Origin of the sequence: Streptomyces sp. NPDC048352, from assembly GCF_040651895.1 — a bacterium.
GTDB lineage: Bacteria > Actinomycetota > Actinomycetes > Streptomycetales > Streptomycetaceae > Streptomyces.
Map to the genome: position 1 here is coordinate 1 of NZ_JBEZKZ010000062.1, position 44,274 is coordinate 44,274.

Annotated in this window: 40 protein-coding genes; 23 read left to right on the forward strand and 17 right to left on the reverse strand. The window is 72.7% G+C overall.

The genetic code is table 11. The features are described 5' to 3' along the window. From AB0D45_RS26080 to AB0D45_RS26095, 4 genes are all read left to right on the forward strand, one after another. A partial coding sequence (locus AB0D45_RS26080) for a GTP-binding protein (protein ID WP_362463224.1) occupies positions 1 to 1,301 on the forward strand: 1,301 nt, incomplete at its 5' end. A 2-nt stretch (positions 1,302 to 1,303) separates the two neighbouring features. After that, positions 1,304 to 2,416 carry an ABC transporter substrate-binding protein gene (locus tag AB0D45_RS26085; protein WP_362463227.1) on the forward strand — a complete coding sequence of 371 codons (1,113 nt, stop codon included), beginning with the start codon at positions 1,304 to 1,306 and terminating at the stop codon, positions 2,414 to 2,416. A 6-nt stretch (positions 2,417 to 2,422) separates the two neighbouring features. Then, positions 2,423 to 3,211, forward strand: a complete 789-nt coding sequence (locus AB0D45_RS26090; RefSeq protein ID WP_362463230.1) for an ABC transporter ATP-binding protein — start codon at positions 2,423 to 2,425, stop codon at positions 3,209 to 3,211. Beyond that, positions 3,198 to 4,070: an ABC transporter permease gene (locus AB0D45_RS26095; protein WP_362463233.1), complete on the forward strand. Its 873-nt coding sequence runs from the start codon at positions 3,198 to 3,200 to the stop codon at positions 4,068 to 4,070. Before AB0D45_RS26090 ends, AB0D45_RS26095 begins: the two co-directional genes overlap by 14 nt. A 13-nt stretch (positions 4,071 to 4,083) precedes the next feature. Here AB0D45_RS26095 and AB0D45_RS26100 read toward each other — a convergent pair whose 3' ends face one another. The 3 genes from AB0D45_RS26100 to AB0D45_RS26110 all read right to left on the reverse strand — a co-directional run bounded on the left by AB0D45_RS26100 (position 4,084) and on the right by AB0D45_RS26110 (position 7,392). Further along, the gene (locus AB0D45_RS26100; RefSeq protein ID WP_362463235.1) at positions 4,084 to 4,824 is read right to left on the reverse strand and encodes a sirohydrochlorin chelatase; all 741 of its coding nucleotides are present in this window, start codon (positions 4,822 to 4,824) and stop codon (positions 4,084 to 4,086) included. Between the two features lie 14 nt (positions 4,825 to 4,838). Further along, positions 4,839 to 5,618, reverse strand: coding sequence for an AfsR/SARP family transcriptional regulator (locus tag AB0D45_RS26105; protein ID WP_361610681.1), 780 nt, complete (start codon positions 5,616 to 5,618; stop codon positions 4,839 to 4,841). A gap of 355 nt (positions 5,619 to 5,973) precedes the next feature. Next, positions 5,974 to 7,392, reverse strand: a complete 1,419-nt coding sequence (locus AB0D45_RS26110; protein WP_362463238.1) for an MFS transporter — start codon at positions 7,390 to 7,392, stop codon at positions 5,974 to 5,976. A gap of 167 nt (positions 7,393 to 7,559) precedes the next feature. On the opposite strand from AB0D45_RS26110, the gene AB0D45_RS26115 reads away from it, so the two are divergent. Continuing rightward, on the forward strand, positions 7,560 to 8,159 hold the full coding sequence (locus AB0D45_RS26115; RefSeq protein ID WP_362463241.1) for a TetR/AcrR family transcriptional regulator: 600 nt from the start codon (positions 7,560 to 7,562) through the stop codon (positions 8,157 to 8,159). A gap of 76 nt (positions 8,160 to 8,235) precedes the next feature. Here AB0D45_RS26115 and AB0D45_RS26120 read toward each other — a convergent pair whose 3' ends face one another. The 5 genes from AB0D45_RS26120 to AB0D45_RS26140 all read right to left on the reverse strand — a co-directional run bounded on the left by AB0D45_RS26120 (position 8,236) and on the right by AB0D45_RS26140 (position 15,706). Then, the gene (locus tag AB0D45_RS26120; RefSeq protein ID WP_361604379.1) at positions 8,236 to 8,697 is read right to left on the reverse strand and encodes a nuclear transport factor 2 family protein; all 462 of its coding nucleotides are present in this window, start codon (positions 8,695 to 8,697) and stop codon (positions 8,236 to 8,238) included. A 37-nt stretch (positions 8,698 to 8,734) separates the two neighbouring features. Continuing rightward, positions 8,735 to 9,523 (reverse strand): alpha/beta fold hydrolase, encoded by a 789-nt coding sequence (locus tag AB0D45_RS26125; protein ID WP_361604382.1) that lies wholly within the window; start codon positions 9,521 to 9,523, stop codon positions 8,735 to 8,737. A 5-nt stretch (positions 9,524 to 9,528) separates the two neighbouring features. Continuing rightward, a complete protein-coding gene (locus AB0D45_RS26130) occupies positions 9,529 to 11,133 on the reverse strand; it encodes a long-chain-fatty-acid--CoA ligase (protein ID WP_362463245.1) in 1,605 nt (534 codons plus the stop codon). A 272-nt stretch (positions 11,134 to 11,405) separates the two neighbouring features. After that, positions 11,406 to 15,395 (reverse strand): beta-ketoacyl synthase N-terminal-like domain-containing protein, encoded by a 3,990-nt coding sequence (locus AB0D45_RS26135; protein WP_362463248.1) that lies wholly within the window; start codon positions 15,393 to 15,395, stop codon positions 11,406 to 11,408. 14 nt (positions 15,396 to 15,409) lie between these two features. Next, a complete protein-coding gene (locus AB0D45_RS26140) occupies positions 15,410 to 15,706 on the reverse strand; it encodes an acyl carrier protein (protein WP_361604391.1) in 297 nt (98 codons plus the stop codon). A 142-nt stretch (positions 15,707 to 15,848) separates the two neighbouring features. Between AB0D45_RS26140 and AB0D45_RS26145 the strand changes: the two genes are divergently transcribed. Together AB0D45_RS26145 and AB0D45_RS26150 are read left to right on the forward strand one after the other, a co-directional pair. Continuing rightward, positions 15,849 to 16,592 (forward strand): 2OG-Fe dioxygenase family protein, encoded by a 744-nt coding sequence (locus AB0D45_RS26145; RefSeq protein ID WP_362463251.1) that lies wholly within the window; start codon positions 15,849 to 15,851, stop codon positions 16,590 to 16,592. A 102-nt stretch (positions 16,593 to 16,694) separates the two neighbouring features. Next, a complete protein-coding gene (locus AB0D45_RS26150; RefSeq protein WP_362463254.1) occupies positions 16,695 to 17,483 on the forward strand; it encodes an ASCH domain-containing protein in 789 nt (262 codons plus the stop codon). A gap of 63 nt (positions 17,484 to 17,546) precedes the next feature. Here the strand turns inward: AB0D45_RS26150 and AB0D45_RS26155 are convergent, their stop codons facing one another. The 3 genes from AB0D45_RS26155 to AB0D45_RS26165 form a co-directional block, all read right to left on the reverse strand. After that, positions 17,547 to 17,867: a hypothetical protein gene (locus tag AB0D45_RS26155; RefSeq protein ID WP_362463257.1), complete on the reverse strand. Its 321-nt coding sequence runs from the start codon at positions 17,865 to 17,867 to the stop codon at positions 17,547 to 17,549. Next, positions 17,864 to 18,439 carry an RNA polymerase sigma factor gene (locus AB0D45_RS26160; protein ID WP_361604403.1) on the reverse strand — a complete coding sequence of 192 codons (576 nt, stop codon included), beginning with the start codon at positions 18,437 to 18,439 and terminating at the stop codon, positions 17,864 to 17,866. The genes AB0D45_RS26155 and AB0D45_RS26160 overlap by 4 nt, the downstream gene beginning before the upstream one ends. 249 nt (positions 18,440 to 18,688) lie before the next feature. After that, positions 18,689 to 19,027, reverse strand: a complete 339-nt coding sequence (locus AB0D45_RS26165; RefSeq protein WP_362463260.1) for a DoxX family protein — start codon at positions 19,025 to 19,027, stop codon at positions 18,689 to 18,691. 219 nt (positions 19,028 to 19,246) lie between these two features. On the opposite strand from AB0D45_RS26165, the gene AB0D45_RS26170 reads away from it, so the two are divergent. Beyond that, positions 19,247 to 20,746, forward strand: a complete 1,500-nt coding sequence (locus tag AB0D45_RS26170) for an MFS transporter (protein ID WP_362463263.1) — start codon at positions 19,247 to 19,249, stop codon at positions 20,744 to 20,746. Between the two features lie 116 nt (positions 20,747 to 20,862). Here AB0D45_RS26170 and AB0D45_RS26175 read toward each other — a convergent pair whose 3' ends face one another. From AB0D45_RS26175 to AB0D45_RS26185, 3 genes are all read right to left on the reverse strand, one after another. Continuing rightward, positions 20,863 to 21,765: an aminoglycoside phosphotransferase family protein gene (locus tag AB0D45_RS26175; RefSeq protein WP_362463266.1), complete on the reverse strand. Its 903-nt coding sequence runs from the start codon at positions 21,763 to 21,765 to the stop codon at positions 20,863 to 20,865. Between the two features lie 73 nt (positions 21,766 to 21,838). After that, complete coding sequence (locus AB0D45_RS26180) at positions 21,839 to 22,663, reverse strand: tyrosinase family protein (protein WP_361604415.1); 825 nt, start codon at positions 22,661 to 22,663, stop codon at positions 21,839 to 21,841. Then, entirely contained in the window at positions 22,660 to 23,073 is a 414-nt protein-coding gene (locus AB0D45_RS26185) for a tyrosinase family oxidase copper chaperone (RefSeq protein WP_362463268.1), read from the reverse strand. The genes AB0D45_RS26180 and AB0D45_RS26185 overlap by 4 nt, the downstream gene beginning before the upstream one ends. A 224-nt stretch (positions 23,074 to 23,297) precedes the next feature. Here AB0D45_RS26185 and AB0D45_RS26190 point away from each other — a divergent pair, with 224 nt between their 5' ends. From AB0D45_RS26190 to AB0D45_RS26225, 8 genes are all read left to right on the forward strand, one after another. After that, positions 23,298 to 24,839 carry a N,N-dimethylformamidase beta subunit family domain-containing protein gene (locus AB0D45_RS26190; RefSeq protein ID WP_362463306.1) on the forward strand — a complete coding sequence of 514 codons (1,542 nt, stop codon included), beginning with the start codon at positions 23,298 to 23,300 and terminating at the stop codon, positions 24,837 to 24,839. Positions 24,840 to 24,916: 77 nt separating this feature from the next. Further along, entirely contained in the window at positions 24,917 to 26,206 is a 1,290-nt protein-coding gene (locus AB0D45_RS26195; protein ID WP_362463271.1) for an LCP family protein, read from the forward strand. 265 nt (positions 26,207 to 26,471) lie between these two features. Then, on the forward strand, positions 26,472 to 27,158 hold the full coding sequence (locus AB0D45_RS26200) for a 2OG-Fe dioxygenase family protein (protein WP_361604424.1): 687 nt from the start codon (positions 26,472 to 26,474) through the stop codon (positions 27,156 to 27,158). 4 nt (positions 27,159 to 27,162) lie between these two features. After that, positions 27,163 to 27,999: a class I SAM-dependent methyltransferase gene (locus tag AB0D45_RS26205; protein ID WP_362463274.1), complete on the forward strand. Its 837-nt coding sequence runs from the start codon at positions 27,163 to 27,165 to the stop codon at positions 27,997 to 27,999. After that, on the forward strand, positions 27,996 to 29,429 hold the full coding sequence (locus AB0D45_RS26210) for a hypothetical protein (RefSeq protein ID WP_362463276.1): 1,434 nt from the start codon (positions 27,996 to 27,998) through the stop codon (positions 29,427 to 29,429). The genes AB0D45_RS26205 and AB0D45_RS26210 overlap by 4 nt, the downstream gene beginning before the upstream one ends. Next, positions 29,429 to 30,742 carry an MFS transporter gene (locus AB0D45_RS26215; protein WP_362463278.1) on the forward strand — a complete coding sequence of 438 codons (1,314 nt, stop codon included), beginning with the start codon at positions 29,429 to 29,431 and terminating at the stop codon, positions 30,740 to 30,742. The genes AB0D45_RS26210 and AB0D45_RS26215 overlap by 1 nt, the downstream gene beginning before the upstream one ends. Further along, positions 30,739 to 32,016 (forward strand): ATP-grasp domain-containing protein, encoded by a 1,278-nt coding sequence (locus AB0D45_RS26220; RefSeq protein WP_361609533.1) that lies wholly within the window; start codon positions 30,739 to 30,741, stop codon positions 32,014 to 32,016. The genes AB0D45_RS26215 and AB0D45_RS26220 overlap by 4 nt, the downstream gene beginning before the upstream one ends. Next, positions 32,013 to 33,149, forward strand: coding sequence for a GNAT family N-acetyltransferase (locus AB0D45_RS26225; RefSeq protein ID WP_362463280.1), 1,137 nt, complete (start codon positions 32,013 to 32,015; stop codon positions 33,147 to 33,149). The genes AB0D45_RS26220 and AB0D45_RS26225 overlap by 4 nt, the downstream gene beginning before the upstream one ends. A gap of 54 nt (positions 33,150 to 33,203) precedes the next feature. Here AB0D45_RS26225 and AB0D45_RS26230 read toward each other — a convergent pair whose 3' ends face one another. Further along, entirely contained in the window at positions 33,204 to 34,244 is a 1,041-nt protein-coding gene (locus tag AB0D45_RS26230; protein WP_361609529.1) for a vWA domain-containing protein, read from the reverse strand. A 248-nt stretch (positions 34,245 to 34,492) separates the two neighbouring features. Here AB0D45_RS26230 and AB0D45_RS26235 point away from each other — a divergent pair, with 248 nt between their 5' ends. After that, the gene (locus tag AB0D45_RS26235; RefSeq protein WP_362463283.1) at positions 34,493 to 35,392 is read left to right on the forward strand and encodes a LysR family transcriptional regulator; all 900 of its coding nucleotides are present in this window, start codon (positions 34,493 to 34,495) and stop codon (positions 35,390 to 35,392) included. On the opposite strand, the gene AB0D45_RS26240 is transcribed toward AB0D45_RS26235, so the two are convergent. Continuing rightward, a complete protein-coding gene (locus AB0D45_RS26240) occupies positions 35,373 to 36,599 on the reverse strand; it encodes a beta-ketoacyl-ACP synthase II (RefSeq protein ID WP_362463286.1) in 1,227 nt (408 codons plus the stop codon). The genes AB0D45_RS26235 and AB0D45_RS26240 overlap by 20 nt on opposite strands. Before the next feature lie 292 nt (positions 36,600 to 36,891). Here AB0D45_RS26240 and AB0D45_RS26245 point away from each other — a divergent pair, with 292 nt between their 5' ends. Continuing rightward, the gene (locus AB0D45_RS26245; RefSeq protein ID WP_362463289.1) at positions 36,892 to 37,422 is read left to right on the forward strand and encodes a DoxX family protein; all 531 of its coding nucleotides are present in this window, start codon (positions 36,892 to 36,894) and stop codon (positions 37,420 to 37,422) included. A 45-nt stretch (positions 37,423 to 37,467) separates the two neighbouring features. On the opposite strand, the gene AB0D45_RS26250 is transcribed toward AB0D45_RS26245, so the two are convergent. Continuing rightward, positions 37,468 to 38,088, reverse strand: a complete 621-nt coding sequence (locus AB0D45_RS26250) for a helix-turn-helix domain-containing protein (protein WP_362463291.1) — start codon at positions 38,086 to 38,088, stop codon at positions 37,468 to 37,470. 200 nt (positions 38,089 to 38,288) lie between these two features. Here AB0D45_RS26250 and AB0D45_RS26255 point away from each other — a divergent pair, with 200 nt between their 5' ends. The 5 genes from AB0D45_RS26255 (at position 38,289) to AB0D45_RS26275 (ending at position 43,570) form a co-directional block, all read left to right on the forward strand. Then, on the forward strand, positions 38,289 to 38,465 hold the full coding sequence (locus AB0D45_RS26255; RefSeq protein ID WP_362463294.1) for an SDR family oxidoreductase: 177 nt from the start codon (positions 38,289 to 38,291) through the stop codon (positions 38,463 to 38,465). A 58-nt stretch (positions 38,466 to 38,523) separates the two neighbouring features. Then, the gene (locus AB0D45_RS26260) at positions 38,524 to 39,804 is read left to right on the forward strand and encodes a hypothetical protein (RefSeq protein ID WP_362463296.1); all 1,281 of its coding nucleotides are present in this window, start codon (positions 38,524 to 38,526) and stop codon (positions 39,802 to 39,804) included. A gap of 30 nt (positions 39,805 to 39,834) precedes the next feature. Further along, positions 39,835 to 41,367: an MFS transporter gene (locus AB0D45_RS26265; protein ID WP_362463299.1), complete on the forward strand. Its 1,533-nt coding sequence runs from the start codon at positions 39,835 to 39,837 to the stop codon at positions 41,365 to 41,367. A 498-nt stretch (positions 41,368 to 41,865) separates the two neighbouring features. Beyond that, positions 41,866 to 42,123 (forward strand): hypothetical protein, encoded by a 258-nt coding sequence (locus tag AB0D45_RS26270; protein WP_362463301.1) that lies wholly within the window; start codon positions 41,866 to 41,868, stop codon positions 42,121 to 42,123. A 1,138-nt stretch (positions 42,124 to 43,261) separates the two neighbouring features. Then, the gene (locus AB0D45_RS26275; RefSeq protein ID WP_362463303.1) at positions 43,262 to 43,570 is read left to right on the forward strand and encodes a hypothetical protein; all 309 of its coding nucleotides are present in this window, start codon (positions 43,262 to 43,264) and stop codon (positions 43,568 to 43,570) included. Positions 43,571 to 44,274 lie beyond the last annotated feature (704 nt).

Below are 44,274 nucleotides of genomic sequence, written 5' to 3' on the forward strand. Positions count from 1 at the left end.
TGACGACCACCACCGAGCAGCTCAGCACCACCACGCTGCTGCGCTTCGCCACCGCGGGTTCCGTGGACGACGGCAAGTCCACCCTGGTGGGCCGCTTGCTGCACGACTCCAAGTCGGTCCTGACCGACCAGATGGAGGCCGTGGAGCGGGTCTCCGCCGACCGCGGCCAGGAGGCCCCGGACCTCGCGCTGCTCACCGACGGCCTGCGCGCCGAGCGCGAGCAGGGCATCACCATCGACGTCGCCTACCGCTACTTCGCGACCGCGCGGCGCCGGTTCATCCTCGCGGACACCCCCGGGCACGTGCAGTACACCCGCAACATGGTCACCGGCGCCTCCACCGCCGACCTGGCCGTGGTCCTCGTCGACGCCCGCAACGGCGTCATCGAGCAGACCCGCCGCCACGCCGCCGTCGCCGCCCTCCTGCGCGTCCCCCACGTCGTCCTCGCCGTCAACAAGATGGACCTCGTCGGCTACGACGAAGCCGTCTTCGCCGCCATCACCGCCGAGTTCACCGCCTACGCCGCGGACCTCGGCCTCCGGAACAGCGCCGCCATCCCCCTCTCCGCCCTGGCCGGCGACAACGTGGTCGAGCCCTCCGCGCACATGGACTGGTACGGCGGCCCCACCGTCCTGGAGCACCTGGAGACCGTCCCCGTCGGCGACGGGCCGACCGCCGCCCCCGCCCGCTTCCCCGTCCAGTACGTGATCCGCCCGCAGAGCGCCGAGCACCCCGACTACCGCGGCTACGCCGGCCAGATCGCCTCCGGCGTCCTGCGCGTCGGCGAAGCCGTCACCGTCCTGCCGTCCGGACGCACCTCGGTCATCGAAGGCATCGACGCCCTCGGCGTCCCCGTGGCGGCGGCCCGCGCCCCCCAGTCGGTCACGCTCCGCCTGGCGGACGACGTCGACGTCTCCCGCGGCGACCTCATCGCCCCCGCCGGGGCCGCCCCGCCCACCACCCAGGACGTCACGGCCACCGTCTGCCACGTCGCCGACCGGCCCCTCACGGTCGGTCAGCGCGTCCTGCTCAAGCACACCACCCGCACGGTCAAGGCGATCGTCCGGGACATCCCCTCCCGGCTGGCCCTGGACGACCTGTCCCAGCACCCCGACCCCGGCCGGCTGGCGGCCAACGACATCGGCCGCGTCGTCGTGCGCACCGGGGAGCCGCTCGCGCTCGACGCGTACGCCGACTCGCGCCGCACCGGGTCCTTCCTCCTCATCGACCCCTCCGACGGCACCACCCTGACCGCGGGCATGGCGGGCGAGGCCTTCACCGAGAACGAACGGACCCCCTGACGATGCGCCCACCGCGCCGCCCCCGCCTCACCACGGCCCTCGGCCTGCTCCTCGTCGCCGCCCTCACCTCCTGCGGCTACGGGTCCCGGGCCGCCGAGGTCCCCGACGCCGCCCCGGTCGGCGCGGCGGGCGAGAAGCTCTCCGCCGGCTCCGTGACCCTCGGCTACTTCCCCAACCTGACCCACGCCACCGCCCTGGTCGGCGTACGGGAGGGCCTGATCCAGCGGGAGCTGGGCGGGACCGTCCTCAAGACCACCACCTTCAACGCCGGCCCGGCCGAGATCGAGGCCCTGAACGCGGGCTCCGTCGACATCGGCTTCATCGGGCCCTCGCCCGCCGTCAACGGCTACGTGAAGTCCAAGGGCCGGAACCTGCGGATCGTCTCCGGCGCGGCCTCCGGCGGCGTCAGGCTCGTGGTGAACCCGGACAAGATCAAGACCCTGGACGACCTCAAGGGCAAGAGGATCGCCACCCCGCAGCTCGGCAACACCCAGGACGTGGCCTTCCTCGACTGGATCTCCGCACGCGGCTGGAAGGTCGACGCCGCCAGCGGCAAGGGGGACGTCTCCGTCGTCCGCACCACCAACACCATCACCCCCGACGCCTACCGCTCCGGCTCCGTCGACGGCGCCTGGGTGCCGGAGCCGACCGCGTCCAAACTGGTCGCCCAGGGCGGCACCGTCCTGCTGGACGAACGGGACCTGTGGCCCGGCGGCACGTTCGTCATCACGAACGTCGTCGTCTCGCAGAAGTTCCTCCGGGCCCACCGGGACGTCGTGGAGGCCGTGCTCCGCGGCACCGTGAAGACCAACGAGTGGATCAACGCCCACCAGGACCAGGCCAAGTCCTCCGCCAACGCCGCCCTGAAGACCCTCAGCGGCAGGGAACTGGAGCCCGCCGTCCTCAACGGGGCCTGGCCGGGGATCCTCGTCACCGACGACCCGCTCGCCGCCACCCTGAAGACCCAGTCCGACCACGCGGTCGCGGCCGGCCTCCTGGAGGAGCCCGACCTGAACGGCATCTACGACCTCGGGCCGCTCAACGAGGTCCTCGGTTCCCTGCGCAAGCCCACCGTCGACGCCGCGGGCCTGGGCACCGACGCCCGAGGGAGGTGATCCGCGATGGCGACCGCCCTCATCAACGCGGAGAACAGCACCACGACAGACCGGCAGGCCGTCCGCATCGAGCACGTCTCGAAGTCCTACCCCGGCCCCGCCGGCCCCCAGGTGGTCCTGGACGACATCAGCCTGGACGTCGCTCCCGGCGAGTTCGTCACCCTCCTCGGCGCTTCCGGCTGCGGCAAGTCCACCCTGCTCAACCTGGTGGCCGGCCTCGACGCCCCCACCGCCGGGACCATCACCGCCGAGGGCCGCCCGGCCCTGATGTTCCAGGAGCACGCCCTGTTCCCGTGGCTGACCGCGGGCAAGAACATCGAACTCGCCCTGCGGCTGCGCGGGGTGGCCAAGGCCGACCGCACGACGGAGGCCGAACGGCTGCTGGAGCTGGTCCGCCTCGGCGGCGCCCACGGCAAGCGCGTCCACGAACTGTCCGGCGGCATGCGCCAGCGCGTGGCGCTGGCCCGCGCCCTCGCCCAGGACAGTCGGCTGCTGCTGATGGACGAGCCGTTCGCGGCCCTCGACGCCATCACCCGCGACGTCCTGCACGGCGAACTCACCCGCATCTGGCAGGAGACGGGGATATCCGTCCTCTTCGTCACCCACAACGTCCGCGAGGCCGTCCGCCTCGCCCAGCGCGTCGTCCTCCTCTCCTCCCGCCCCGGCCGGGTCGCCCGCGAGTGGACCGTGGACCTCGCCCAGCCGCGCCGCATCGAGGACGCGGCGGTCGCGGACCTGTCCCTGGAGATCACCGAACACCTGCGAGGGGAGATCCGCCGCCATGGCCGGCACTGACCTCAGGCCCCGGACCGCCGCCAACGAGCTGGCCGGGCTGGACGCCCTGGAAACCCGCCAGGGAGCCCGCACCCCGCTGCGCCGGGTGCTCCTCGCCAAGGCCCTGCCCCCCGCCACCGCCGTTGTGCTGGTGCTGACGGTGTGGCAGGTGCTCGTTCTGGCCCGCATCACCGACGACCACGTGCTGCCGCCGCCCTCCGCGGTGTGGGACAGCCTGGCCGACCTGTGGCTGCGGGGCACCCTCCTCGACGTCGTCTGGACCAGCGTCTGGCGCGGCCTGTCGGGCTTCCTGCTCGCCCTGGCCGTCGGCACCCCGCTCGGCCTGCTCGTGTCCCGGGTCGCGTGCGTACGCGCCGCCGTCGGCCCCCTCCTGTCCGGCCTGCAGTCCCTGCCGTCGGTGGCCTGGGTGCCCCCGGCGGTGCTCTGGCTGGGCCTGGACAACTCGATGATGTACGCCGTCGTCCTGCTCGGTGCCACCCCCTCCATCGCCAACGGCCTCGTCTCCGGCATCGACCAGGTGCCGCCGCTGTTCCTGCGGGCCGGCCGCTCCCTGGGCGCCACCGGCCTGCGCGGCGCCCGGCACGTCGTCATGCCGGCCGCGCTGCCCGGCTACCTGGCCGGCCTCAAGCAGGGCTGGGCGTTCTCCTGGCGCTCCCTGATGGCCGCCGAGATCATCGCCAGCTCCCCCGACCTGGGCCTCGGCCTCGGCCAGTTGCTGGAATCGGGGCGCGAGACCTCCGACATGGCCCGCATCTTCCTGGCCATCGTCCTGATCCTGCTGGTCGGCATCGCCGTCGAACTGCTGGTCTTCGCCCCGGCGGAGCGCCGGATGCTGCGCCGCCGCGGTCTGCGCCCGTGATCCCGTACCCGCGTCAGCCCGTCAGGGCCAGGGCCCCCGCCCGCGCCTCGTCGTACCGGCGCAGGACGAGCCGTACGAGTTCGGGGGCGGCGCCGAGCACGGCGCCCAGGTGGTCCGCCCCCGCCGCCGCCGCGCCCGCCGCGATGCGGTCCGGGAGCCGCCCCGGCGCCAGGACGTACGGGGCCACCGCGATCCGCTCCGCGCCCTCGGCGCGCAGCATCCGCACCACGTCCTCGGTACGGGGGAAGGTCCCGCCGGAGGCGAAGGCGGGCCGTACGGCCCGCCATCCGGTGCGCTGCCACCGGCGGGCGGTCCCGGCGAGCGCGGCGGCCGCCTCCGGATCGGCGGTCCCCGCGGCCGCGAGCACCACGGCGGTCGCCGTACGCTCCCCGGGGCCGAGGCCGGCCTCGTGCAACCGGCGCTCCAGCGCGGCGGTCAGCAGCGGGTCCGGGCCCAGGACGCGGGCCTGCCGTACGGCGAGGGACGCCGGCGCCCGGCGCAGTGCGCCGGGCAGGTCGACCGACGCGTGGAAGGCGCGGGTCAGCAGCAGCGGCTGGACCACCACCCGCCGGGCGCCGTGACGGGCCAGCCGCTCCAGCCCGTCCGGGACGGACGGCGGGTCGAAGTCCAGGAAGGCGGTGGCGACGGGGAGTCCGGGCCGCGCCGACCGGATCCGCCGGGTGAGGGCGGCCACCGTCCGCGCGTGCCGGGGGTCACGGCTGCCGTGCGCCACCAGCAGCAGGCTCTCGCCCATCCGCCGGCTCCCGGCTAGCCCGCGACGAGGGCCGGCACCGGCCAGTAGGGCTCGTCCTGGAGCAGCATCGGGTCGTGGGTGAGGATCGCCCGCTCGTACTGGCTCAGGACGGGGGAGGGCTCGATGCCCTGGGACTCGATCATGTTGTGCCGGCACTGGCGGTAGACCGTCAGGGCGTCGAGCTGCCGGCCGCAGCGGTACAGGGCGCGCATGAGCAGCATGCAGAACTGCTCGTGGTTCGGGTTGCGCGAGTACAGCTCGGTCAGCTCCGGGAGGATCCGCTCGTGGCCGCCGGTGCGCAGTTCCAGATCGTAGAGCAGGATGAGCGCGGAATTGCGGGCCTCGAGATAGCGGGTGGAGGCGGTCTGGCAGATCGGCCCGCCGGCCAGTCCGCCGAATACCGGGCCCCGCCAGCGGGACAACCCCTCGCGAAGGTCCGCGATGTTCTGGCGGTGGCCGGAGAGGGTGTCCGTTCCCGAGCGCGCGTGGATCGCGTCCACGGTGTCGAGGAACAGGTAGGCGTCGAGTTCCCACCGGTCGAAGAGGAACTGGTAGCCGGAGGTGCTCGTCACCACCCGGGAGCCCTCCCGCTCGGGCTCCACCGCGGCCAGGGTCCGGCGGACCCTGCTGACCTGCGCCTGGAGGGCGTTCTCGACCTTGTTGGGGGGTGTGGTCCCCCACAGTTCGAGGATGAGGGAGTCGACGGTGACGAGGGATCCGCCGGCCGCGAGCAGGGTCGCCAGGAGCGTCTGCTGCATGGCGCCGCCGAGCCTCACGGCGACTCTCTGTTTCATTATTTCCATGGAGCCTAGGACTGAGAACAGCAACACAAACATCTCCCCGCGAGATGGAAAGAGAACGGTGTCGTGTGCACTGGCGCCGGCGTGCGATTCGGCCCTGAAGGAATGTCAGCAGTGTGCTGGACATGCTCTGGAACTTTAGTGGACCGATCGGTCCCGACCGTACTTGGTCGGGTGGGAGCGTGTCAATGAAGCCCCGCCTTCACCGGAGTGCCGTACCGCCGGGCGAACGCGACAAGGCCGTGCAGCACGTCCGGCGCCGGATGCGGGGGATCCAATGGGTGCGCCAGACGTGCTGCACGGCCGATCGGGGGGAGGACGGCGCCGCCGCGGCGGCGCCGCCCTCCGGTCAGGCGGCGGCCTTCTGGCGGTAGCGGGCGGCGCCCGCCAGGGCCACGAGGGTGACGCCCAGGGTGATGGCGGTGACGGTCCACAGGCCGGCCCGGTACGGGGCGATCCCGCCGGAGCTGAGCGAGAAGACCGTGGCGGTGATGGCGATGACCACGCCGTTGCCGATCTGCGCGCCGGCGTTGAACAGGCCCGAGACCAGGCCCTGCTCGTCCGGCGAGGCCGTGCCGACGGCGGCGATGTTCAGCGCCGGGTAGACCGCGGCGAAGCCGAGGCCGCCGAGGAGCTGCTGCGCGAACAGGGTGACCAGCGGGTCGACCTGGCCCATCAGCAGGACCCAGCCGAGGTAGCCGATGCTCAGCAGGACCAGGCCGCCGGTCGCGACCGGCCACGCGCCGTACCTGGTGACCAGCGCGGCGCCGTAGCGGGCGGTGCCCGCGGTCAGCACGCCGCCGAGGAGGAAGGCGAGGCCGGCCTCCAGCGGGGACCAGCCCAGCTGCTCCTGGTAGTAGAGGGTCAGCACGAACTGGAAGGAGACGTAGGCGCCGAAGAAGAGCATGGCGATCAGCGACCGGGTCAGCTGGCCCTTGCGGAAGACCGACAGGGGCACCAGCGGGGCCGGGTGGCGGCTCTCGACGACGGCGAACAGCGGGAAGAGGACGGCGGCGGCGATGAGCGAGCCGATGGTCTGCGCGTCGCCCCAGCCGTCACTGGCGGCCCGGCTGAGTCCGTACACGAGGGCCACCGCGCCCGCCGTCACCGTGACCGCGCCGAGGATGTCGAGGCTGCCGCTCCTGCCCTTCTCCTGCTGCGAGGGAACCACCGAGGCGGCGAGCAGTGCGACCAGGACGCCGGCCACGGCCGGCGCGAACAGGACGAGCCGCCAGGAGACGCCCGCCATCAGGCCGCCCAGGATCAGGCCGAGCGAGTAACCGGCCGACGCCACGGCGAGGAACGTGCCCAGGGCGCGGTTGCGTGACTGCTCGTCACGGAAGGCGTCGAGCAGGATCGCCATGGCGGCCGGTGCGGTGATGCCGGCGCTGACGCCCTTGAGCAGTCGGGCGACGACCAGGACCACGCCGTCATCGGCGATGCCGCCGAGCACGCTGGCCACCACGAAGACCGCCAGCCAGCCGATCAGCAGCTTCTTGCGGTTGTACAGGTCGGCCAGCCGGCCGCCCAGCAGCAGGAACCCGCCGAAGCCCAGTGCGTACGCCGAGACGACCCACTGGAGTGCGGAGGTCGACATGCCCAGGTCCGCCTGGACCAGGGGGAGGGCCGGTCCCATGCTCGCGATGTCCATCGCGTCGAGGAACTGCACCGCGCACACGACCAGGAGCAGCAGGGGAAGGCTCTTGACCGCGGGGGCGGGCGGTACCACCCGTGCGAGAGGAGGGGAGGTCGGGGATGCCTCGGTCATGATCAGACTCCGATCGGAGTGTCGTCGGAAGCAGTGGCAGCGGTGGGCTCTACGGAAAGAATGACGGACCGATCAGTCCGGGACTGATCGGTCCATTTCTAGCGCTCACAAACCCCTGTGTCAAACGTATGCTGGGAACCGCGGGGGAGAGGGGAAGGAGTTCAGACATGGCGCGCACACCGGCACCAGGCACGAGGCGGCGGATTCTGGAGGCCTCGGCCAAACTCTTCGGTGAGCAGGGGGTCCGGGCCGTCGGCATGCAGCAGGTGATCGACGCGACCGGAGTGGGCAAGAGCCTGCTCTACCGCGAGTTCGCCAGCAAGGACGAGCTGATCGCGGCCTGGCTGCGCGAGAGCGACGCCCAGTGGTGGGAGCGGGCCGAAGAGGTCACCGCGCCCTACCCCGGGGACCCGGCCCGGCAGATCCTCGCGCTGATGGAGTTCTTCCACGCCAGCGTCCGCGAACCCGACTTCCACGGCTGCATCTACTACAACACCTCCAGCGAGTTCCGCGAGCCCGGCCACCCCGGCCGCCAGGAGGCGAAGCTGCACCTCAAGGGCCTGCGCAACTGGTTCCGCGACCGGGGCGCCCAGGCCGGCGCGGAGGACCCCGACGCCCTCGCCGACACGCTGATGCTCATCGTCGGCGGAACGCTGGCCAACGGCGAGGTGCTCGGTGCGGACGGCCCCGCCCGCATGGCCCTGGCCACCACGGAGCTGGTCCTGCGCCAGCACGTGCCGAACGCCATGGCGGCCGCCACCCTCTGACGGCCCGTGCGCGACGCGCCCGGCCCCGCGGCACCGGTGTGCCGCGGGGCCGGGGCGCGTCCGCGTCCGCCGCACGTCAGGGGCCGCCGGCACCGGTACGGGTCGGCCGGGCGTGCCGTACCGCCACGCCGTGCTGCTCGTACCCGTCGTTGTAGACGAACGACGAGGGCATCCTGTCGTGGAACTGGTAGTCGGCTTGAATTCGACCGTCCTCGGCGAGGACGACGATGTCCTGGCCGGACATCTCCATCTCGCCCGTGGCCGCCGAGACCATCACCCAGTTGAACCGGACGACGTCGTGGTGGCCGGTCGCGTTGTTCGAGGAGCGGAACTCGTACCCCATCGGGCCGTACACCTCGTGCGTGTAGGCCAGTTGGTCCAGGAGCGCGGCGTGCCCCCGGATCGGATCCTTGCGGTAGAACACGTAGACGCAGTCCGGCGCGTACAGGCCGTGCACCAGGTCGCGCCTGCGCCGTGCGTCCTTCTCGTTCCACAACGCGACGTAGCGCGCGAGGAGTTCGTTGGGTCGGGGCAGCATGACGGGATACCTCCGGTTCTCCGGGAGCGCCGCCCGCTCAGCACCCCGCGGCGTACCGCGGCAGCAGCTGGGCCAGGTCGGCCGTGATGGCGCGGGCGTGGGCGCTCAGGTAGAAGTGGTCCCCGGGGAAGGTCCGGCACCCCAGGAACTCCGGAGTCCGCCCGGCCCACGACCGCATGGCGCCGGGCGCGAGGAGGGGGTCCCCGCGCCCGGAGTAGGCGACGACGGGACAGCCCACGGCCGCCCCGTCGTCCGAGAAGTCCGCGCACACCGCGCCGTCCGCGCCCATCGCGCGCACCGCCGCCGCCAGCAGCTCCGCGTCCCCGGCCACCGCCTCCGGCAGCCCGCCCAGCAGCCGCAGCGCCTCCAGCGGGTCCGCGGACAGTGCCGCCGGGGCCGAGAAACCCTGCGGGGCCCACCCCGACACGGCGAGGAGCGCCGGCGCGGGCAGGCCCCGCCGCTCCATCTCCACCGTCAGCCGGTAGCCCAGCAGCGCCCCCATCGAGTGCCCGAACACCGCGTAGGGGCGCTCGTCCAGCTCGTCCGACACCACCCGGGCGAGGGCCTGCGACAGCGGACCGAGCCGCGTGTACGGGGCCTCGCGCCGCCGCTCCTGGCGCCCGGGCAGCTGCACCGCCTGGCAGGCGACCGACCCGGGCAGCTGCCCCGGCCACGCGCGGTACATCGACGCGCCGCCCCCGCTGTGGTGCAGCAGGAACAACCGCGACCGCGCGTCCGGTTCGGCGTCGGCCGGATGCAGCCACCGCGACGCGCCCTGCACCTCGGGCAGCGGGCCCGCCGGCCCGGGACCCCGTACGGCGTCCACGGCGGTCAGCCGGCGCGCGCGGGAGAATGCGCGGGCGCGGGGGCCCCGGTGAACCGCTCGCGCAGCACCCGCCGCAGCACCTTCCCGGTGGGATTGCGCGGCAGCGCCCCGACGATGTCGTAGCCGGTGGGGATCTTGAACCCGGCGATCCGGCCGTTCAGGAACCGCAGGAACTCCCGCGGGGTCGCCCCGGCACCCTCGCGCAGCACCACCGCGGCCCGTACGGCCTCACCCCAGTCGGGGTGCGGGACCCCGTACACGGAGACCTCCGCGACCGCGGGGTGGGCTCGCAGGGCGTTCTCGACCTCCGTGGGGTAGATGTTCTGGCCCGCGACGATGATGGTGTCGTTGACCCGGTCGGCGAGGAACAGGTAGCCGTCCGCGTCGAGGTGGCCCATGTCGCCCATCGACAGCCACTCGCCGGACTCCCCGGACAGCGCCCCGGCGGTCACCTCCGGCAGCCGCCAGTACTCCAGGAACCGCGCCGGGCTCCTGACCACCACCCGCCCCACCTCGCCGGCGGGCAGCTCGCGACCCTCCCCGTCCAGGATCCGCAGCCCGACGCCGGGCACGGCCCGGCCCGCCGAGGCGAGCACCCGGCTGTCCGCGGTGTGGTCCTGCGGCGCCAGAACGGTCAGGAAACTGCCCGCCTCCGCCGAGGAGTAGCCCTGCGCCAGCTCGCAGCCGAGTACGTCGATGCAGGTCAGCAGCAGCTCGCGGTCGATCGGAGAACCGCTGTAGACCACCTTGCGCAGCGTCGCGAAGGTCTCGCGCGTGGTGCCCCGCTCGGCCAGCATCATCCGCAGCATCGCGGGCGCCGCCCACAGGGTGGTGACCGCGTGCCGCTCGATCAGCCGGGTCGCCTCGTCGGGGAGGAACTGGCGCATGACCACCGTGGTGGCGCCGGCGTTGAAGGAGTGCATGAACCAGCCGAAGCCGGCGGTGTGCAGCCCCGGGAAGCAGCTCAGCCCCCGGTCCTCGGGCCGCCAGTCGATCCAGTCCACCCCGGCCGCGCGGGTGTCGGCGATGAAGGTGAAGAAGGTCCGCTGCGCCAGCACCACCCCCTTGGGCAGCCCGGTCGTCCCGCTCGTGTACAGCTGCGCCACCGCGTCGTCGAAGCCGGCCGCGCCGGCCGTCGGCGGTTCGGTGTCCGGCAGCCCGGCCTTCCAGTCGAGGAAGCCACCCGCCACGTGCCGGTCGGAGTCCGTCTCGACGACCTGCGCCAGCTGCGGCAGCACCGCCCGCAGCTTGTCCACCAGCGGTCTGAACTCCCGCTCCACGAAGAGCAGTTCGGCCTGCGAGTCGCGCAGGATGTGCTCGACCTCGCCGACCGTGAGCCGCGAGTTCACCGGCACCAGCACCGCGCCCGCCTTCGCGCAGCCCAGCGCCAGGTCGTAGTAGCGCTCGGACTCCCGGCCCAGGTAGCCCACCCGCGCCCCGGCCGCCAGGCCCGCGGCCAGCAGCGCGTGCGCGGTCCGGTTGCTCTCGCGGTGCAGTTCGGCGTAGGTCAGGGCGCGGTCCTCGCAGATCACCGCGGGCTGGTCGGGCCGGGTCCGGGCGTGCAGCGCCGCGCGGGCGGCGAGGGTCCGGTCCTCCGTACGGTTGTCCATGGGTTTCCCTCGTGTCGTCGCTCGTGTGCTCGGGGTCGTGCGTTGCCCGCCGGGGGCCGCCGGGCCGGCCGGGCGGTGTGGTCCGGTGGGGTCGTCCGGCGTGCCGGCCGGGCGGTGTGGCCCGGCGCGGTCGCCCGGCGGACCGGCCGGGCGGGAGTGCCCGCCGGGACGGCCACGCCGTGTTGCCGGGCGCGGACTCCCGCCGGCCGCCGGGTGGTGGGGCCCGCCCGGACGGCCGGCGTGGTTGGCCGGGCGGTAGGGCCCGGCATTGCTCAGGGGGCCGGTGTCGCCGCCACCGCCTCCCGGGCCAGCAGGCGCGACAGCATCTCGGCCAGCTCCTCCACCGACGGGTGGTCGAACACCGCCGACGAGACCAGCGGGACGCCCAGCCGCGTCTGGAGCTGCGTCTTCAGCACGATCGCCGTCAGCGAGTCCACCCCGAGTTCCAGGAAGCCCGCCCGGGTGTCGACGTACTCCGGGTCGTCGACCGCCAGCAGCGCCGCGACCGTCGCCCGCACCAGCGAGACCAGCGCCTCCTGCCGCTCCGCAGCCGGGGCCGCCGCCAGCGTCTCCACGTCCACCGGCGCGGCGGACGCCGCGTGCCGCGCCGCCCGCTCCGCGGCGGCCGCCTCCACCGGACGGTCCGGCAGCCGGGTGAAGCCCATCCCGGACAGCTCCGCCACCGGCCGGCCGTCCTCTTCCAGCAGCAGCACGTCCAGGGTGAACGCCGGATCCACCGCCTCCGGGTCCTCGGCGCGCGTCACGCGGACCGCGGAGCGCAGCACCGCACCGCGCGGCTTCTTGAAGGCGCGCAGCCGGCCCACGCTCGTGGCCACGTACCGCCGCCCGTCGTCGGCGAGCGCCGCCAGCGCGTGCGTCGCCCCGTCCAGCAGCGGCGGCGGCAGCAGCTCGGCCCGCGAGACGTCCCCGCCGAACAGCTCCGTCACCGCGAAGTCCGGCCCGTACGCCGTCACCGAGCGGGCCCGCAGGAACTGCGGCCCGTACTCCAGCCCGGCCCCGGCGTAGGCGGCCTTCACCTCCCCGGCGTCCAGCACCCGCGAGGGCTCCTCGCCGTCCAGCGCCCCGGTCAGCGCGAGGAGGGTCCGGCCGGGGCCCGCCAGACCGCTGCCCGCGTAGTCGGGCTCCGCCGCGACGGAGGCCGTGGCGTGCAGCCGTTCGGCACCCTCCGGCTCGTCGGCGGCCCGGCTGGAGACCTCCACCGCCAGCCGGCCGTCCGGCGCGGTCCGCACCCGGGTCAGCAGCAGCGCCGGGCGGTCCGACAGGAACAGCGCCTCGTGGAAGCGGACGTCCTCCACCGCCCGGCCGGTGTCGCCGTGGACCTCGTCCTGCACCGCCAGCAGCAGTTCCAGGTAGGCCGAAGCGGGCAGGAAGGCCCGGCCGCCGATGGTGTGGTCCGCGAGGTACGCCGGCTGCGCGGCGCTGATCCGCGCCCGGAACTCCCGCTGCGGCCCGCCCTGCGACGTCTCCCGGCCCAGCAGCGGATGCCCGTCGCCGGCCGCCCCCCGCCCGGCCGGCCGGGCCGGCAGCCGGTAGGCGCGCCGGTCGAAGGCGTAGCCCGGCAGCGCGATCCGCCGCCCCGGCCCGTCCGCGTACACCGCGCCCCAGTCGACGGACAGCCCCGCCGCGTACGCACCCGCCAGCGCGGCGTCCAGCGCCGCGCCCGTGGTGTCCTTCGCACGCAGGCTGCTCAGCCAGCGGTGCTGCTCCTGCGGTACGCCGCGCCGGGCCAGCGAGATCAGCGCCGAGGACGGCCCCACCTCCAGGAACACGTGCCGCCCGCGCTCCGCGATGGTGCGCACCCCGGCCGCGAACTCCACCGTCTCGTTGACGTGGCGCACCCAGTACTCCGGCGTCGCCATCTCGCCCGGCGCGGCGATCCGCCCGGTCAGGTTCGACACGACCGGCAGCTGCGGCTCGTGGAAGGCGATCCCCCGCAGCACCTCGGCCAGCGGCTCCGACACCCCGGCCATCAGCGGCGAGTGGAACGCCGCCGTCACGTGCAGCTCCGTCACCGTCCACCCCGCCGCGCGCAGCGCCTCCACCGCCTGCGCCAGCGCCCCGGTCCCGCCGGAGACCACGCACTGCTGCGGGGCGTTGACCGCCGCGACGGCCAGCTCCGGCCACCGCTCCAGCAGCGGCCGGACCTCCTCCACGGGCGCCGACACCGCCGCCATCGAGCCGGGCGTGCCCACCGACTCGATCAGCCGGGAGCGTGCGGCGAGGAAGGCGACGCCGTCGGCGAGGGTGAACAGCCCGGCCACCGTCGCCGCGACGATCTCGCCGACGCTGTGCCCGATGAGCACGCTCGGCCGCACCCCCCACGACAGCCACAGCCGTGCCAGGGCGTACTCCAGCGTGAACAGGGCCGCGTGCGTGAAGGACGTGCGGGCCAGGGTCTCCTCGGCGTCCGGCGCGTCACCGAACATCACCGCCGCCACCGAACGCCCCAGCAGCGGGGCGAAGAGGGCGTCGCACTCGTCGACGTACCGGGTGAACACGGGGAAGCGGCCGTACAGGGCCCGGCCCATGCCCACGTACTGCGAACCGGAACCGGTGAACAGGAAGGCCGTCTTGCGGAACGCGTCGGGCTTCTCGCCGCCCCGGGCCGGCGCGCTCCACCGCTCCAGGTGCGCGGCCAGCTCGCCGGTGGACGCCACGGCGGCCGCCGCCCGGTGGCGGAAGTGGGAGCGGCCCGTGGCCCGGGTCCGGCACAGGTCGGCGAGGCCGGTGTCCGGGTGCTCGGCGAGGAAACGGGCGTACCGCTCGGCCTGGAGGCGCAGCGCCGGCCGCGACTTGGCCGACAGCGTGAACACGTGCCCGCGCCCCTCGCCCCGGTCCCCGTACGCCTCCTCGTGCTCCGTCGCCGCCGCCTCCGGCCCGGGGGGCTCCTCCAGCACCGCGACCGCGATGGCCCCGGCCACGCCGAAGCCGTTGACGGTGGCCCGGCGCACCGGCGCCTTCCACGGCCGCTCCTCGGCCGCCACCGTGATCGGGTAGTTCTCCCACGGGATCCGCCCCGACAGGTTCCGCCACACGTGCGGGAAGAAGGCGCCCGCGCGCATCTGCGCGATCACCTTGATCACCGCACCCAGCCCGGCCGCCGGCTCCATGTGCCCGAGGTTGGCCTTCAGCGAGCCGATGACCAGCGGGTCCTCCTTGTCGTGCGAGGCCCCGAACACCCCGTTGACGGACCCCATCTCGATCGGGTCGCCCAGCGGGGTCCCCGTCCCGTGCGCCTCCACGTACTGGATGTCGCCCGGCTCCAGCCGCGCGTTGGCCAGCGCCGCCCGCATCACGGCCTCCTGCGCCGTGCCGTTGGGCGCGCTCAGTCCCGCGCTCTCGCCGTCCTGCCCGATCGCGGTCCCGCGGACGAGCGCCAGCACCCGGTCCCCGTCCGCCAGCGCGTCGGAGAGCCGCTTGAGCACCAGCGCCCCGCAGCCCTCGGCGCGCGCGTAGCCGTCCGCGCTCTCGTCGAAGGTCTTGCAGTGCCCGTCCGGGGCGAGCATCTGGGCGTGCGAGAGGATCACGTAGGAACGCGGGTTGTGCAGCGTGTTCACCCCGGCGCACAGCGCGATGCCGCACTCGCGGCGCCGCAGCCCCCCGACCGCCAGGTGCAGGGCGGTCAGCGAGGCCGCGCACGCGGTGTCCGTCGTCAGGCTCGGGCCGCGCCAGCCGAGGAAGTACGAGAGCCGCCCCGAAAGGGAGTAGGCGCCGAGCCCGGTCGTCAGGCTCCCGTCGAGCTGCTCGTCCGCCAGGCCCTCCAGCTCCAGGGCGAAGTCCAGCGGCGAGGCGCCCACGTAGACGCCGCCGTCACCGTGCCGCAGGCCCACCGGGTCGATGCCGGCGTCCTCCAGGGCCTCCCACACGGTCTCCATCAGCAGCCGCTGCGCGGGATCGATGAAGGGAGCGTCCTTGGGCGGAATGTTGAAGAACTGCGCGTCGAACTCGTCGATACGGTCGAGAAAACCGCCCGCGACGGCGGTGACGGACCCGTCGGCCACCTCCGGAACCCAGCGCTCACGCGGCAGCGGGCCGATACCGGATCGCCCCTCCCGCAGAAAGGAATCCAGGTCGGAAAGGGAATCGTTGCCGCCGGGCAGGCGCATTCCGATACCGACGACGGCGATCGGCTCGTGCTTCTCGGAAAGGAACTGTCCGAGCTCCCTTTCCTGCCTGCGGACCGTTTCCTCCGCGGCTTCGAGCCTCTCCTGTGCATTCCGTTCCTCCGGCGTTCCGGGCATGGCGGCCGCCCCTCTCACTTCGCGTCGAAGATGTCGGCCAGGACGTCCGAGGCCAGATGCTCGGTCAGCCGCTCGACGGTGGGCTGGTTGAACAGGGCCGTACTGCTGATGCCCCGCCCCAGCCGCTCCTCGAGCCGCTGCTTGACCATGGTGAGCAGCAAGGACGTCATGCCCAGCTCGAAGAAGCTGTCCTCCAGCGGCAGCTCCTCGTCCTCGGGCATGAGCAGCGCCGTCTTGAATTCCGCCACGACGATTTCTTCCAGGACCGTCCGTCGTTCCGCCCGGGGCGAGGCCATTAATTGTTCTGTCATACCGGTCGAGTGAAGCACGCTGCTCGTGACGACCTGCTGACGCCCCTCTGACCCGGCGGGTCTGTCAGTTCAGCGTCAGCAGCGCTGTGGGAGCCTCGGTGCGGAGCAGGAGTGCGTGAGATCCGGTGTGGAGGAGCCAACAATGCAGACCGAAGCACGAGAAGAACTGCGAGCCAGGGGATATTCGCTGCTGCCGGCCGACCGGCTCGTCATCGACGCCGAATCAGGGCAGTACGTCAAGGAATTGGCCGCCGAATGGGAGAACCTGGAGACGGACCGGTACCTGAAGGGCGGCTCCCGTTTCCGCGAGCGCCGCTACGACCGCTTCTTCTTCGTGCCCCGCACCGGTGAGGTCCGGCTGCGCCCGCACCGCCCCTACTTCCAGTCGGCGAACGCCAACGACTACGCCGGCGGCATCGACCGCGACGTGGCCCCGCTGAGCCGCGCCACCCTGGCCAACCCGCTCCTGACCCGGCTCCTGCGCTCCGATTTCGAGAAGTTCCCCGTACCCGAGGAGTCCTGGCTCGACGACCCCTGGGACGTCCAGTGCCACCAGTTCCGGATCATCAGCACCCCCGACGAGACGGGAGAGCCCACTCCCGAGGGCCCGCACCGCGACGAGGTCGACTTCGGTGCGATCCACCTGATGGGCCGCTTCAACGCCGCCGGCGGGGAGTCCCAGGTCTACAGCCTGGAGAAGGAGCTGGTCGCCGAGTTCTGCCTGACGGAGCAGATGGACACCATGTTCTGGGCGGACGGCCGGATCCTGCACGCGGTCCGCCCGATCCACCCCGTCGACCCGGGCAAGGCGGCGGTCCGGGACGTGCTGATCCTCGGCTACAAGCACGAGCCGGAGCTGCGCCGGGACGAGCGCAACGCCGCCTGACACGGCGAGCCGAAATCCCGTGGAGCCCACCGGCACGGCATGGAATGATCTTGGCGACTGCTGATGGAGGGGAAGGCTGAGACCGTGTACGTACCGTCATCTGTGCGAGCTCTCGATGATGACGAGCGCGAACTCGTGGAGCTGGCGCGCCGGACCATAGACGCGCATACGGACGCCGGGCCCGACGAAGACGGGATCCACACGGTGGGGGCTGCGGTCATGGCCGCCGACTACCGGATGTTCGCCGGCGTGAACCTCTACCACTTCACCGGCGGACCCTGCGCCGAACTCGTGGCTCTGGGAGCCGCACGAGCCCAGGGCGCCCGCCAGATGCGCTGCATCGTCGCCGTGGGAAACCACGGGCGGGGGGTCGTCGGGCCGTGCGGGCGCGATCGGCAGGTCTTCGTGGACCACTACCCCACCATGCGCGTCATCGTGCCCACGCCCGCGGGGCTCAGGTCCGTGCTCGCCGCCGACCTGATGCCGCTGGCCCAGCGATGGACCCCGGAGGCCGGCATGAACGGTCTCGACCCGTCGCTCTACCAGGACCCCGAGACGGCCGGTCCCCCGATCATCCGGTTCAACCCCCGCTACCTCCAGGACGTCCGCTCCGGCGCCAAGACCAAGACCACCCGCTTCCGGGACCCGGCCCGGCCCGGGCCGGCGCGGCTGGTGTTCGAAAGCGACCCCGAAGTCGTCCTGCCGGCAGAGGTGACCGGCATCAGGCACTGCCTGGTCAGCGACCTCACCGACCAGGACGCCCAAGCCGAGGGGCTGACGACCGCCACCGAACTCCGGGAAGCCCTCCGGGGCCACTACCCGGATCTGACGGGGTCCGACGAAGTCGACGTCATCACCTTCCGGATCGACGACAGCACAGGCGCCGCTTGAACCGCGCAGGCACCGGCGACGACCGGGACGACCGCGGCGACCGTGGCGACCTGGCGGCCCTCCTCACCGGTCCCGGCCCGTGGACGGTCCCCCGCTGACCCCCGCCGCCTCCGCGGCGGGGTGAGCCGCGGTCAGGGTGCAGACCCCGTCCGTGCACCGGCGCTCCAGACGGCCCCGTGAGATGGTCTGCGCCAGGCCGGCCATCCAGCAGGTGGGGCAGCCGCGGAAGGCGATCAGTGCCAACGGCGCCGCCAGCAGGGTCGCCGGCCCGGCGACCGGCACCAGGGCGATCGAGCCGATGAGCAGCCCGAAGCCGATGGCGCCTCGCGCCAGGTGGCGCGGGACGGACTTGCTGGCGAAATCCCCGCTCTTCCCGGTGTTCACGATGTCGGGTCTCCTTCCACGAGCCGGCCGGTCCCTTCCAGTGAGTGGCGCAGCGTCGCCCGCGCCCGGTGCAGCCGCGACTTCATCGCCGCGCTGCTCAGGCCGAGGGCGTGGGCGACGGTCCTGCCGGGCAGCCCCTGTATGTCCCGCATGATCAGGACCTGCCGCTGGTCGCGGGGAAGGGCGCTGACCGCGGCCGCGACCCTCTCCACCTCCAGCCGGTGCAGCACCGCGTCCTCGGCGGACGGCTCCGCGGCCGCCTCGGGCGCGGGCGCCGCCCCCTCGCTGCGCGAGGCGAGCACGCGTACCTGCCGCAGGCATTCGTTGCGCACGATCCGGAACATCCACGAGGCGAGCGCGCCGGTGGCGCGCAAGGTGCCGATCTTCCGGTAGAGGATGATCAGCGCCTCCTGCGCCGCGTCCTCCGCGTCCTGCGGCGAGGCGCACAGGGACAGGGCGAACTTGCGCACGTGGGGCTGCGATTCCATGACGACGGTGGTGAGCGAGGTGACGTCGCCGTCCTGAGCGGCCTTGATCAGCCGGTCGTCCGGCCAGTGGAAGCGGCGGTTCATCGGTTCTTGTAACGCCGCACCAGGTGCCAGCTGCACGCGCCCACGAGCAGCACTCCGATCACTGCGAGGCTGATGACCATCATGGGTGTTCCTTCCTCCGGTTCCCTCCCGGCCCGTTCGACCGGTACACGGACAAGAGGCGGCACGCTCCGGAAAGGATTCACCTCCGGCCGAAGTATTTCCCTCCCCCCGCCGCCCCCGCCGGCCGGCCGCGCCGGGACCGTGCGGCGGGGGCTGCCCGCCCGGGTCTCAGACCAGGGCGAGGACGGCCGCGGCGGGGGCGGCGTAGACCAACGGGAAGACCGCGTGGCCGAAGGCGCGGGCCCTCAGGACCGTGATCACGGCGCCGATGAAGTACAGCACCAGCCCGACGGCGGCGGCGATCCCGATCGCCGGGACGAAGAACCCGACGAGGAGGCCGAGGGCGCCCGCGATCTTGGCGGTGGCGAGCAGGTTCCACCAGCCGCGCGGGACGCCGTACTGGGCGAGCGGCTCGACCGTGAACTTGGCGCCGGCGAAGATCGACGCGCCCGAGAAGCCGGCCATGAAGGCGGCGACCAGGGTGACGACGGTGGCGGTGGTGGACATCTCGGGCTCCTCGGGGCGGGGTCTCTTGCGTTCGACACCTCCTTGACCCGCCGCCCCGCACGGATGTGACAGGCCGCCGGATCTTTTTTCCGGCCGGTACGCCCCTTCCCACCGACGCATCCGTCCTTGCGTACAGCGTTCCGTGCTGCGTACAGTGTGCGCATCAGGAAACGTCGTACGCACCACGGCGATCGACGCCGAAGACGAAAGGGACCACTCATGGAAACCAGGAACCCCCGCCGCTGGTGGATCCTGATCGTGCTGTGCCTGAGCTCGCTGGTGCTGGTGGTCGACTCCATGGCCCTGACGGTCGCGGTGCCGGCCATGACCACGGACCTCGGCGCGAGCGCGCAGGACACCCAGTGGATCCTCGACTCCTACATCCTGGTCTTCGCCGGGCTCCTGCTCACCTCCGGCAGCCTCGGCGACCGCTTCGGCCGGCGCCTGGTCATGCTGGTCGGCCTGGTCCTCTTCGGTGCGGCGTCACTGGCCGCGACCTTCTGCTCCAACCCCGGCGAGGTGATCGCCGTACGCGTCGCGATGGGCGTCGGCGGCGCGCTCATCATGCCGTCCACCCTCTCCATCCTCATCACCGTCTTCCAGGAGGACGAGCGGCCCAAGGCGATGGCGGCCTGGGGCTCGGTCTCCATGCTCGGCCTGGTGGGCAGCCCGGTCCTCGGCGGCGTCCTGATCGACCACTTCTCCTGGCAGTCGATCTTCTTCATCAACGTCCCGGTCGTCGTCCTCGCCGTGATCGCCGCCCTCACCCTGATGCCCGAGTCCAAGGGCCCCTGGCAGAAGCCCGACCCGCTGGGCGCCGTCCTCTCCGCCGTCGGCATGACCGCCCTGGTCTGGTGGATCATCGAGATCCCGAAGCACGGCGCCTTCGAGGGCCGCTCCTCGCTCACCCTGGTCGTCGCCGTGGCCTGCCTCGCCGGCTTCGTGATCTGGGAGAACGCCACCGCCTCCCCGATGGTCCCGCTGGTCCTCTTCAAGAACCGCAACTTCAGCGGCGGTTCCCTCTCCCTGACCCTCGTCCAGATCGGCAACGGCGGCCTGCTGCTGGTCCTGACCCAGTACCTGCAGTTCGTCCTCGGCTACTCGCCCCTCAAGGCCGGCCTGGCCTTCGTCCCGCTCGCCGTGGCCGCCCTGGTCGGCAACGGAGCGGGCGCCGGCCTCGCCTCCAAGGTGGGCAACCGCCCCCTGATCGTGGGCGGCATGATCGTGATGGCCGGCTCCTTCGCCCTGCTGACCACCGCCTCCCCGGACAGCGGCTTCACCGTCCCGGCGGTCGCCCTGGGCCTGCTCGGCCTCGGCGCGGGTGCGGCCATGCCGGCCGCCGTCGGCGCCCTGATGGCCACCATCCCCGAGGAGAAGGCGGGCGTCGGCTCGGCCCTCAACGACACCATCGGGCAGGCCGGCAGCGCCCTCGGCATCGCGATCCTCGGCTCGCTCCTCGCCTCCGGGTTCGCCGCCGAGATGCCGGACGGATCGCCCGAGGCGGCCCGGCACTCCATCGCCGGAGCCCTGGCCGTCGCCGGCGGCGACGAGGGCATGGTGCGCACGGCCCGCGAAGCCTTCGTCTCCGCGATGTCGACGACCTTCACCATCAGTGCCGCCGCCATCCTGGCCGCCGCCGTCCTCGCCGTCCTGGTCATGCGGGACCGCAGGCAGGCCGAGCCCGCCGAGCCCGCCACGAGCGAACCCGCCGCCGCCTGACCGCCCCCGCGGCGCCGACGAAGAGGCCCGCGCCCCCACCGAGGGGGGCGCGGGCCCCATGGGTCGTGTCGCCGAAGTCCCTCCTGGCGGGTGGGGCCTGGCACGCACGCTCGCACTCAGCGGCCCCTGAAGTCGGCCACCGCCTCCGCCGCCGCCCGGTGGCCGACCTCGGCCAGCACCGGATTGCGGACCCGGTAGTAGTGCTCGGCGGTCAGCCCGAAACGCAGCGCCCAGCCCCGCGCCCGCGCCCAGGTCGCGTCGTCCGCCCCGGCCTCCTCGCGGAACACCCCGCGCGTCCCGGCCGACAGCAGGGTCCAGGCCGCCATCAGGTCGCAGGCCGGATCGCCCACGCCCACGCACCCGAAGTCGATGACGGCACTGAGCCGCCCGCCCCGGCCCAGCAGGTTGCCCGGCAGCAGGTCCCCGTGCAGCCACACCGGCGGGCCCTGCCACCGGGGAAGCCGCAGCGCGTCCTCCCACAGGGCGGTCGCGGCGTCCGCGTCCACCGTGCCGTCCGCGCCCAGGTCCCTGATCGCGGCGCGCACCTCCGCGTCGGCCGTACCCACGTACCCGCCGCGGAAGGAAGCCGGCCCGCCCGCGGTGTCCACCCGCCGCAGCGCCGCCACGAAACGGCCCAGGTCCTCGGCGGCCGTCCGCAGATCGGCCGGCGGCTCGTCGAAGAGGTTCTCCCCGTCCAGCCAGCGGTACACCGCCCAGCCGAACCCGTAGCCCTCACCCGGAACGCCCCTGCCCACCGGCACCGGCACGGCCAGCGGCACCCGCGGGGCGAGCAGCGGCAGCCACCGCAGCTCCCGGTCGATCTGCTGCGCCGAACCGGGGATCCGCGGCAGCCGCACGGCCAGGTCGTCGCCCAGCCGGAACATCAGGTTGTCGGTACCGGCGGAGCGCACCTCCGCGACCGGCAGGTGCGCCCACCGGGGGAACTGGGCGGCCACCAGGCGGGCGACGAGCGCCTCGTCCGCGTCGACCTCGTCGGCGTGCATCTTCATCCGGGGCATGGACGGGAAGCCTAGGCAGGGGGCGCGGACCCGATCAACGCGTTTTGGCCGAAGGGGCCCGCCGGCCCCGGCCTCACGGCTTGTCGAAGGTGTAGAAGCGCCGGTGGTCGAGCATGTCGGCCGGCGTCACGTTGTTCCACGGCGGCAGCGGGGCGTGCAGGTCGATCACGTTGGGCGTCCGCCCGGCGGGCTGGTAGCCGGCCTTCGGGTTGCGGGCCTGCCAGTCGGCCCACAGCTTGTCGACGAAGGCGTGGTGCAGCCAGAACACCGGGTCGTTGGGGGAGGCCGCGCTGGTCATGTGGCCGCCCACCCACACGTGGACCCGGTTGTGCAGGTTGACCCCGCGCCAGCCCTCCAGGTGGTTGCGGAACCCGCTCGAGGAGCTGTTCCAGGGAGCGGTGTCGTAGACCGGCACGGCAAGCACGGAGTCCACCTCGGCCCTCGTCGGCAGCTGCGGCGTCCCCGACCCCAGCCCGCGCCGCAGGTAGTCCCGCCGGTCCACCCCCACCGTGATGGGCCACCTGCGTCCCGTGGAGGAGAAGGGCCCGTCCAGCACCTGCCCGTCCCGGCCCCGGCTGGTACCGCCCATGAAGTCGGCGGCCCACAGGGAGGACTGGGGCGTGCGGTCGACGGTCCAGTCCCAGTACGGCAGCGTGACGCTGCGGTCCACCCGCTGGAGCGCCGCCTCGAAGTCCAGCAGGAACCGCCGGTGCCAGGGCAGGAACGACGGCGTGCGGTGCCCGATCCGGTTGCCGAAGTCGGAGTCGTTCATCAGGTAGTAGTTGTGGGCGTTGACGTAGCGGTCGTAGACGCCCGTCCGCTTCAGCTCCAGCACCGCGTTGACGAAGGCGCGCTTCTCGTCGGGGGTCAGGGCCGCCTGGTTCTTGCGCACGGTCACAGCTGGACCTCCTTCGCGACGAACGGGGCCAGCTCGGCGCCCTGGAGCTCGCGGATGGCGGCCCGGGCGGCCGAAAGGGGGTCCGGGAAGCTCTCGTAGTGGTTGACGACGGTGACCCAGCTGCCGTCGGCGTTGCCCATCAGGTGCAGCTCCTTGCCGTCGATCCTGATGGTCGGGACCCCGACACCGTGGTGCCCGCCGGGCCCCAGCGTGATCTGGATGCGGCGCCCCTCGTACACCTCGTCGATGGTGCCGGTGGGTATGGAGACGGGTGCTCCGGACACCTTGGGCGCCCCGGACGCCCCTGCCGCCGGGGCGGGAGCCGACGAGGACGAGCAGGCGGTCAGCCCCACGGCGGCGGCCGCCCCGGCACCGATGCCCAGAGCCTGTCGGCGAGTGATCTTCTTCATGGCCTGAAGAAGTACCAGAAGGCCGGAACCCGCCGATCAGTGCCCTTTGCATCAAGATCTGCGACCGCCCCGCCCACGCCGAGGCGAACTCCCCCGGCCCGCCCCCCGCAATGGCTGGGCGCCCCGCGACGGCGGCCCGCGCCACGCCGGGCCTCCACAACCGGCCAGGCGCGTCCTGCCGGGCCGCGGCCGGGCGGTGGGCTACAACGGAGGGCGTGCACGACATGCAGGGGCGGCCCGGACGCCGGCTGATCCTCGGCCTTGCCGCCGCCGCGATCACCACCCGGACCGGCCCGGCCGCCCGTGCGGCGACCGGCGCCGACGGCCCCGTACGCCGTACGCCGGCGGCCGGCGGCCTGGACGTGGCGGCGGAGAACGCCCGGCCCGGCTCCCCGGACTGGCGGATCACCCGCGCCGGACCGGCGCGCGCCGTCGAGGGCTTCGCCGAACGGGCCGCCGTCCGCCCCGGAGAACCGCTGGGGCTGCGGGTGTCGACGACCTCCGCCTCCTACACCGTCTCCGCCTACCGGATGGGCTGGTACCGGGGGGCCAGGGCCCGCCTGGTGTGGCGCTCCGCCCCGCTGCCCGGCGTCCTCCAGCCGCCCGCCGCCACGGACCCCGCCACCCGGATGGCCCGCGCCGACTGGCACCGCACGGCGGAACTGGACACCTCCGGCTGGCCGGAGGGCAGCTACCTGCTGCGCCTGGACACCACCGACGGGCGCGCCCAGCGGTACGTGCCCGTGACCCTCCGCTCCTCCTCCACGGCCGGCCGCACCGTCCTGGTGAACGCGGTGGCCACCTGGCAGGCGTACAACCGGTGGGGCGGCGCTGACCTGTACAAGGGCCGGACGGGCAAGAAGGCCTCGCGGTCCCTCCAGGTCTCCTTCGACCGCCCCTACTCCGGCCGCCACGGAGCCGGCCAGTTCCTCGTCTACGAAGCCCCCCTGGTCGCCCTCGCCGAGGAACTGGGCCTGCCCCTGGCCTACGCGACCGGCGTCGACCTGGCACGCGAGCCCGCACTGCTGCACGGGGCGGCCGCCGTCGTCTCCCCGGGCCACGACGAGTACTGGAGCCCCGAGCAGCGCCACCACGTGACCCTGGCCCGCGACGCGGGCACCAACCTCGCCGTGCTCGGCGCCAACTGCTGCTACCGGCGGATCCGCCTGGAGGCCTCCCCGGCCGGCCCGGACCGCGTCGTCGTCTGCTACAAGGACGACTACGCCGAGGACCCCGGCTACCGGCGCGGATCCCCGCCCACCCACGACTTCCGGCGCGCGCCCGCCCGCGACCCCGAGAGCTCGCTGCTCGGCGTCATCTACGACGGCTATCCCGTCGACGCCCCCTACGTGGTGACCCACCCCGGACACTGGCTCCTGGAGGGCACCGGCGCCCGGGCCGGCGACGCCTTCGCGCACCTGGTGGGCGTCGAGTACGACCGGGTGAACCCGGCCCACCCGACACCGCGCCCCATCGAGGTCCTCGCCCACTCGCCGGTGGTCCGCAAGGGCCGCGCCTCGTACGCCGACACCGCCTACCTGTCGCTGCCCGGCGGGGCGGCCGTCTTCGCGACGGGCACCATGCGCTGGGTCGAGGCCCTCGACGCGGGCGGACCCGCCGGCCGCCGGGGCAACCACGGCCTGGACGCCCGCGCCGCCCACTTCACCCGCACCGTCACCGCCAACGTCCTGCGCGCGTTCGCCCGCGGCCCGGCCGGGCGGGCCAGGCCCGCCCGGGACAATCTGGCCGCCCACTACGGCGCGTAGCCCCGCCCGTCCCCGGCGGGCGCAGTACCGTCCCTTCCGCGGCTTCCGCCACCACCTCACACGTCAGGGGATGCGCGTTGCGTCGACTCACCGTTGCCCTCACGCTGCTGGCCACCCTCGCCGCGGGCGCCCACACCGGCTCCCGGGCCCTGTCCGCCGAACGCGACACCGCGGGCGGCCGCGGCACGAACGTCCTCGTCGTCGGCGTCGACAGCCGCGCGGGCCTGAGCGCCGCCGAGAAGCGCCGCCTGCACGTCGGCGGCAAGGGATGCAACTGCACCGACGTGATGATGCTCGTGCACCTCTCCGAGGACGGGCGCCGCGCGAGCGTCGTCTCCATCCCCCGGGACTCCTACGTCCAGTACCCCCTCCCCGGCCCGCCCCGCTTCGGGAAGATCAACGGTGCGTACGCGATCGGCGCCGGGCCCCTGACCGTCCGCACCGTCGAACAGGTCACCGGCCTCCACGTCGACCACTACCTGGAGACCGGGTTCACCGGCTTCGAGCAGACCGTCGACAACCTCGGCGGCGCGACCGTCTGCACGGACAAGCCGCTCCTGGACGAAGGCTCCGGCCTCGACATCACCGCGGGCGTCCACCACACCGACGGCAACCAGACCCTGCGCTACGTCCGCGCCCGGCACGTCAACCGGCCCGGAGACCTCGGCCGCGTCCGCCGCCAGCAGCGCACCGTCAACGAACTGCTGGCCCGCCTCTCCGCCGAGGGCGCCCTCGCCGACCCGCTCCGCGCGGCCCGCACCGCCCGCACCCTCCTGAAGACCGTGCGCCCCGGCCCCGCGACGGGGCTGGACGACCTCGTCCGCATCGGCTGGACCCTCGGCCGGCTGCGCGCCGAGCGCACGGAGTTCGCCACCGTCCCCATCCGCGTCTTCGACCACCGCGTCCCCGGCGTGGGCTCCACCCTGCTCTGGCACGAGGCCCGTTCCGCCGCCCTGTGGAAGGCCCTCGCCGAAGACCGCCCCCTCACGGGCGACCCCCGCATCCAGCCCGTCCCCGAGAACCCCGCCGAGACCAACCCGGCCGGCATCCGGGTCCGCGTCGACGACCCCGCCGTCGCCGAGGCCCTCGCCCGGGGCGGCTTCCAGGCCACCGCGCAGCCGGCGCCCGCCGTACGCCCCGGGGGCCCGCCCGTCATCACGTACGCCCCCGGCGGGGAAGCGGACGCGGCGACCCTGGCGGCGGCCCTCCCCGGCGCCCGCCTGCGCCCCGCCCCCGACCACGACAAGGCCTTCGACGTCACCGTCGGCACCGACCCGGTCCACGTCAAAGAGGTCACCTACGACCGCAACAAGGCCGAGGGCGCCCCGGTCACCGCCGACACCCTCCGCTGCCCGCCCGCCCCCTGAGCACCTGAAGGACCGTCGTTTTCCGGCCATGACGGATGGTAAGATCCAGGCCATTGCCATGCCGTGGCCGAGGTCGAGCGCGTACCGGAACGCACCTCCCTATACCGGCGAACACCCCCGCTGTCCATTCGACAACCTGTCGAGTTCAACCGCCGTTCATGCCAAGATCAAGATCTTGTAGGTGTGCGCTACACCTGCCTAGCCTGCGCAACGTTGCTTCCAAGCCCGGAACACACCATCCGGGCTGCTGACGTTGGAGGTTCAGATGGGTCTTGGCGACCAGGGCTTCGCTGTCATAGACACTCCGCCGCTGGACGAGCACAGTCTGGCCGAGTTCGAGAAACTGCCGCTCGACCCGTACACCGGATCGACGCAGCGCTACCGCCGCTTCTCCCAGTTCCGTCTCTTCCACGACGGCCGGTGGACGCTGGAACTGCTGCCGCACCGTCACTTCGCCCAGCCGCGCCAGTACAACGACCTCGTCGGCGGCCAGATGCGCACGCTGGAGCCGTTGACCACCGACCCCACACCGCTCATCGAGGCCGGAGCCGAAGCCCTGGGCCTCGACAAGGACACGGTCTGGCAGCTCAACATCCACCAGTGCAGGGTCGTCTCCACCCCGCAGGTCGAGGGCGTCGCCGCACCCGAGGGGCCGCACCGCGACGGCCACCAGTACGGCATCGTCGCCGTCACCCGCCGCCACAACATCTCCGGCGGCGAGACCCAGCTCATGCCCCTGGGCGGCGGCGAGCCCTTCTTCCGCACCACGTTGCAGGACGGCCAGGCCATCGTCTTCGACGACCGCCTGATGTTCCACCACGTCACCGACATCGAGCACCTCACCGACGAGGGCGGCTACCGGGACGTGTGGCTCGTGGCCGTGAACACCTGGGACAACCGGCGCTACGGCGAGGAGTACGAAGCCGAGGTCCGAGCGAGCAACGAGGTCTGAGCCCATGTCCCTTCCCGTGCCCCCCACCCCGCCGGCCACGGCCGCCGAAGGCCCGGTCCCCGCCGGCCAGGCACCCGTCTACGACCGGATAGGCGTCGGCTACTCCTCCGTACGCCGCCCCGACCACCGCTGGGCCGCCCAGATCGAGGCCTCCCTCGGCAACGCCCTCACCGTGCTCAACCTGGGCGCCGGAACCGGCGCCTACGAACCCGCCGGCCGCCGCCTCGTCGCGGTCGAACCGTCCCTGCGGATGCGGGCGCAGCGCGGACCGCAGGCCGCGCCGTGCGTCGTCGCGAGCGCCGAGCGGCTGCCCTTCGACGACCAGAGCTTCGACGCCGTCATGGCCGTCCTGACCGTGCACCACTGGTCCGACCTGGAAGCCGGCATCGCCGAACTCCAGCGCGTCGCCCGGAGGTTCTCCATCGTCACCTACGACATGGAGGTGCAGAAGGACTTCTGGTTCACCCGCGACTACGTCCCGGAGATCGCCGAGGCGGAATGCTCCCGCGTCCCCTCCATCGAGCGGCTCACCAAGCTCCTCGGCCCCTGTGAGGTCACGGAGATGCCCGTCTGGCACGACTTCACCGACGGGTTCATGACCGCCTTCTGGCGCCGCCCCGAGGCCTACCTCGACCCCGCCACGCGCAGGGCCTGCTCCGCCTTCGCGCTGACCGACGAACGGGCCGTCACCCGCGGCGTCGAACGCCTGCGCGCGGACCTCGCCTCCGGCGACTGGCACCGCCGCTACGCCGACCTGAGCACCCGCGACCACATCGACGCCGGCTTCCGCCTGCTCACCGGTGCCTCCGCGTACACCGCCCGGCCGGAGGCGTCCGCATGAGCCGCCCACGGCCCGACGCCGGCCCGCGGGCAGGCACGGAAGCGGGCACGGAGACAGCCACGGAGACCGGCACGGAAGCCGGCACGGAAGCCGGCTGGGACCCCGTACGGCTGGCCGAGGTCGCCCAGCGGCACGGCACCCCCGTGCACGTGCTCGACGCCCAGCGCCTGGACCGCGCGGCCGAGCACCTGCTGGACGTGCTCGGCGGGCTCGGCAGGCCGGCCCGCGCCTACTACTCGGTGAAGACCAACTACCTGCCCTACCTCATGAGGCGGCTGGCCGCCCGCGGCCTGGGCGCCGACGTCGTCTCGGGCTACGAGCTGGAGGCCGCGCTGGCCGCCGGCTTCGACCCCGCCGCCATGGTGTTCAACGGCCCGGTCAAGACCGACGCCGAACTGGCCACCGCGGTACGCCACGGCGTACGGGTCAACATCGACGGCGAGCAGGAGATCGAGGCACTGGAGGCGATCGCCGCCCGCACCGGGCAGCGCGTCGAGGTCGGCGTCCGCATCTCCCCGGGCCTGCCGGTCTCCACCTCCACCGACCCCTCCTACCGGGCCCAGGCCGAACGGGCCGCCGCCCGCACCCGCTTCGGCTGGCCCGCCGGCTCCCCGCAGCTCGCCTCGCTGGTGGACCGGATCGCCGCATCGCCCCACCTGGCCCTGCGCGCCGTCCACGCCCACCTCAGCAGCCAGATCGTGCACGAGGACCTCATGCTGCGGGCGCTGGAACGCGTCCTGGACGAGGCAGCCGCCCTGCACCACAGGTTCGGCCTGAGCGAGGTGAACATCGGCGGCGGCTTCGGCGTCCCCGGCATCCGGCGCCCCCGCGTCGGCCCGCAGGGCGCGCTGGCGGCGCTGCGCGGAGAGAGCGCCGTACCGGACGAGGAACCCTTCCTCGACATCGCCCGGCTGCTGAAGGAACTGGACGGGCAGATGCAGCGGCGCGGCCTCGACGGGGTGGCGCTCGCCTGCGAGCCCGGCCGCTGGCTGGTCTCGGACGTCATGGCCATGGTCACGCGGGTGATGTCGCGCAAGGAACTGCCCGAGGCCCGCTGGCTGATCCTCGACGCGGGCAACAACGTCGCCCCGTGGAACGGAACCGGCGAGGTCCACCGTCTGACGCCGATCGGCAGGCCGTACGCGGCCGAGCACAGCACCTGGTCGGTGGCCGGGCCGCTCTGCTACGAGAACGACGTGCACGCCGCCGCCACCGAGCTGCCGGACGACCTGCGGCCCGGGGACCTGCTGTGCCTCCACGACACGGGGGCCTACTCGCTCGGCCGCAGCAACAACTTCATCCGCACCCGGGCCGCCGTCGTAGCCCTCGACGCGGACGCCGAGGAGCTGGTCTGGCGCGCCGAGACCGGAGCGGACGTGTTCGCCCTCGCCGACCCGCGCACGCCGGACCCCGCACCCGGGACCCCGTAATGATCAAGGCCTACCTGGAGCTCCTGAGGCTTCCGGGCGCGAGCGCGGCGGCGGTGCCCGCCGCGCTCGCGCGGCTGGCCGGAACCATGGTCCCGCTCGCCCTGCTGCTCAGCTGCGTCCAGTCCGGGCGCAGCCTCGCGGTCGGCGCGGGCGCCGGCGCGGCCTACGCCGTCGGCAGCGCGGTCGGAGGGCCCTTCACCGGGCGGCTGATGGACCGGTCCGGCCCGAGCACCGTCCTGCGCGTCTCGGGGCCCGTCGCCGGCCTGACCCTGGCGTCGGCCGCCCTGTGGGCCGGATCGGCGCCGACCGCGGTGGCGCTGGCGGCGGCGTGCGCGGCCGGGCTGGCCACCGCGCCCGTCGGCGCGTCCATGCGGGCCCTGTGGCCGGCCCTCACCGACGACGCGGCCCTGCGGCAGCGGGCCTACTCCTTCGAGGCGACCCTCAGCGAACTGCTGTTCATCCTCGGCCCGACGGCCGTCACCGTCCTCGCCACCCTTGCCGGCGCCCGCGGGGCACTGCTGGCGACCGCGGTCCTGCTGGGGGCCGGAGGGCTGGGCTACGGGCAGGCACCCGCCGTACGCGGCCGCGGCCGGCGGCCCGCACCCGCCGCCGCGGCAGCGGACCCCACCGGGCGGGACCCGGGGCCGGTCCGCGCCGCGGCCCTGTCCGTCCTGGTGGCGATCGCCCTGACGGCGGCGCTGTCCAGCGGGCTCGTGGTCGCCGTCACCGCGTCCCTGCGGGACCAGGGCTCCGCGCCCGAACTCGCCGGCACCCTCGTCGCGCTCCAGTCGGCCGGCAGCGTCGCCGGCGGACTGCTCTACGGGGCCCGCACCTTCGGGGGCACGACGTACCACCGCTACCTGCGGCTGCTGATCGTCCTCACCCTGGCCCTGGCGGCCCTGCCGACCGTACGGCTGGCCCTGGACGCAGGGCTGCCGGCCACCTGGGCGCTGGTGCTGCTGGGCGTCCTGCTCGTGCTCAGCGGCCTCCCGATGGCCCCGGCCGGGGCGGAGGAGTTCCAGCTCATCGGGGAGATGACCGCCCAGGGGCGGGCCACCCAGGCCTTCGCCGGGGTCGGCAGCTTCATCGCCCTCGGCGGTGCGGCGGGCTCGGCCGCGACGGGCCTGATCGCGGACCGGCTGGGCCCGGGCGCGGCGCTGTGCATGCCCGCCGCCTTCACCCTGGCCGCCCTCCTGCTGAGCCTGGCAGCCCGCCGGCCGATCACCCGGGCCGTGTCCCCGGCCCCTTCCCCCGCCCCCGCGGCGGGCCCCACCCCGGTCCCAGCCCCCGAACCTGGAGAAAACCAGACATGAACACCGCACCCGGCGTGATCGCCGTCGTCGAGAGCCAGCTGTCGAACTTCGGCCTCACCCCGCTGCGCGCGGCCCACGAACTCGGCCTCCACACCGTCCTGGTGAGCAACGACCCGGACCGCTACCGGGTGGTCGGGATCGCCGAGGAGGTCTTCTCCCGGCACATCGACGAGATCGTCCGGACCGACACCAACTCGGCCGACGCCGTCGCCGAAGCCTTGCTGCCCTTCCATGAACAGGGCCTGCTGCGGGGCGTGATGACCGTCACCGACTACAACATCCCCATCGTCGCCGAGGTGGCCGCGCGGTTCGGCCTCCCCGGCCTGTCCCCGCAGGCCGCCCGCACCTGCCGGGACAAGCTGCTGATGCGCCGCGCCTGCGAAGGGGCCGGCGTCGCGGTACCCGGCTTCCACCAGGCCACCAGCGACGAGGACGCGCTGGCCGCCGCCGAACGGTTCGGCTACCCCTGCGTGGTGAAGCCCATGACCGAATCAGCCAGCATCGGCGTCACCCTGTGCCGCACACCGGACGAGGTCCTCGCCGCCTACCGCGACATCAGCTCCTCCCCGACCGACTTCCGCGGGCAGCCCAGGCGCCCCGGAGCACTCGTGGAGGAGTACCTCCTCGGCTTCGAGGTCAGCGTCGAATCCGTCCTCGTGGACGGCGAGCGCCGGTTCCTCGGAGTGACGGACAAGGCGCTCGGCGCCCACCCGCACTTCGTGGAGATGGGCGACACCTTCCCCTCGATGCTGTCGGCGCCGGTGCGGGCGCAGTGCACCGAGCTGGCCCGCCGGGCACTGGAAGCGGTCGGCCACGACTTCGGCGCCGCGCACGTCGAGGTCAAGATGACCGACAAGGGCCCCTACGTCGTCGAGGTCAACGGCCGGATGCCCGGCGCGGAGATCACCCAGCTCATCCGCGAGGCGACCGGGATCTACCTCCAGCGCGAGGTCGTCCGGCTGCACACCGGCGCCGCCGCCGACCTCACCGCGACCCACGACCGCGCCGCCGCCTCCCGCTACCTCTCCGCCCGCCAGGCCGGCACCCTCACCGAGATCGGCGGCGCCGACCTGGCCCGCCGCGTGCCGGGCGTCGTGGACGTCGACCTGGAGGTCCACCCGGGCGACCCCGTACGGCCCGCCGAGAGCAACCTCGACCTGCTGGGCTACGTCGTGGCCGTCGGCGACACCACCGGCGACGCCGTCCGCCGGGCCGAGGCCGCCCTGGGCCAGCTCACCCCCGTGATCGCCCCCGCGGCGGGCGGCGAACGGTGACCGCCGCCCCCGGGCCCCGCGTACGCGTCCACCGCGCCCTGCGGGACGCCGACCCGCAGCACTGGGACACCCTCCTCGGCCCCCGCGGCTTCTACGCCGCCACCCCCTGGCTGCGGCACGCCGAGGCCACCGCCGCCACCGCCCCCTACTACCTCACGGCCCACGAGGGCGACGGCCCCGCCACCGGGGTCCTGCCCGCGTACCCCCTGGACCACGACACCCCGTACGTCTTCTGCAGCCCCGCCCGGGTCGTCGACTCCATCCACCGCACGGCGACCGGCGAGGAGGCGCCCTGGACCGCCGGCCTGCTGCCCGCCCTCGCCTGCGGAGGCCGCAACCCCTCCCACACCAAGGCCGGCACCGCCCCCGGCCCCGACGCCGGACACGCCACCCTCACCGCCCTCGTGCAGCGGGCCGAAGAGGAGGCCTGGGCCGCCGGGCTGCGGGCCGTGTCCTTCCTCTACGTCGACGAGGACGACGACCCGCTGCGCGCCGTGCTGGCCGAACGCGGCTACACGGCGCTGCCGGGCCAGACGGCGTACTCCCTGCCCGTCCCCGAGGACGGCTGCTTCGCCACCTACCTCGCCCGCTTCGAACCGTCACGCCGTACGAAGATCAAGCGCGAACTGCGTGCCCTGAGCGAGGCCGGCGTCACCTACCGGACACAGCCGCTCACCCCCGCCCTCATCGAACAGCTCGCCCCCCTCGAGCTCGCGCTCTACACCAAGTACGGCACCCCCGCCAACGCGGACGCCTTCACCGCGGTCCTGCACAGCGTCGCCCGCCACGCGGGCGACGCCGCCCGCGTCACCACCGCCCACCTCGACGGACACCTGACCGGTTTCGCCCTCACCTTCACCCATCAGGGCGAGATGTACGCCCGCCAAGCCGGGTTCGACTACGAAGCCCAGGGCAAACTGCCCCTCTACTTCGGGCTGGTCTACTACGAACTCCTGCGCACCGCGATGACCGAGGGGCTCTCGCACATCCACTACTCCACGGGCTCCGACCGGGCGAAGCTGCTGCGCGGGTGCACGCCGCGCCGCCAGATCGCCTACGTCAAGGCCCGCCACCCCCAGGAGGCCGAGCCGCTCGCCCGCCTCGCCGCCCTGCACCCGGCAGTTCCCGCCTGACGCCCCCGGCGGCCCCACCCCTCCCGGGGCCGCCCCCCGGCACCTCACCCCGTGTCAGACCATCAGCAGCAGCCGCGTGTGCGGAACGAGCTTCCGGTTCACGCTGGTGCTCTGCACGAATATCGTGAAGTCGTCGTTGTGGTCGGGCTTCACGCGGGCCTCCGCATTCGGCAGGCCGAGCAGCGCCCGGGCCTCCGGCCCCGTGTACACCCGGTCCGTCTTCTTCTCCAGCACCGCTATCTTCTTCTGCGCCTGGATCTTTTCCGACTTGCTCAGCTGGTAATACGCACAACCGGTGCGGTACGTGTGCCCGCATTCGACGACCCATTCCCGGATGCCCGCTTCCCGGCCCACCGGAATCAGCTGGTACTCCGAAGGCTTCACCGGCGTGAGACCGGCCGCCTCGATGGTTTCCTTGTTGACCGCTTCCGCACCCGTGGAGAACACCGCCCGCGATCCCCGGATGCCCTTGGTGCGGCCCACCATGAAATTCTCGGTGGCCTGCCGGATCACCTGTCCGGCCTCCTCCAGGCCCTGCGTGCTCGTGGCGTCCCAGATGGCGATGTTGTCCCTCGGGAAACCGCACTGCATCGCCTCGCGCTTGCCCATCTGGTCCGGCACGAGGACGGCCAGCGTCCAGTTGTCCGCCTGCGTCGCGATCATCGTGGACACGGCCTGCACCAGCTCACGCGGGTCCTTGGCCGGCGCATCGGAGCACCGGTGGCTCGCGTTCTCCTGACCGTCGGTCAGCACGAACGTCAGGAAGCTGTGGTCGCCGTACAGCTGCGCCGTCTGCGCCAGCTCCCGCTGCGACTTCAGCGTGGCCGCCAGCAGGGCCGTCATCCCCCCGACCCGGTACAACTGCTTCAGGGACGGCATGCGCAGCACGTCCTTGTCGTAGATGACGCATTCCACCTGGTTGGAGAACACGTACACCGTGACACGGGTTTCCTGGTCCAGTTCCTTCGACCGGCGCGCCAGATACGCGATCTGCTGATCGGCGACCTCGACGACCTTGCCGTTCAGATGCGACATGGACGAACTGGCATCCAGCACAAGAGCAACGTGATTGATGTAGTTCTGGTTACCGGACATGGCCGCTCCCCCTTTTTCCGACTCGATGCTCCTACCTTCCCACCCACCACTGACAATCGACGTCCGGAGCCGCAGGGGGGTGCTGCGGCGGTGGTCGGCACCCGTCCGGCGGCCACGTCCGGTTCCGGAACCGGACGTGGCCACCGGACAGGGTTGCCGCCTGGGCCCGCCGAAATCCTCCCGCCCTCCCCGACCTCGCGTCAATCCTGGGGTTTCCTTGCCAACACCCAAGCGATAGCTTGGGTGTTGTGACTCTGGACGACCTCCGCGTGTTCGTGGCCGTATGCCGGGCCGGCAACCTCAGCGCCGTGGCGCGGGAACTGGGCCGCACGCAGTCCGCGGTGAGCCAGCACGTGAAGCGCCTCGAACGCGAAACAGCCGTCACCCTGCTGGAACGCCGGCCCCGCGGCGTCGCGCCCACCGAAGCCGGCCGCATCCTCTACGAGGCCGCCGCCGACGGCATCACCGGCCTGGACCAGGCGCTGCGCCGCCTCGGCGACCTCGCGCGCGGCGAGGGCGGATCCGTACGCATCGGCACCGGCGGCGTGACCGTCCGCCACTTCATGGCCGAAGCCATCGCCGCCTTCCGCCGCCGGCACCCCGCGGTCAGCCTGGAGTTCCGCACCGAGACCTCCAGCCGCCGCTGCTTCGACGCCCTCCTGGCCGGCACCCTCGACCTGGCCTGGATCACCATCGGCGCCCCCGTCCCCGGCATCGAACAACGCCCCGTGGTCGACCTGCCCTGGGTCCTGGCCGTACGCGCGGACGACCCGCTGGCGGCCCGCCCGGCCATCGACCCCGCCGACCTGACGGACGCCCGCCTCGTCCGCCTGCCCCCCAACTCCCTCTCCGGAGCACGCCTGGACGCGGCCTTCACCGACCTGGGCGTCCGGGTCGGCTCCGACACCAGCGTGGCCGACTGGGACACCGCACTCCTGCTCGCCGAACTCGGCCTGGGCCACGCCGTCGTACCGGCCGTCCCGAGCCTGCGCACCACCCCCGACGGCCCCCTGCGCCTGGTCCCCGTACCCGCCCTCCCACCCCTGCCGGTCGGCTGGGCCGTCCGCCGCTGGGACGCCCTCGCCCCCCTGGCCCGCGCCTTCGCCGACACCGTCGGCGAGCAGACCCTCAGTCACCTCCCCGGGTGAACACCAGCGAGGCGTTGTGCCCGCCGAAGCCGAACGAGTTGGTCAACGCCGCGCCGAACGCGCCCCGCCGCGGCCGTCCCGCCACGACATCGAGCTTCACCCGCGGATCCAGCTCGTCGAGGTTCGCCGTCGCGGGAACGACCTGATCGCGCAGCGCCAGGATCGAGGCCAGGGCGCCCATGGCACCGGCCGCACCGAAGAGGTGCCCGGTCATCGACTTGGTCGCCGTGACCACCGGATGCACCCCGACGGCCTCGGCGATCGACTCGGCCTCGGTGAGGTCACCCGCGGGGGTCGAGGTCGCGTGGGCGTGCACGTGCTGCACGTCGAGCGGGGACAGCCCGGCCGCCGACAGGGCGAGACGCATCGCGCGCACCTGCCCGTCCGCATGGGCGGCGGTGATGTGGTGCGCGTCGGAGGTGACCCCGGCGCCGGCCAGCACCGCGTGCGCCCGCGCGCCCCGGGCGGCGGCGAAACCGGCCCGCTCCAGGACCACCAGCGCCGACCCCTCCCCGATGACGAAACCGTCCCGGCCCACGTCGAACGGCCTGGACGCCTCCCGCGGCGCCTCGTTACGGGTGGAATGCGCCCTGGCCTGCGCGAACCCCGCCAGCGGCAGGGGGTGGATGCACGCCTCCGCCCCGCCCGCGACGACCACGTCCGCACGCCCCAGGCGGATCAGGTCCAGGCCCAGCGCGATCGCCTCGGCACCCGAAGCACACGCGCTGACCGGCGTGTGCGCCCCGCCCCGGGCACCCAGTTCGATGCTGACCCAGGCCGCCGGCCCGTTCGCCATCAGCATCGGCACGGTGTGCGGTGAGACCTTGCGGACCCCCGACGCCTCCAGGACGTCGTCCTGCCCGAGCATGCTCAGCGCGCCGCCCGCGCCCGTGCCGATCACCACGGCCAGGCGCTCCGGCTCGACCGCCGGCCTCCCCGCATCGGCCCACGCCTCACGGGCCGCAACCAGAGCGACCTGCTCGCACCGGTCCAGCCGCCGGGCCTGCACCCGGTCGATGACCTCGCCCGGCTCGACCCGCAGCCGCCCGGCGATCCGCACCGGCAGCCGCTCCGCCCACTCCTCCTCGATCGCGCTGATCCCGGACTCACCGGCCAGCAGCCCGGCCCACGTCGAGGAAACGTTTCCGCCGAGCGGCGTCGTGGCACCCAGCCCCGTCACCACGACCTCCGTCGCACCCGTGTCCATCGCACAACCCCCTTTGTCCAGACGACACATTCCCGCCCACTCACTGCCGGCAGGAGATGATCAAGCCATTCCCCAATGTGCCAGGGTAGTTACGCGTCATCAGGTGCCGCGATCGACGGAGTCCACCACCGCATCTTTGGAGGAAATCCACAAAAGCCTCCCCGTGTCCGCCGGGCCGCCCCCGCCGTTCCATGGGTCCGTTCGGCGGACGTACCCCTCGGCGCGAGGCGTCACCGCCCGAAAGGGATACGGATGTTCCCGGTACCCGCACCGCCGTCACAGGGAGACTCCGATGAGCTGCATCAACCGACGCGACCTCGCACTGCTGGCCCTCCGCGCCGGAACCGGGGCCGTCCTCATGGCGCACGGCACGCAGAAGCTGTTCGGCTGGTTCGGCGGCGGCGGCCTGGACAAGACCGCGGCCGCGATGGAACACATGGGCTTCACCCCCGGCCGGCACAGCGCCCTGGCCGCGGGCCTCGGCGAGACCGGCGGCGGCGCCCTCCTCGTCCTGGGCCTGGCCACCCCGGCCGCAGGCGCCGCGGCGGCGGGCGCCATGGCCGGCGCCGTATCCGTCCACGCCCCCGCCGGGTTCTTCGCCCAGGCCGGCGGATACGAGTACCCGGCCTTCCTCGGCTTCACCGCGGCCGCCATCGGCCTCGCCGGAGCGGGCCGCTACTCCCTCGACCACGCCACGGGCCACACCTTCGACCAGCGCTGGATGCTCGCCCTGGCCTTCTCCACGAGCGCCCTGGCGGCAGCCGCAGTAGTCACCAAGCGCGCCCAGTCCCAACAGCCCGCATCCGACGAGACGCCCGCCTGACGGGAGTGCGGTCTGCCCGACCCCCATGAAGGGCCTCAGGCTGGATCAAGCCATATCAGCGTCGGAGCCGAGGCGCTTGACGAGATCGAACGCGGAGCGCCGGATCGTGACCAGCGAGCTGATGGTGCGGTCGCCCGTTTGGCGCCAACGGCTCTGCGCGATGCGCCAAGAGGCGAGGAAGACGCCGACCTGCATGTGGGTGACCAGGCTGTCGCGCGTGCCGTTCGCGATGACCCGGTCCAGGAGGGTGAGCTCCATCTCGACACAGTGGTCAAAGCTGTGCTTGGCCAGTGTCAGGCTGCCGGCCGCGAGGTCGAGAGACGCGGCGAAGTCGTCAGCCCACTGCTCTCCCGCAGTGGAGAGCACGTGCTCCAGGGGGCCGTTGAGGTCCGCCATGGTCGACGCCTCGGCGGGCAGCTCCTCCAAGTAGCGGTCCCACAGTTCGACTTCGGGGGCGAGGAACACCGCTTGCTTCTCCGGGAAGTACCGGAAGAACGTGCTGGTGCCCACCCGCGCGTGGTGACAGATCTGAGCCACGGTGGTCGCGTCGTAACCGGACGACGCGGCGAGTTCGCGAGCAGAGCGCACAATCTGCTGCCTGACCTCGGCTTTCTTGATGTCGCGCAGCGACTCTGCTTGGCGCTTCTGGGGGGGTTTGTTCTCCATGAAGCGGACGGTAGCAGCATCCGACTGGATTTAGCCCCCACTAAGGAGTCACTCCCGTCTGGGGGTGTAACCCTTGTGGAAGTCACCCCCACTTGGGAGTGAGTCCGCTTTCGGGAGGGCGTTCGGGGCACCGTCACATCTCAATCACCGGGGCCCGCACCACCCCCAACGCCGTCCTCCCCGGCCTGATCGAGACCGAGATGATCGCCGGCCTGAAGGACCGCAGGCGCGAGCAGGTGGTCTCCCAGACCCCGCTGCGCCGGACCGGTACGCCCGAGGAGGTCGCCGCCCTCGTCGGCTTCCTGGTGTCCGAGGAGGCCGCGTTCATCACCGGGGCCTCCCTACCCATCGGGGGCGGCATCGGGATGGGCCTGTGACCCGCCCGCCCCGCCCGCGGCCACCGCGGAATCCCGAACCCACCGAAAGGCATCACCCATGACGGATGCAGTCCAGACGACCTCGTCCTACCCGTGGCGCGAGGAGTACGTGACCCTTCCGGTGCCGGACCGGAACGGCACGGACGCCTCGATCGGCCTGCTGAAGATCGGCGACCCCGCCGCCTCGACCGTCGTGCTGTTCCTCGGCGGCAAGGAAGGCGCGGCCGCCGGCTTCACCAGCCTCGGCCGGACCGTTGCCGCGGTCGCGCCCGGAGTGCAGTTCTGGGCGATGGACCGGCGAGAGGTGTTCCTCACCGACACCTCCCGGACCGACGCACCGCTCGACCAGGCCCTCGCCTACTACCTCGAAGGCCGCTACCGGCGCCCTGACCCGGCACACTTCGCCGAGTACGCCGAATGGGGCCTGCAGGTCCTCGTCGACGACATCCGGGTGGCGATCGCGGCAGCCGCCGAAGGCGGACGCAAGGTCCTGCTCGGCGGCCACTCCGTGGGCGCCGCCGAGGTCGTGCACTACGCGTCCTGGGACTTCGATGGAGTCGGCGGCCACCGGAGCATCGACGGCCTGGTCCTGGTCGACGGAGGCGCGCTCAACGCCTTCCGCGGCGCCGGCATGGAATTCGGCATCGACCTCGACACGGCGCGCGGCTGGCTGGGCGGCATCCGCACGGGCGGGGTGTTCGAGACCGACAGCTCCACCTCGGCCACCCTCGGCTTCGACGGACCGCCGGAGACCGCCGCGCTCTTCTACAAACTGGCCGCCAGGGCACTCCTGGAACAGCCCACCGCCCTCTCACCGCTGGCCGCCCACCTGCCCGCGCGTTACCCCGTACCGGCCTCGGCGACCAACCACGAAGTGTTCGCCGCCCTGGTCAACCTCGGCAACGCCAAGGCCGGCTACGGCGTGACGGCCGGGCACTTCGACGGCGGCAGCTGGGTGCAGGACGGACCGACCCGGCTCGGTACCGTCGCCCACGCCCACTCCCTCGGCGCGGGTGCGTTCCAGTGGTACACCCTCAACCGCACGCTGCTCGACCTCATCGCCGCGGACTCGCTGGAGCAGAGCGGGACCACCGAGCTGCTCGGCCTGCGGGGCCTGCACACCGCGCGGATCGACGTCCCGGTACTGGCCTACGCCTCCGCGTTCACCAACGGCTCCTCGCTCGACTCCGCGAAGGAACTCACCCGGCTGTCGGCCATCAGCCGTCTCGAACTCGTCGAGGACAAGGCACTGAGCCACCACGACGTCCTCTTCGCCGACCTGCCCGCCAACTCGCTCGTACGCGCCATCGCCTCGTTCGCGGGCTCCCTCGCCGCGTAAGACCAGAACTCACAGACAGGGGTCCCACAAGTGACCAGCACGGAGTCCGTCCTCCCCACGGGCGCCGACGACACCCCGGCGCACCGCGGGCCGTCCTGGCCGGTGCTCGCGGTGGCCGCGGTGGCGGTCGTCATCGTCCCCCTCGGCGTCAGCGGCACACCGCTGCTGCTACCCGCGATCGGCACCGACCTCGGTGGTGGCCTCGCCCCCCTCCAATGGGTGGTCAACGCCTACAACGTGGCTGCGGCGAGCACCATGCTCGCGACGGGCGTACTCGCCGACCAGTACGGCAGGCGCCGGATCTTCCGCCTGGGAGCCGGCATGTACCTGGTCTCCCTGCTGGCCACCATCCTGGCCCAGGACACCCTGGTGATCGACGTGGCCAGGGCCGCCGCCGGGATCGGCGCCGGCGCCATCGTGACGTCGATGACGGCCATCGTCGCGAACGCCTTCGACGGCCCGGCCCGGGCCAAGGCCTTCGGACTGGTCGGAGTGGTCATCGGCGCCGGGCTCGCACTCGGCCCCACCATCAGCGGCGTGATCGCGCAACTCCTCGACTGGCGAGCGGTGTTCGGCTTCCACGCCGTCATCGTGGCGGTGGGGCTGCTCGGCTCCCTCCGGCTGCCCGAGTCGCGCAACCGCAAGGGCAGCCGGTTCGACTTTCCGGGCGCGGGCCTGTTCACCGTCGCTCTCCTGCTGCTGACGATCGGCACGATCGAGGGCCCGCAGTCCGGGTGGGCGGGCGCGCGCACGATCGCCCTGTTCGCAGGCGCGGCACTGGCCTTCGTCCTGTTCGTCGTCCACGAGCGACGCACGCGCAACCCGATGTTCGAACTGAGCCTCTTCTCGAACCGGCAGTTCCTGACCGTGAACCTCGTCAACATCGAGTTCGCGTTCGGATTCATCGGCCTGCTCCTGCTGCTGCCCGCCTTCCTCTTCAGCGTCGGCGGACTGGGCAACGGGGCGGCCGGTCTGCGGATCCTGCTGCTCACCGTTCCGATCTTCCTGGTGCCGATGGTGTCCGGCAGGCTGAGCGCCGCGGGAATGCCCCTCCGGCTGATCCTGGCCGGCGGCCTCACACTCATCGGCGCCGGCGCGTTCGGCCTGACCTTCGCCGAGGGCGACAGCCCCCTGTGGGTGCTGGCGCTCCCCCTGATCGTCACCGGAGCCGGTGTCGGCGTGCTCAACGGAGTCATGGACGGTGCCGCCGTCGGCTCCGTGCCGAACACCTCAGCGGGGATGGCAGCGGGGATGTTCAACACCATCCGGCTCGCCGCGGAATCCCTCGCCTCCGTGGTCGTCGTCGCCCTGGTCGCCTCCTTCGTCCACACGCGGCTCGCGCAAACCCCTCTGCCCTCGGACCTGAACGCCGCCACCGCGGCTGACGAACTGGCTTCGGGCGACGTCAAGCACCTCTTCGCCCAGTACCCGGACCAGGCCCACACCCTGGCGTCGGTCCACGCCTCCGCGTTCCACCAGGTGATGTGGATCTCGGTGGTCCTCGCCGCGGTATCGGTTGCCGCCGTACTGCTCCTGCTCCGCAGGCAGGACAGCCCCCGATGACCGCCGCCAGGCAATGGCCCCTCACCGCGGTGGACACGGTCGAGGCGACGTAACCATGGCTGCATGCGCGACCGCCAGTGCGGCGCGTGCCACGCGCAGCCGCTCCCGACAGTCCGTCCTGTGCCGGTCAGGCCGACCCTGGAAAGGGAATGGGCGGGCGACTGCGGGGGAGGCTGCGGGGGGATGGTGGTCGGGCCGCGGGTGGAGCTGATGCTGGTGCAGGCTGCGGAGCGGCTGCCGGGGCTGGCTGTGCTGTGGTCGGGGTGGCCTTTGAGTAGAGGTTCGGCGGGTACCGGGTGCTGCTGTTCACCGGGGCGGGCCCGGGTGGTCGGGTGCTGTTCCGGACTCGGCGGGGGTCTTGGTGCTGGATTGTTGGTCGGACCTGGGTGGCGGCGGCCGGGGAGCGGTTGCTGCTCTGCCTGGTGCTCGATGGGGAGCTGCTGGTGTGGGATGCGGAAGCAGGCTGGGCTGTCGTTCGAGGTGTTGTAGCGCCGCGCCGTGGCCGGCGGCCGCAGCGCCGCCGGCCTGGCCGCGTGGTGGCTGGCCTGCGTCGTGGCGTTGGATGTCTTGCAGCGGGACGGGGTGGAGCTGTTGACGCGCCGTATTCGCAGCGGCGCGCGGCTGCTGGAGGAAGTGTTCAGCACCCGCGCTCTGGCGGCGCCGTGGTCGCTGTGCCCGATGACGGTGGACCTGGCCGCGGGGCGTGGGTGGCTGGAGTGTTGGACGGAACAACTGAAACGGTCATCGGCGCGATGAAGGGCATCCTGGCCTGCCTGCCTGCCTGCCTGCCTGCCTGCCTGCCTGCCTGCCTGCCTGCCTGCCTGCGGCTGCTTGTCCTCGTAGCGCCGTGACGTGGTGGGCCGTCTGTGCTTCGTCGGCCGTACGGTCGCGCTGTGCCCGGATTAGGGCCGCCGGGTTGCGGTGCACCTGCCCCGCTGGCTCCGGGCGCTTTTGAGAGGGAGCCGGGGGCGTTGCTATGTGGGGTGGTCGCGACGTGCTGGATGGTTTATCCGGAGCTGGTGGTCGAGGTCAGTGCCGACCGGGTTATCGGACTACGGCGGAGTTTTCCGCCATGGTGGGCTTCAAGCGCCTGTGCCTGCCTGTGGCTGTGCCTGTGCCTGTGCGTGGATGTGACGGGGCAGATGTGCCGCGCTTTGATCGCGGCCCGTCTGCCGCGGCCGGCTGACGTCGGGCCGGTGTGGGCGGGGCGTTCTGTAGGTAGTGCCTGGTGGCTTGTGGGCGCCCTGGGCGGGCACTATCGGGGATCCAGGTTGGTCGAGTGGTTAGCTGTTGGCCTGGTCTATGCCGGGCTTGACCTGCTGGGCTTGGCTGACCATGTCCTGTGTGATGGTTCCGCTTATGCCGCCGCTGATGACGCCGTTGGCAAGGTCACTGATGGGCTGAACGAGGGGGCCGAACATGTCGGGGTGAGGTTGGGCATGAGGAGTGTCCTTTTGGCTGTCCTGGTATGTGCGTTCTCGGATGAGGTGACGTGGTCCTTCTCTCTGGCCCTGTCCCGTGTCTCGGCTGTCTCGACGGGCGGTGTGCCAAGGCCACTCGGACGTGGGTGGTGGGTGTTCTGTTCGGCCTTGGTGATGGTGGGGCAGGGGGTGCCCTGATGTGGACGGGCCGACGAAAGGCTGCTGGGGGGGCGTACGGGTTTAGGCGGTCGGCGGCCTTGCGTTGTGGGGCGGGCACGCAGTCAGTCCAGATTGTATCTGTCACTCATTTTGAAGCACTCGCCTTTTGAGGCGTCTGGGTCTGGTTGTGGGTGGGTGTGGTCAGGGGAGTGGAGGGGTCGGTCTGCGCGTGCGGGATGGCATGGTGCGGGTTCTTTATGAAGAGTTGGGGTAGCTGACGGGGGCTGGTGTTTCGTTCTGTGTGAGGAGTTGCTGTGACCAGCTTCGTCATTACGGTCCCCGGTACGTTTGTGTCGGGTGTTGCTGATGCCGTGCGCTGTGTCGTGGAGCGGGAGTTGGCGTCACGGCATACGGAGGTCAGTGAGAATGAGGGGTTGCGTCTGTTGACCGTGAATGATGACGGGACTTTCTCCGTCCGGCTTGAGGTTGAGGCTCCGGACAGGTACGAGGCGGAGCTCGATGCGATGGGGATCGTGACGGCTGCGTTGAAGGAGGCGGGCATCTCAGAGTCTGATGCTCCGCTTGGCCCGCCGGCCGTGACTGGTATCGATAGCGGATTGTGATTCCCCCGTTGAGCGAAGCGAAATCTACGGGTGGCAGGCCGACCGCATCGAACGGATCAGCCAGCAGCTTGGGCCCGCTTGCGGGCCCTCGATCTGGAGGTGAAGGCGGAACGGCGGGGGCTGTGTGCTGGCCGCACCATGGGGTACCGGCAAGGACATGACAGCACTGATGACCTCCGTCTTCCTACTCGCGCAAGACAGCCGGCCCGATGGCCCCCCGTGGTTTAAATGGGCATTCCTCGCGGTATGGGCCGTCCTCGTTGCCTGGGTGCTCTACAGATGCCATCGGAAGGGCTACTTCAGAAAACAACGCTGAACCTTGGTCTGGAACGGGCGTGAGCCCCGGTTTCGACAGAGGTAGCCGACCCCCGGGTCGTGGTGCGCTGCCGGCCCCGCGGAGCGGGCTGGGCTGGTCCTGGAGGCGGAGCCGGAAGGACCGGGGTGGGGGAGCGGAGCGGACCCACCCAACGGGCAGAAGACCGGGACCCCGCGAAACGGGGTCACCCAAGCCTGCGAAGCAGGCAGTTCAGGGTGGAGCGCAGCGGAACCCTGAACAGTCCGCAGCGCAGCGAAGGACCCCGCCCCGAAGGGGCAGCCCTGGCTCGGCGAAGCCGAGCCCCACCGAGCGCAGCGAGGCGGTCCACTGTCCCGGAGCGAAGCGGAGGGACAGGCGCCGAAGGCGCCCCGGCCGAGCGCAGCGAGGC

Bases quoted from the DNA above. Each gene is read 5' to 3' on its own strand.
- AB0D45_RS26200 (WP_361604424.1), top strand. From the start codon at position 26,472: ATGGGTCTTGGCGACCAGGGCTTCGCTGTCATAGACACTCCGCCGCTG.
- AB0D45_RS26115 (WP_362463241.1), top strand. From the start codon at position 7,560: ATGGCGCGCACACCGGCACCAGGCACGAGGCGGCGGATTCTGGAGGCC.
- AB0D45_RS26240 (WP_362463286.1), bottom strand. From the start codon at position 36,599: ATGGACACGGGTGCGACGGAGGTCGTGGTGACGGGGCTGGGTGCCACG.
- AB0D45_RS26245 (WP_362463289.1), top strand. From the start codon at position 36,892: ATGAGCTGCATCAACCGACGCGACCTCGCACTGCTGGCCCTCCGCGCC.
- AB0D45_RS26185 (WP_362463268.1), bottom strand. From the start codon at position 23,073: ATGAAGAAGATCACTCGCCGACAGGCTCTGGGCATCGGTGCCGGGGCG.
- AB0D45_RS26190 (WP_362463306.1), top strand. From the start codon at position 23,298: ATGCAGGGGCGGCCCGGACGCCGGCTGATCCTCGGCCTTGCCGCCGCC.
- AB0D45_RS26250 (WP_362463291.1), bottom strand. From the start codon at position 38,088: ATGGAGAACAAACCCCCCCAGAAGCGCCAAGCAGAGTCGCTGCGCGAC.
- AB0D45_RS26135 (WP_362463248.1), bottom strand. From the start codon at position 15,395: ATGCCCGGAACGCCGGAGGAACGGAATGCACAGGAGAGGCTCGAAGCC.
- AB0D45_RS26105 (WP_361610681.1), bottom strand. From the start codon at position 5,618: ATGAAACAGAGAGTCGCCGTGAGGCTCGGCGGCGCCATGCAGCAGACG.
- AB0D45_RS26090 (WP_362463230.1), top strand. From the start codon at position 2,423: ATGGCGACCGCCCTCATCAACGCGGAGAACAGCACCACGACAGACCGG.
- AB0D45_RS26120 (WP_361604379.1), bottom strand. From the start codon at position 8,697: ATGCTGCCCCGACCCAACGAACTCCTCGCGCGCTACGTCGCGTTGTGG.
- AB0D45_RS26100 (WP_362463235.1), bottom strand. From the start codon at position 4,824: ATGGGCGAGAGCCTGCTGCTGGTGGCGCACGGCAGCCGTGACCCCCGG.
- AB0D45_RS26260 (WP_362463296.1), top strand. From the start codon at position 38,524: ATGACGGATGCAGTCCAGACGACCTCGTCCTACCCGTGGCGCGAGGAG.
- AB0D45_RS26255 (WP_362463294.1), top strand. From the start codon at position 38,289: ATGATCGCCGGCCTGAAGGACCGCAGGCGCGAGCAGGTGGTCTCCCAG.
- AB0D45_RS26095 (WP_362463233.1), top strand. From the start codon at position 3,198: ATGGCCGGCACTGACCTCAGGCCCCGGACCGCCGCCAACGAGCTGGCC.
- AB0D45_RS26165 (WP_362463260.1), bottom strand. From the start codon at position 19,027: ATGTCCACCACCGCCACCGTCGTCACCCTGGTCGCCGCCTTCATGGCC.
- AB0D45_RS26160 (WP_361604403.1), bottom strand. From the start codon at position 18,439: ATGAACCGCCGCTTCCACTGGCCGGACGACCGGCTGATCAAGGCCGCT.
- AB0D45_RS26085 (WP_362463227.1), top strand. From the start codon at position 1,304: ATGCGCCCACCGCGCCGCCCCCGCCTCACCACGGCCCTCGGCCTGCTC.
- AB0D45_RS26110 (WP_362463238.1), bottom strand. From the start codon at position 7,392: ATGACCGAGGCATCCCCGACCTCCCCTCCTCTCGCACGGGTGGTACCG.
- AB0D45_RS26140 (WP_361604391.1), bottom strand. From the start codon at position 15,706: ATGACAGAACAATTAATGGCCTCGCCCCGGGCGGAACGACGGACGGTC.
- AB0D45_RS26215 (WP_362463278.1), top strand. From the start codon at position 29,429: ATGATCAAGGCCTACCTGGAGCTCCTGAGGCTTCCGGGCGCGAGCGCG.
- AB0D45_RS26130 (WP_362463245.1), bottom strand. From the start codon at position 11,133: ATGGACAACCGTACGGAGGACCGGACCCTCGCCGCCCGCGCGGCGCTG.
- AB0D45_RS26210 (WP_362463276.1), top strand. From the start codon at position 27,996: ATGAGCCGCCCACGGCCCGACGCCGGCCCGCGGGCAGGCACGGAAGCG.
- AB0D45_RS26175 (WP_362463266.1), bottom strand. From the start codon at position 21,765: ATGCCCCGGATGAAGATGCACGCCGACGAGGTCGACGCGGACGAGGCG.
- AB0D45_RS26230 (WP_361609529.1), bottom strand. From the start codon at position 34,244: ATGTCCGGTAACCAGAACTACATCAATCACGTTGCTCTTGTGCTGGAT.
- AB0D45_RS26205 (WP_362463274.1), top strand. From the start codon at position 27,163: ATGTCCCTTCCCGTGCCCCCCACCCCGCCGGCCACGGCCGCCGAAGGC.
- AB0D45_RS26145 (WP_362463251.1), top strand. From the start codon at position 15,849: ATGCAGACCGAAGCACGAGAAGAACTGCGAGCCAGGGGATATTCGCTG.
- AB0D45_RS26170 (WP_362463263.1), top strand. From the start codon at position 19,247: ATGGAAACCAGGAACCCCCGCCGCTGGTGGATCCTGATCGTGCTGTGC.
- AB0D45_RS26220 (WP_361609533.1), top strand. From the start codon at position 30,739: ATGAACACCGCACCCGGCGTGATCGCCGTCGTCGAGAGCCAGCTGTCG.